This window comes from Streptococcus sp. 27098_8_22, assembly GCF_041432415.1.
GTDB classification, from domain to species: domain Bacteria; phylum Bacillota; class Bacilli; order Lactobacillales; family Streptococcaceae; genus Streptococcus; species Streptococcus pseudopneumoniae_M.
In genome coordinates, this window is sequence record NZ_JAPVZP010000001.1 from 115,343 (window position 1) to 173,013 (window position 57,671).

Consider the following 57,671-nt stretch of genomic DNA (forward strand, 5'->3'; position numbering starts at 1 on the left):
AATTTCCATATCTCGACTGCCAAATAAAATGCCATTCGAATAAAATACTGTCAAAAATAATATTGAAAAACTTGATACAGAAACCATATATGCTGGAATCAAGTTCTGCTGTCCGACGTGGACCAATGTTTTCGCTGTTATTATATTGTAAACAAAGCAAAATAAGGAAAGAGTTATTATGCCAAAACTCGCAATAGTCATTGAACTTTGTTTTTTATTTCGTGAATCTCTAATCTCGTTAATAGGAAAGAAATTAATCAATTGGGCTTTAAGCAGTATCCAAATGTTACTCATTGTCCTGCACCTCCATGAAAAATGCCTCCAATGATTCATCACCTTTGACGTCTCCTGTATTGCCACTTGCAATTAACTTTCCATTTTTGATAATGGCAATCTTGTTACATAATTTTTCCGCAACATCCAATACATGGGTTGAAAAGAAAATAGCACCTCCATCTGAAACACACTCATGCATAATTTTCTTTAGTAGGAAAGTTGCTTTGGGATCTAGCCCAACAAAAGGTTCATCTAAAATCAACAGTTTGGGAGAATGTACAAGTGCAGAAATAATGGCTGTTCGTTGCTTCATTCCATGTGAATATGAAGAAATAATCCCCGAAAGATGCTCAGTCATATCAAATAAATCACCGTATTTTTGTATTCTCTCCTTGCGTAGTTTTGTAGGAATTTCAAACAAGTCAGCAATAAAATTAATATATTGTAGTCCTGTCATATGTTCATACAAATCTGGATTATCAGGGATATACGCCATCATTTTTTTACAAATAACAGGTTCTTCTTTAATAGAATGACCGTTGATAATTATACTTCCGCCTTCAAAATCATGGATACCGACAACTGCCTTTATCGTTGATGTTTTTCCCGCACCATTTGCTCCAATAAAACCATAAATATCTCCAGGCTGTACTGAAATAGATAGGTTATCCACAACCTTCTTGTCCCCATAACTTTTACTAAAATTCTTTATCTCTAACATATTTTCACCTCTATTGACAATTTGTCAGTCATATTTTGAAATAATACCGATAGCTTGTTTTGATTTAGCTATCGGTACATAGTTCTCTTTACAAACATTCTATCTTTTTTTAATTGCTAAAGAGTCCTTTTGTATTTAGATTTTGTTCCAGCATTATCTTAAATGCATTCAAGTAATCTTTGACAGTTTCTTTCTTTGAAGTTTTTATACCTATGTTATTTGAAACAAAAACATAGGCTGTCATCAGAAATTCTGCTGTTTCTGATGGATATTTTACAGAAAATACTTTTTCTGAGATGCCTTGATTTATTATCCTCTCAAAATATATAGTCAGTTTTTCAATGAGCTTATGAGACAACTTATCTAACATATAACGATTTTCTTCAAGATCAACCGTCTTTTGTAACTCAGTTCCTTCTGCTGAAACGTTATCTGTAGAGATTATTGTGGCATCTATAAAGGCTCTTATTTTTTCAATAGCAGTTTTGTCATCATCATTGACAATCACGTGAATATCTCTCAATAATTTCTCTGAATAACGTTCCACAAGACAATACAGAATATCTTCTTTGTTCTTAAAGTGATAGTATAACAAACCTCGTGATATATTTACCTTATCGACTATATCCTGAGTTGTTGTGTTCGCATATCCTTTCTCCATAAAGAGGAGCATAGCAGCATCCATAATCTCAGCCCGTCGAATTTCCGGATCTTTTACATCTCGCATTTTATTCCTCCTGTTTATAAATTATACTACTCTACTGACAAACTGTCAATTATAAAATTACCTTTTTGAGGATACCAAAAAAAAACCTTGACACCAAGGCTTTTTCGTCAACATTTTTTCTAAGTTCGTACAAGCAGTGATGCTGCCTCAACATGTGGTGAGAGAAATTTCTATACTATAACACGATACAGAATAGTCAGAGTTTGAAATTATATTATGGAAGGATTCCACTCAAAGACAGCCATCCATAGTAAGGATAATTTGTGTGTGTTTGAAACCTGTATTTTTACTACTACATTCCATAACAATGTAGAAATCATCATCTTCCTCTGCTTTTACAACTATTCCCATTGAATATGGAGTTTTCCAAAGAGGTTCTCTTCCATAAAACTTTGCTACAAATTCATTTGTTGGATTTGGTGTTTCTGTACTAAAACCATTCTCAAATAGCCAAGCATGCCAATTTTTAAATGCTGGTGGAAAACCAAACATATAAATTGCTTGCATTGTAGATATTGCAAATTCCATTTCATCTTCCAAATTGATAACATACTTCTCCGTAGGATTTAGTCTATATCCATCTATAGTTTTTTCTGATTTCATACCACTATTAAGTTTAAGCTTTTTCATGATTATGCTCCTTTATTCATCTTTTGATTCTGGTCTTGCTTTGGTGTATGGTCTAGTTTCAGATATAAATTGCTCTACCTCTAAGAACGATTTTCCCAATTCATTCAAACTGAGAATCAACATATATTCTGCAACTTCACCAGAACGATCAATAGATCGTATAGGGGGTAATTTTTTGCGAAATTGCTCAAATGTATCTCCTACTTCTATCCATTCATCTATCTCACTATCATACCAACAATGAAGTTGTTTCCATAATTCATAATCACTTTCTTCAAGAAATTCTTCATCAACAGAAAAATATGCCCATGGAAATAATCGAGGAAAAACATCGGTATACGGTGTAAACGGAAACCAATAAGGATAGGCATACTCTTTAGTTTCTTGACCATCATTAACAATTAACTTAGTATCACCTTTACCACTAGACTTATTAACCCACTCTGTTGAATGTAGTTTAACTTCACCTCCAGTTTGTATAATTTCCATAAATTTTTTCTGAGATAGCAGAAAGTTATAATTTTGAATATGTTGCGGTAAATTCGTATAGGAAAGAAGGTGGTTATTTGATTGTTTATCCAAAAAAACTTGATTTATAGGAACTTTCACATAATATCCTTTGCCTCCTCCCTCTTTAGTTTTTTTAATTGTTTTAGGAGTTAACTCTTGCCAAATACACATACCATCATCAGGATTAAACAGAACAATTATACACGGAAGAGAATTCATCGTCCAATAATTATATTGTCTCTCATTTATGTTCCTAAAAATAATGCAGTTATCTTTTTTCTCCCTAAACCAACTTGGTCCTGACTTGATTTGTAATGCAAGGTGTTGTCTTGGTTTGCCATCTACAACAAATTCCATATGAGCATCTATACCTATATCATTAACTGGCTGCTCTCTAAACATCCAACTATTTCTTTCTGCAATAACTCCACATTGATGTATGCCAATCCTCTCAGTGCTACTAGCCATATCAATATCTACCTCCCTATATAACTAAATATACTAACAATTGATGTAATTCAAGGGAGCCTCAGTACAATTTGCAACAGCTAGTTGCCAGGCCTGATTAAAATCTCCACTACTTTAAATCACTTTATAGAAATGTTCCGAAAACTCATATGCTATGCTCGATTAAACTTTCCCTCTATGAAAAATAGAAAAGTTTGAATTTTGTAAACGTGAATACAATGCGAACTCTAAAGTTGAATAACAGTTAAGAAATGAATAATAAAATCTATGGTTAGAAATCCAATTACTAAATTTTATAAAAGTCATGTTTGAATCTACAAAAGAAAGTAATATCTCCCCATTAGGTTTCGTATATGTATGGTCCGCTAAATGGATAATATTCAGTACAGGAAATCTATCCAAAATTGTTCTAAATACATCAGTAGAACATCCATGAATAGGAAAAACTATTACATTCGGATCATTCGCAAATAAATCACAGATGTTTTGAATTTCTTCATTTGCTTTGATATTATCTTCTTATAAGTCTATCAAACTCATCGCTAATCCAAGTATCTCTAATATTATATATTCTATCACAAAAATGCAAAAAAAGGCTATAACCACAATAGTTGCCCACTATCATCATAACCTTTTGTCTACTCTATAAATCTACCTCAGTTCCCTCTAAGAATCTGACAGTTATCTGCCCATCCTCTGCAATTATAATATTATCCAATACTTGACACATCTCATGAGAATCAAATTCCCACAAGGGCTTGTTTATCATTTCTGCCAACTTCAAACTATAGTGCTTTTCTAGCGGACGATTTTCTTCTAAAACTTTGTTCCACTTTCCGTGCAACAAGTCAACATTCTTACTTAGTTGTTCTACAGCCATTACTACGGCTTTCTCAAGCATTTCTTCATCGATATGATTGTTTAAACATCCAATCTTGCCTTTAATCCTATATCGATTATTACACTGCCATACCTTCCGTTTACCACGACTTGTAGTCCAATTCTTCCTACCAAATGCTGAACCACATTCGGCGCAAAATACTTTTGTTGTAAAGGGATTGTTTTCTTTCTGCATGATATAAAATTGGAGCTTATGTTGTTCTCTAAATTTCTTTCTTCTTGCTATTTCTAACTGAACAATCTCCCACTTCTCTCTATCTAAGATTGGTTCATGATTGTTCTCGATATAGTATTGATTAACTTGTCCATCATTATCAATTCTTTTCTTCGTCAGGAAATCAACGGTATAGGTTTTCTGAAGCAAAGCATCACCCTTGTATTTTTCATTTTGAAGCATTTTCCATATAGCACTTGGGCACCACTTTGCTTTACCTGTGCAACCTGGTATTTCCTGTTCTCTTAACTCTTTGGAAATAAATTCTGGACTGTATCCTTCTAGAAATCTATCAAATATATACCTTACGACATTAGCTTGTTCATGGTTTATAATGAGATTTCCTTTTTCATCTTTGTCATATCCCATAAAGTTTGTAGTGTTTACCTGAACTACACCACGCTCAAATTTCTTACGAATTCCCCAAGTTGAATTTTCTGAAATAGATCTCGATTCATCCTGTGCGAGTGAGGATAAAATGGTAAGTAGTACTTCACCTTTTGAATCTAGGCTATCAATATTCTCTTTTTCAAACGTTACTCCGATGCCTAGTTCTTTCAGTTCTCTTACATATTTGATGCAGTCCAATGTATTTCTGGCAAATCTACTAATAGATTTAACTAAAATTCTATCCACCTTACCATCTCTACAATCCTGTATTAGTCGGTTAAAAGCATCACGTTTTTTTGTATTAGTTGCTGAAATGCCTTCATCTGCATAGATGTCTACTAACTCATAATCTTCATGTTTTAAGATGTATTCACGGTAATAATTGACCTGATTCTCATAACTTGATAGCTGCTCGTCTTGGTCTGTAGACACTCGACAATAAGCGGCTACTCTGATTTTTTTCTGAATTTGAGATATGACTGTTTGATGTACCTTTTTGGCCGGTATAACTGTAATGTTTTTCTCCATCTTCAATCCTTTCTAACACAATTACTGGTGAACTTAGTTTCCAATCTTCAATATCCCTTTCAGGGACTCTCATACCTTTACAGGAATTTTTTCCTTCTTTGATATATTTGGAACAACACCAAACAATCTTTTTCTTATAAGATACCTGTCTTTTTAATGTTGAACCACAATATTGGCATTTTAACATTCTAGAAAATTTATAGGTTTTATTTGTACCTTGGATCCGAGAACGGCTTTTCATTTTTACCTGAACCTTTTCCCATATTTCCTTAGATACAATTCCTTCATGATTATCTTCAATATAGTATTGTTCAACCTGCCCTTGATTTAATTTCTTTGGACCGTTTACACCGTCATGAAAGTATTTTTGAAGTAGTAAAGAGCCTTTGTATTTTTCGTTTTTTAAGATATTACGAATTGTACTGTCATACCATTTCTTTCCTGTTACAGTTGAAACCTTGCCCTCATTAAGTTTTTTAGCAATCCTATGTGTACCCATTCCTTCCAAATAACTATAAAAGATGGTTCTTACTATTTGCGCTTCTGCTTTGTTTATAACAAGTTCACCTTTTTCGTTTAAATCATACCCTAAAAACCGTTTAGCATTAATGAGTAATTCTCCTTTCTGGAACTTTCTACGAAAACTCCATCGTTGGTTTCCGCTCATGCTTTGTAACTCTTCCTCAGCCAAACTTGCTAACACAGTCAAGACAACCTCACCTTCATTTGATAAAGTGTGGATATTCTGCTCTTCAAAAAAGATATCAATACCAAGAGTTTTTAATTCTCGACTTATTTCAAGAACATTGATGAGATCTCTTGCAAACCTTGATATTGACTTAGTATGGATAACATCAATTTGTCCTTTTCTACAAGCATCTAACATAGTTTGAAAATCAGGTCTATCATACTTTGAACCTGAAATTCCTTTGTCACAAAAAACACCCAAAAAATCAACATCATCACGTTCAGCATACAACTTTTCAAAATAGACTTTTTGATTCTCTAGCGAATCAAGTTGACTTCCGTTGGTTGTAGAAACTCGAACATATGCACAAATTCTCTTTTTTCTTTTGTTATTCTTTGCTTCAATTTTTCTTATATTCATTTTTCCTCCTAGAAGAAGTTTTTACACACTATATATCCCTCTAAACGCTATATTAGTCAAGTAATCAGCAACCCTGTACTTTAACAAAATGTCTTTATTGTCCTCTTACCTAAATAGGTACTTTCAAGATAGATTTTTCCGGTTTTAAGAAAAAATCAAAAAGAAAAAGCCTGATGTACTTCACCAGGCTTAGATTTTTTATTTGAAATTTAATCGCAATATGTTATAATAAACATAGAAAAAGGAGCTGAGCTACCAACTCAACTCCAACGTAGAACCGTTAAAAAGACGGTAGCTCGTATAACAGATTTAATCCGTCCTACTCGCTCAAAAGTGGGGACGGATTATTTTTTGTCCTTGTCTTTGAAGATTTTATAGCACAAGCCAATCAAAGTAATGGTAAAGCTACCAAAACCAAGTATTGTCTGTACAACTTCAAATGCGGTCAAAAGAGTGCCCCTCCTTTCCGTCAGATTTTGATGAACTGCCCATAGGCATCACCTCTCTTTCGGTATAAGGAGCCACCGTCTTCACTTTTCTACAATAGATATTATACCACATGAACCACCAACTTCGGTGGTTTATTTTGTTTAAAGATTTATTTTAAGAGTAGTATCTACAAACTCTTAGTTAGTAGTAATCAAACCATCAGGTTCAATCGTAAATTCTGGTTTTACTGATAACGAACCATCAGACTTGAGATAGTACCATCCGTTTCCTGATTTAATAAATTGCTTAGATTTCATATCCCCATCTTTTTCATCCAAGTAATACCAAGTTTCACGATATTTTACCCAACCTTTAGCCATTCTACCATCCGACTTAAAATAGTACCAACGATGATCGATATGCATCCAACCAGTAACCATGGCACCACGCTTATCTAAATAAAACCAATCCTTGCCATCATTGAACCATTTATTGATGAAACAGTAGCCTCTATTATCAAAGTAGAACCATTCTCCTTTGATATTTTTCCATTGAGATTTTGGATAAGAGCCATCTGCTTCTTCCCACCACCAACCAACTTCGTTTCGTTTCCAGTTTCCTTCAGTTAGACCAGATTCAATATCTTTCTTAAACTGTTCTCTACTAATGCCCCATTTTGCAAGGTATGGATAGGGATCTACATGATCACTTCCATTATTTGGTTGGTTGTAAGTACAAAATTGATGAGTTTTAATCCCAGCAAGACTACTAGAATCTAGAGTTTTAGGGATTCCAGCCTCGTCAGCTAACTCACGTAATAGCTTGACATAAAGTCGATAATCTCTCATGAATTCTTCTTTAGATTCATGACTTTCTATTAGTTCAACTTGAGCGTAACCTTCAACATTCCATCCGCCACCAACATCATAAGCACCTCGGTCTACTAACCAAGTTTGCATGATACGACCATTCCCTACCACATGGGAGAAAAATCCTGACTCAACTGGACGACGCAAATGGTAATCCGCTTCATTTTGTGCTGTTGAGTTAGGATTACCTGTAGAGTGAGCATGAACTTGTCGATAGGGTTGCTCACCGATTTGAGGAAGATTTGTTCGTAATCTACTTTTATCAACTTCCATGATTATCCTCCTTATCATCGTTAGACTTTCCTTCAGTTAGATGTTCAAAAGCTTTTAAAATTGGTTTAAAAAGTAGAATATTCCCTTTTACTTTTTGATAGTTCTCAATTAGTGATTGGAAAGTAAAAACTAGGTATCCGATATAAATCGAATACAGAAACATAAATCCAGTTTTTTCAGGCAACAAAACAGACATCGGAATCAATAACAGTAACATAAAAATCCCTAAGACTTTTCGAATTAATCCATTGATTCCAATTCTACTCTTATACTCAACATCAGGATTTACAATTGCAGCAAATGTGCCTGATGCAAAGTCTACAATTTCCATGATGACAATTAACGCTAACGCATACAAAATAAGCCCATCTTCTGTTTCGATGAGCTTTCTTAAAAAATTAAACAATTCAATATCCATTTTTAATACTCCCTATAGTTCTTTTTTATTTGACTCAATTTCAGCTAAAACAGCATCTTCTAATTCATATCGTTTATCTCGGAACAATTTTTCTTGGTTTCTCATTTCGAGACGATGCTCCGCATAGAGCTCTGAATGATAGAGAAACTCAGATACTGTAGAAACACCATGTTCATCAACATCAACAGTATACTGCTTAACTACTTCATCACCAATCTTCAAATTTCCAACCAAACGTGTTGTTTTAGTAATTTCTAATGCCATTAACTTTCTCCTTTCTCTCTTTTAGTTTTTACTTCCTCAAATAAGTCTTTTAGGTCTGAGTCGTATTCTAATACATCTTTCATTAACTGCAATTCGCTTGCAACAACCAAATAAAGAGCCTCATTTTGTGCTGCTTGACCTTCGGTTTGTGCTAGTTTCTTAGTCAACGACTCCATTGCTAATTGATGGATTAAATCTGTGTTCATCTTCTAACATCTCCAATCGTTTATTTAATTTTCGAATATCAAGTATTAACTCTTGAATTCCTTTTAAAGCGATATTCGTTAATCTTGTATTATCAAGATTCAGAAAACCACCATTTTCATACACAAGTGACGAGTCAATTTGTTGAACATCTTGAGCGATGAGTCCAATTTTGGTATGAGCCTTTTGAATACGATTCCCTATTTTCTTCCAGTCATACTCTTTAAATTGAAATCTTTTGATAAAATCGAGTGCTTTATAGTTAGATAAGCCTATATTCTCTTTCAAGTTTTTATCAGAAAAATGTTGGTTAACAATTTGCCATAAGCTATAAGCATTTCCGTTATATGAGTAGTAAATATCATTTCCTGATCCACCAAAGTCTAGAGATACATTATTAGAATTCCAATAACTAATAGTTCCTGTAGTTGAGCCATTAATGCTACTTTTGCCGTACTTTAACCAGCCAATTCCTTTTGCCTTAATGTATCCTTCGACCGTCAATAGAAAATCATCACTATCACTTGCAGTGTTTCCAGTAGTAAAATCTGAATCTTTGTAAATAAATAAGCCGTAAGGAACATTGTCCCCTCGGCCATAAGAACCTATAAATTGTACGCCTAAACCATCTTTAGAATTAAACTGACGAGGAACATTAATCTGTAATCCACCGTTGATAGCGTCAAATGAACCATAAGCACCTAACTTAATTTTTGTTTCTCCAGTTAATAATCCACCAGAAATTGTGGTTCCAGTTATTGTGCCACCCTGAATTCTGTCACCACTTAGTAAGCCTGACTTTATTTGACTAGCATCAATCCTAACACTTTGTACACTATTGATAAAAGCATTCTTAGCAAAGAGCTGTCGTAAATAAGCTTCATTTGCAACTAACTTATTAAAAAACGCTTGATCCACGACAATTTTATCTGCAGTTACTGAATTTGACGCTAATACCATAGTAGTTACAGACCCAGATTCAAAGTTTGATGTCTTTAATTTGTCAATCATTCCTGATTTAATGACTGCTCTATCAATTAAAGTATCTCCAGTGATATGAGTTGCCTTGCCAATAATTCGATTGATTCCATTTGCACCTAAATTAATCCCTGAAATTAAAGAGCCTGCATTAGTTAAATTTTGAATCGAATAGGAACCTTGATGTTGCTGAACAAGACTTTCTGTTGCAATTTGTTGAAAGGATGTACTATCTACAAAGTTATTAGGTGGCTGACTACCTCGAACAATTGAAATTTGGCCAACTGCCACAGTGCCGTTCTTTTCTAGCCAAATATGAAGCCCAAAATCATCTGTTTTTGTCACGGTTTTATTTATCGTAAAAGTTCCTGTAAAAATTTGAGCTGCGCCCGTTCTAGTAGGACTGATGGTGAAACCTCCTATTGAGTTACCTGATTTGATTTCAAAACCAACTTTTCCATCAGGTACCACATCTATCCATAAATTGACCCTATAAGAAAGTTTCTCACCAGCAACAAATTTTTGACTATGAAGAGGCATTTGGAAACCGTGCCAACCATTTGTTGTTCTACCACTTTGCGCTATTCTTAGCAACTTGTATTCATTAGTTCCAGTCATAACTAAATTTGAATTCGGTTCACGTTCTCTATATTTACTAAAATTTGTTGGATCGTATACTAAGTTTTGGTTATCAATTAAATCACTGACTCTTGTAACCAGCCCCTCGGATGTTTGTACAACCTGACTAATTGATTTTCCTTGTTCACTAATAGTTCTTGTATGACTACCTAGAGTATCTTTAACTTCGTTAAAGGCCGTTACAGTTGTTAAATCTTCGATAGGTTTAGTCCAATAGTTTGGGAAGATATCTCCAGTAGTAATCATTAAAGCTCTCCAATGAAACTTACCTGAACTTGCACCATCAATACGAAATTGTAATTCAAAGTTTTTAAAATTATTGAACATCTCATCTGTTACTATTCGAGAAATTTTAATAAGATGGTAGTTTGTACCAGTTTTTAAGGTGCTAGACCAAGAGGAATGAAAGGGATTAGAATGAACACTCCATACAGCACTATTATCTGATTTTTTATAGCCAGGACCTTGTAAGATAATTCTAGGAGTAACAGTTGAATCTAAAACAACATTATCGACAGAAATATAAACAAATAGATTGATTTTTGTCCCTGAATAAATGCCAGTAGAATCACCATAAGGAATTCTTCCTAATGTTTGAATCCAATTGAGTTTCGAGTTTATTTCTTTGTATGAAGTCCAACTATCACTCGAACCAGCCGCCAAGTTTCGATGAGAAACACTAGTTGGTATTAAAGATTTAGTTTCACTAATAGTCCGACTAAAACTATTAGAAGTTTCTCTAACTAAATTTTGAACGCTAGAGTTCGTCACATAACCTCTATCTAAAATATTTTTATCAACATCCGATTTAGTTTGAAATCCTTTTAAATTGATAATGGATTCTACCTGACTACTGGTCAATCGTTTGGCTATTTCACCTGCTTGAATTTTAATTGTTGTTTCAGTACTAGCAAGTCGATTTGACGTTTGATTAAAATCTGTTTGTGATACTTTAGTATTTATAGCATCTGCAGCAACTTGTAAATCAGCTTTAGTTTTAGATATTGCTAATGCGTTCTCTGATATTCTTTGGAGTGCTTCACTAGCTGTTTGTTTAATAATTTCTACATAGGTCTTTTCAGCTTTTAGATTTATTTTATCCTTGGCTTGTGATATTTCCGTTCGTTGTTGCTCTACGGTATTTTTGATAGCATCGAAGTCTGTCTTTGAAACCTTGTTAGTAATAACCCCCTTAAGCTTATCAATTGAAGATTCTACTGTCGTAATTTGATTCAATAAGCTATTCTTGCTGAGTTCAACCAACCGATTTGCTTCAGCAATAGCTTCTTTTTTATAATTTAAGGTATCTGTTAGTACTGTATTAGTAGTTTCTTTAACTTCTTTACTGACCTCTAAGGCATGATTAGCTAAATCTCTACTACTATTTGCTTTAGCCAATACATCGTTGTATCTATTTTCATTAAGTAATTCATTAGATAGAACTTTAGAATCAACATCAGCAATCTTTCCTTCAATCTCTTGACGAATACCATTTGCGTAAACTTCTGCACTAGCTTTGACTTTTTCAATATCATCTAGAATTGATTCTTTTTGTTTAGTGAATTCGGCATCAAATGCTGTGTTCGCATTTCTCAAAACTTTTTCAATTGCGACTTCTTGTAATGTGAAACCAGAGTCTAAAATTTCATTTGCGACAGTTGAAATTGCACTATTTGAAGTTGAAGCACCTATCATTGGTTTATCATCAAAAGTAATCGAGATATATTCTTGTGTCAGTGCATCAAATTCATAAGCAACTGCCTTTTTGGGAATATCGATCCCATGTTTCAAACTCTTGATATTTACTGTATCCCCTAAATGTACAACCTGCCCATCGAGTTCATAGGCTTCAATCGTAATAGCATCCGATAACTTATCAATTCCTTCATTCTTAAACTTAGCCTCAGCCCACTTCCTTAACTCCTCAATGCTTTTAAGAGTATTATTTTCGTACTCTTTTTCATTGATATATGGATAGAAAGTGATTAGAGGACTATCGACAGTAATTTTAATTGTCTGGTCCTTATCTTTACCATCTGGTTTAAATGTTGATTTTGCATGAATACGAGTAATGATTGATTGAGTTGATTTGGTTCTCTTGTAAGACTTTAGATTCTTATGTGTTGTTATGACAACACCCCTATTTTCACCTCTATTCTTCTTGATTGTCAGAGCCAAATTGTCACGAATCAACTCCCCTTCCCAAGTTCCTATGATAGAATGGGCACCATCCATTAAGACAGCATAGAGTGTCTTTACTTCATTTGTATTGAAAGTACGGCGATCTGTAACATCACTCGTAAATGAAAAATCACCAAGATTGGTCTTAGTATTTTGGACCATTTGGGATAAGGCCATACCACAAGTAAGATTAAGAACACTAATTGGTTCGATAGACCGTTGCATAATATCATCTGAAATATGGTAGGCGGTTATATCCAAACTATCATCGTTTTCAATTGGTTTTTTAATACGAAATAACTGGAATCCTAAGACAGGCACAGGAGCCTTGATAAGCATATCTTCTTTTATTTGTTTATAGATACCAGAATCGGTAATTGGATAGCGAATAGATAAGGTGAAATCACCGTTCAGGGTTTCTTTTACAATAGCAGAGCTAGTTTCATGAAGAGGTAATCCATTCCACTTTGCAGTTCTAACATCTTTGTTCAACAAATATAGCATTTAAGCCCACCCCCAATTTGTTTCAAAGCTTAAAGAAGTAATACCTCTACCAAGAACAACACCCACTTCTTTTTTAGCGCTTGGATCAATAGTGATAAAATCACCAGACCATTTGATGTACTTTTTGCTAACCGTTAGAAAACTTGGACTATTTGGTTCGTTTACCATCACAAGAGGTTCTGTAAGTTTTTCAATTTTAATAACCTGATCTCCAATCGTAAACTGAGTCTCAGTTGCCGAATTCCCCATTATCGTTATTTTGGGGAACGCTAGAGACGTCCCTTGAACTCTAAGTACACCGTTTGATGTCAAAGTTTGTCTATCCATTGATTTAAAAAACTTTGTAGGATGACAAATAAAGGTAGCTTTCGTCGCATACACACCATCTCTCTCTTGTTTTACCTCAGTACATTTTACTCGGTAACACCAAAGACGTGTGGTTTTCATCCGTTCACTCTCAAGCCAAAACTGCTCCTTGATAAATATACCCATAAATTGATGAAGTTGTTCTTCTGAGGGCTTAACAATGTATATCGTATATGATTTTTCAATCAAATCTCGGTGCCGATTTGTTTGCGAAAGAGCCCCACTCATTCCTTTATGTTCTAATAAACTCGTCTTACTCTCCGCTAGGATAACAGAAGGCGATTCGTGGACAATCACCTTAAAAGGAAAACTAGAAGTTCCAATTCCATCTATGACTAACTCGTTTCTTTTAATCATATAGTGGCTCCTCTCAATTGTTTTTGACGTGCTAATTCTTCTGCAATTCGACTTGCTACTTCATTTGCTATTTTTTCAATATCTGCCTGTTCTCGGATAATATTTCCAGTAATCGATATGTTGATGTCTGGCATTCTTAAATCCATCGTTCTTGCAATACCTCTTCCGATTGCCCCAAGAGTAGATTCATTTAAAGGGAGTACCGCTTCGTTTCCTGCTTCTCCTCCTACCATTAGGGAATTCCCTATTGTTCCGAAGGCAGTTGGTTTTGTTAAAATTCCCCCTTTTGCATACCACTCAATTCCGATTCTAGGAATTTGTCCCTTTAACCAATCCAGAGGGTTTGCAGATCCTGACACACTAAAATGAGGTAAAGGAATGTGTGGCCACTGAAATCTGAAATTAAAGAGATTTTTGATAGCAGTTATAGCAGTTGAAACTGCATTTTTGGCAGTGTTGATTGCATTTGAAATCGTATTTTTTACTCCATTCCAAACATTGGACACTGTACTTGAGATTCCGTTTAAAATACCTGAAATAGTTGAACTGATACTATTCCAAATTGTACTGACAACGTTACTAATTGCTGATAAGAGATTACTAATTGTGTTCTTAATCCCATTCCAAGTGTTTGATATAAGTTGACTAATAGCACTTAGAACTAAGCTTACAATTGACTTGATGGATTCCCATACTGTTGAAATAACTGCCTTTATTGTTTCCCATGCACCAGACCAATCTCCTGTAATAATTTGCATTACTGCTTTAATAATGCCTAAGACAAGATTGATTGCCGTTTCAACTACTTGTTTTATGATTTCCCAAGATGTGCTGATGATTAGTTTTATGTTTTCCCATGCTGCCTGAATATAGGGTTCTAGAATTGACATAACGGTAGTTATGACTGTTGAGATTGCATTCCAAACTGTGGTTGCAGCAGCAAGAATTAAATCTTGATTCTCAGTCCACCATGAAGTTAGAGTCCCCCAAATGCTTAAAATAAAGTCTGATATTTCTTGAATGATAGTAGATATAAAAGAATATATAGCATTCCAAATATCCATTACTGCTGTTCTAAATCCCTCGTTATGTCCCCAAAGTTCTTTTATACCAACAATTAACAAAGCTAGAACAGCTATAATTCCTAATACTATAGCAATAACAGGTGCTACACTTGCTATTAAGCCACCAATTGTGACACCCATTGCTAAGGCAGCTGCCTGAAGTGCTAAAAATATAGGGAGTAATAATCCTAATCCAGTAATCAGGCTACCTACAATAATGATAAATTGTTTTACTGGCGTTGATAAACTAGAGAACCACTCTGCAACTGAACGTAACAAATCAGCTAAAATCTCTAGTATCGGTGCAAAAGTGACAGCAATAGCATCTCCAACTTCAGATAATGCTAACTTCGCTTCATTTTGAGCAGTTGTAAATTTATCAATTGGATCTAGTGTCGCTTCATAAGTTGAGCCGACTGTTCCTGATGCTTTCTTTGCTGTTTCAGCTAAGTCATCAAAAGATAAAGCACCACGATTAATGGTATCCACCATTCGTGGAGCACCCTTAGTTCCAAATATATCTGAAGCGAGAGTTAACTTTTCAGTTTCGCTAGTTGAATTTTTAATTTTTTCGATGGTTTCAGATAAACCTTGCTGCAAAGTCTTTCCTGATGCCGCATACTTCACAGATGCTTTTGATAAGGATGATAAAGAGGCTGATGAATCCACACCAGCCTTTTCAAATTTCCCCATTAAAGCAACACCCTCATCAAATGAAAGTCCTAATGCCTTAATTTGTGGTGCTCCAGAGATAACCTTATCCATCAAATCTTGGACTCCCACCCCAGTAGCTTGACTGGTAAAGGTGACAGTATCAAGAACACTAGACAAATCCGTTGCCTGTAAGCCGTATGCTTCTATAGCTTTCTTAGCTGAAATAGCCGATGAAGTAACATCACTCCCATTTATAGATGCAAATTGGATGAGATAACTTGAAGCTGATTTTAAACTATCACCGGTTAAACCAAATTGAGTGTTCAACTCTCCGACTGCACTTCCTGCAGTATTAAAGTCTGTTGGAATTTCAGTAGCAAGGTTCTTTGCGATAGTTGTCATTTCTTCTAAAGCTTGGCCAGAAGCACCAGTTTTGGTGACAATGATATCCATCCCTTCATCAACTTCGTTAAAAGCTTCAAGCGACTGTTTCCCAAAATCAATCAATTTTTGTGATAGTTCTGCTAAACGATCACTGAATTCCATTAGGATATCTGCCTTTAAGAGATGATTGATTTCTGATAGATTATCCTTCGCACTTGTTGAACTAGTGCCCATCTCTTCCATCTCATTTTGAAGATGATTATAGGCCGTTTTGGTATCATTTAGAGTCTGTTCCAGTTTATTGGCTTCAATCGAATTTTCGCCATACTGAGATTTTGTTAGTTCTAGCTGTTTCTCTAAATTCTGAATCTGTTTTTCTAGTAAGGAGGAACTTTCATTTACTTTTTTCTGAGCTAAAGCTAGCTTTTCAGATTCACTAGCATTTGAAGAAAGTTCACTTTCTTGCAATTTAAATTGACTCGTTAATTTTTCACTCTCAGAAGCTAGACGAGCTTGTTCTTGTTTCAAACTATCCCATTGACTTTTAGTACTACCTATTCGATTACCATTTTCCGATAAGGCTTGATTGACACCCTCTAGTTTGCTTTCGTAACTTTTCAGTACTGTTTGAGTAGTTTCTACTTCCCTTTGAAAGGCTCGATATTGTTCCGCCCCAATATTACCTGACTTAAATTGAGCTTCAACTTGAGCTTGTGCCTGTCTTAAGGTAGCTAACTTTTCTTTAGTAGTTTCAACTTGTTTAGCAAGCACTTCTTGTTTTTGAGTAAGGAGTGTGACATTTCCTGTATCAAACTTAAGAGCCTTATCAATTTGTTTCAATTCTTTAGTTGATTCAGCTGCTTGTTTATTTACCCCTTTTAAGGCATTTTGCAAAGGTTGTGTGTCACCACCAATTTCTATTGTGATACCTTTTATATTTCCAGCCATGTTCACATCTCCTTTCTATTAAAAATTATCAAAATCACTTTGATTCGCTTTTCTTGTGTTGCTTGTTTCATTTGTCCGCAAGTTTACATAATCAGTTTGATAATCAAGAGCCATCCCAATTGAAATATGTTTTAAGTCGTCTATGGATAAGCCAGTTTCCTTACAACAAAATAGATAGCTTTCTACCGTAAAGATTTCTTCACTTGCTGTTTCTGTTTGATCTGCTTTTTTCTTGTATTCATTCCTTGGTTAAGCATGTTCATTAAGATAGTTGCTACTTCTTGAACTGGAAACTCCTCCATCTCCATAAAGAATTCTTTGAATGGTTTAATTTTTGGATTAGCCGATTTAGCAAACACCCAAAAAATTCTGTGAAAAAAAGTCATATCAAAATTGGTCAGGATGGATAGATCAATGTCACCAGTTTCGAGTTTTTCTTCCTCATTTAGGTGCTCAATCTTATCAAGAATTGACTGCGTACTCACCATTGAAAACAAGTCTTGAAAATAATCTTTACCAAACTGTTCTTTATAGGCAATCGGTGTATATGCATTAGTAGCCAATTCATAGGTCTTTCCTGAAATTGTAATACTATCTCTCATCTGTAACTCCTTTATTCACGAGGTTCAAAGACTTCCTTGAACCAATTCTGACGAATCTCATCACTTGTTTCTTCTGTCGTTTTGCGACGAACCACCTTATCAAGTGGACGGGGACTTGCAGTAAAGTTTAACTCAACCTCATTAATATCTGAACCAGATTTTGTTTTTGATCCCATTGACGGACGTGATGCGTAACAGTAATACAAAACATGAAGTGTTTCTTTCTTATCTCCTTCAAAACGAAACATCAGAGCGAAATTCTTCTTTTCAGCATTTGCGATTTCAGAAATCGTTTTAGTTGTTGGATCTAATTTTTCTCCTAAGACACGAGTTAAAAATTCTTGAGTTAATAAGGCGAGCTTCAATGTTCCCTCATAACCATCATTTGATTCTGAAGTATAAAAGTTGATATTATCTGCCTTGTAAGAACCTTTGTCACCAGTCGGTTCCAAGGTTAGTTCTGCTGCACCTCGTAATCGTTCAACCGTCCCATAAGTCAATGCGCCATTTGAAGCTTCAGTTGTAACTTCTGCCCAATGAACATCTTGTAATCCAAAGGTAACTTTATTTTTTTCAGTCATAACTATCCTCCGTTTAATGAAATGTAATATGTAATTTGATAGAGTTTTTCAGTTGAGATATAAGTCTCTACTTTGTCAAAAAAAATTGAATGACTATCGAATAAGTCATCCATCTTAGTTTCGATTTCTAAGTCCTTCTTTAAGGTATAGAGTTCCACTTGAAGATTAAGAGTCTTATGATAGCTCCAATTATCAGCTCCAGCATTTTCAGAGTCCTTAACAAGATATACAATAAATGGTGGAGCTGGACTTCTTCCTTCTTCAAAATGATGATAAGCTACTGGCAACTTTGATTTTATTAAAATGTTATAGAAATCTTTTAATGTCATGAAATCCTCACAATCTTTGTCTCAGCCTATCTTCAAGTGACTTAACGGCACTTTTTTCAACGATTTCAATATGTTTTTGCCCTTCTACTCGACCACCATTTTGTTTAGCGTGACCATTTTCTAGGAGATGAGTTAAGCCTGGTGTTCGGTTATGAATGGTTTTTGTTAAGCCTGTAGGACTGTCACTTGTTGACTTGCTTTTCCAACCTCGTGCATACTTACCAGTTTTTCGTGGAGAAGAGATCTTTAAAGTATCTACAGCACTGTCTGTTACTTCTTCTACTACCTCTCGCATTGCAGATGTCGTCTCTTTAATGTAATCACTCAACTCTTGATCAATTACTTTTTCCAACTCATCCATTCCTATCCTGTTCATAGTCATTCTCCTTAGTTGCTACAATATAAATCAATTGCCTAGGAACGCTATCACCATCAATTGAATCTACCGTAAAGTAGGCGTCTCTGTACTTTATCCTAGTTTTTAATGAACTTAGATTTAGTACCGCTTTGTCGTACCTTAGTGTAAATTGAATTTTGTTATAAAGGAGTTTAGACACACTCCCCTCATTTTCTGTCAAGGTCAATGGGCGACTAGAACACCATCTTTGGAAAACCGTGTTCCAAACTGAGGATTCATTTCCAATTTCATCAACCACAATTTTACGCACTTCAAATGTAAGACGGTCACGTAACGGAGCGATTTTCATCAAAAAATATCCTTCCTATCAGCTAATAGTAGGTGATATAACATTTGTTTTAACTCTTTATAATTAGCTGTTTCACGGTGTTCATAAAGATAGGCAACCCCATACAGGATTGCCATTCTTAGAACCTCACTGTAAGTATTCTGCCTTAACGTTTCTTCACAGAGTTTTTTACTCGTATCAATTAATTGCGTAATCAAGTCATCTTCATCTGTGTTTTCTACCTTAAGGTAAAGTTTTGCTTCTTCTAGACTTATCATGATTATTTTGCTTTCACAGTTAAAATTTTTACTGCTTCTGGTAATACTAATTTCCCATCAACACGTTGAGATGCAAGAAAACCAATTTGACCATTATTAGCATAAAGTTCATTTAGACGTTTAAAAGTACGTCCTTGGCGGTCTGCAATCCAGTAATATGAGAAATCACCAAATGCAATAGCTTTATTCCCCTGTTCAGGTAGGGGTGCAAAGGTAGATGTATAGTATGGACGGTTAAGAATTAAATCTGGTTGTCCAGCTTGTGTAGACGGTTGCCAAATATAATTTCCGTTATTGTCTTTCAGTTTACGGATTGCTTTAACAGTTGTATCATGAAGAATCCATACTGCATTTTTACGATACGGAGCAGGAAGAGAATGATACAATTCAATCATGTCATCAAACGTAATGTCTTTAGTCGTCGTTGTAGGACCAGTAACATTTGCTTGCGTAAAGATTCCTGTTGGTTTCTTTGAGCCATCTCCAATAAGGAATGATTTCTCTTCTTCTGTACCAATACGTCGTGCAAACTCACTAGTCATATAGGATTCTAAATCAAATACTGAGTCATTTAACAATTCTTCTGAGATTCGAATAGCTGTTCCAATCTTATGCGAATCAAGTGTTACTTGACCAAATGTCTCATCAGTTTCAGGATAAAGTCCATTTTCATCCATCCACGACGCAGTTCCGTGCCCTGTAACAACTGGAATCTTCCGCTCTCCACTTGATGTTTTAATGACAGTTGCTAGACTTCGGAAGAAATTCTCTTCTTGAAGACCTTGAACTAGTTTTTTCTCATACTCATCAGGTACTAAATGGCCACCCTCTGTATCTTCTCCAACACGAAGAACATCCTTAACATCAAAGAAGTTACGCTTACGGACATTCGTCCAAAAGGTTTTGGAGTAGACATCAGACTTAGTTCCCTTCTTCTCATCTTCTACCTCACTATCTTTTAAGACAGTGGTAGGCTGTCTTGTCAAAGCCTGAGAAGTTGGTTGAGCAAGTTCTAGATCAATCTTTTCTTGTCGTTCTAAGCGAGCAATTTCTTGATTATAGCGATTGATTTTACTTTCCATTTCATCATAGCGTTGAGAATCTTCTTCTGAGACTAAACCATCTTCAGTTCGCACTGAGTCTAGGAAAGTTTTTGCTTGTTCCCAAGCTTGATTTCGTTTTTCTTTTAATTCAAGTAATTTAGACATAGGTTAGTTTTCCTTTCATTATTTCAATAAATCTAATCGTTTTCTTAACTGATTGAGAGGAGTCGTTGATAAAGGTTTGTAGCTATCTATTTTGGCTTGAAGTTTAACAACAAGGTTATGATCCGCAGTGGCTCTACTAAATGAATAACTGCTTAGTTCTAGTTCTTCTTTAGGTTCATCTTTACTGAATAAAATCTTGTCCGCAAAGCCAAGTTCAACTGCTTTTCTCGCATTAAACCATGATTCAGAATCCATTAAATGTGAGATTTTTGTCCTAGATAATCCTGTTCTTAACTCATAGGCATTCATAATAGACTCTTTGATTTCCCCCAGCATTTCAATGACCTTTTCCATATCCTTTGCTTCACCTTGTGCAATTGTCCATGGATTGTGAATCATCATCATTGCAACAGGACTCATGGATACTGTTGTTCCAGCCATGGCAATGACACTGGCAGCACTAGCGGCAAGACCATCAATTATGACATGCACATTTCCCTTGTAATCCATCAGCATGTTATAGATTTGTGCTGCAGCAAAAACATCACCCCCTGGACTATTAATCCAGAGGGTGATATCACCTTTTCCTGCATTTAAATCATTTTTAAAGAGTTGTGGAGTAACTTCATCTCCAAACCATGTTTCATCAGCAATCTGTCCTTCAATACGAAGAGTACGAATATTCCCTTCGTCTGAAAAATTCCAAAATTTACGCATCTTCTTCCTCCTTTGGTTTTTCTTGAGGTTGTTCAATTACCTCTTTTGTCATAAAACCACCAGCATCTTTTAATTTAGTCATATTTCCGTTAATTAAATAAAGGTTTCCTCCTTCTTCATCTGTTAAAAGATTTAAATCTTCAAGTTCTCGAATATCATTTGTAGATAGCCAGCCATTCTGTCTTGCAATAGCATACCCACTCATACGACTTTGATAATCTCCACGTAATAAACCATCTACATTGAACTTAACAAAGTACTTCTTCTTTTCTTCAGGCAAAAAAAGAGACCTCTTGAAGGCCTGTTCTAAACGAACTACCCAAGGGTCTAATGTGTATTTAACAAACTCTAGTGATTGTTGCTCGATATTTGAAAATGAAGATTTTTCTAAATCACCAATCATATGTGGTGGTATCCTATACAAACGTGCAATCTCATTGATTTGAAACTTCCGAGTCTGTAAGAATTGCGCTTCTTCTGGAGGAATGCCTATTTGAGTGTACTTCATCCCTTCTTCTAGTACTGCAACTTTATGTGCATTTGTGACACCGTTATAAACCGCATTCCAAGAATCACGTACTCTTTTTGGATCCTTCAAAATCCCTGGATGTTCCAATACACCACCAGGATTTGCACCATTTTTAAAGAATGATGCTCCGTAATTCTCTGTAGCAAGGGTCATTCCAATTGCGTTCTTTGCTAATGCGATGGGAGAATAGCCAATCAATCCATCAAAACCAAGTCCTGGAATGTGAAGGACATCTTCTTGTTTTAAAATAACACTTCCTTTATCCTTGAAATTTGGATTTTCTTCGGTCTGACGTTGATATTTGTAGTAAAGTTTCCCATTTTCATCACGGTGTACTGACATTTTATCTGGTAATAAGGGATACAAACTGATAACCTGACCACTCTTATCCCTTATGATTTGAATATATGCATTTCCCCATATCAAAAGATGAGTCATCAAAGTTTCACGAAAGACAAAAGAAGACATTTCTGGATTTGGTTCATCATGAAGTAAAAAATATAGAGGGTGTTCAAATTTTTTCTCTCTTCCATTAGGTGTTCTTTCGTAAATATGAATGGGTAGAGAGGCGACAGCCTCAGCTAATATTCGCACACAAGCATAAACAGCTGTAGTCTGCATGGCCTTAAACTCATCCACATTCTCCCCGCTGCTAGTTCGTCCAAAGAGATAGGAAAAATCCTGACCTTCATAACTATTATGCGGTTTATCTCGTGATCTTTTTCTTCCAAAGAAATCTAAGAATCCCATCTAATCCTCCATTTTTGAGTACAATAAAAGCACCTCATTTATGAGATGCTCTATGAATTATAATTGAATTTATTTATTGAATAACTTAGCCCAATTCTGCTTGGAATTTAAAATTCTGGAGACATAAACCTCATATTTGTCGATATAATAAAAAGCTAAGTAATTTTCAATTGGCATATATCGGTAACGTTTACCGTCATCTGTTAATTCACCGTAACCTCGACTCGACACCAAAGGGCATGCTTCTGGAAAGGTTTCTAAAGTTTCTAGTGCCGTTAAAATAAGGTCTAGTTTACCATCGGCAGATTGTTGGCTGTAAAAATTCAGTACAATATAATCATGTATTTCCCTCAAGTCTTTCTTGGCTTGATCCGTAAGAGAAACATGGTAACGTTTATGATTACTCAAGTCCAAATTCCTTTCTTACATCTGCCAAAGACGTTAGTTTACCTTGCTCAATTTCTTGATGTCCCAACAAGATTTCCTTTTTCAAGTCTTCAAAAGCAACCTGATATTGAGTCTCTTGTGAATCACTAAATACGAACTCTTTGGGGTCAACTGCACCTGTCGCAATTTTACGAAGTGCAGCATTAAAAATATCTGACAGCGTTAACTTTTCATCAGCTAAGATTTCTTTTGTTTGTTGGTAAAAAGTCGAATCTGCTCTAAAATTAACAGGTTGAGTACTTGCCATGATTAATACCTCTTTGTAAAGATGATTTGTAAATACATTGTATCATCTTTATATTTAAAATTCAACTAAAAGCTCAATATCCCTCGCTCATCATAAATACTACTTTCATTATTTTGGTGTCGAATACATCTATCAATCCCCATTATAAGAGCAACAATTCCATCAATTTTTTCAATTGATTTCTCTTTATCTGGTTTGATATTGCCTGCAGGGTCTTGGCGCATAACTACGTTTTGCGACATCCATTTTAAAACAGGTTGTCCTCCGTGTTGTATACGACCTTCCATCATAAGTTTGAATAATTCCTTTGACGGTGGACTCATATCCTTGTACCCCTGACCAAAAGGAATCATCGTCAGTCCCATATCTTCTAGATTCTGCACCATTTGCGTTGCATTCCATCTATCATAGGCGATTTCTTTTATATTGTATAGCTTTGATAATTCCTCAATGAACTTCTCTATAAAGCCATAATGAACAACATTACCCTCTGTCGTCTTTAAATAACCTTGCCGTTCCCATACATCATACAAAACATGATCCCTACGACAACGAAGTTCAAGAGTATCTTTTGGCAACCAGAAATAGGGTAGAATGATGTAATTTTCTAGTTCATTCCTAGGTGGAAAAACTAAAACAAAGGCTGTGATATCGGATGTACTTGACAAGTCTAGTCCAGCATAACACTCACGACCTTTCAAACTTTCAAAATTGATTGGTGCATCCCCTTTGTTGTATACATGTTCTGGAATCCAAGCAACTGTAGAATTTGTCCACATATTTAGCCGTAGTTGCTTGAATACATTTTCTTCAGCAGGATTATCGAGTGCTTGTTTATAGGCTTCTCTGACGCGGTCTAAACCAATGGTATGACCTAATGACGGATTTGCTTTTAACCAATTACTTTCGTCATTCCAGTCCTCTTCATCAGATAAACCATAAACGACAGGATAAAAAGATGTATCATTCTTTCTGCCCTTTAAAATATCAAGTGCTTTTGTGTGTAACTCGTAACAAATTGAATTCTTATCTGTTCCTGCAGTAGTAATGATGAAAAATAAGGGTTGTTCTCGTGCATCTCCTGAACCTTTAGTTAAGACATCATAAAGGTGGCGATTGGGTTGCGCATGTATTTCGTCAAACACGAGTCCTGAAACGTTGAGACCATGTTTTGTACCAGTTTCAGCGGACAAAACTTGATAGAAACCTGCATTAGAGTAGTTAACAATTCGTTTCGTAGCACCCATTATTTTTGAACGTTTCTCTAAAGGTCGACTCATTAGTACCATTTGTTTTGCTACATCAAATACAATAGAGGCTTGATTTCGGTCACATGCAGCACCATAAACTTCTGCACTAGCTTCATTATCTGCATAAAGGAGATAAAGAGCGATTGCTGCTGCTAGTTCACTCTTCCCATTCTTTTTTGGAATTTCAATATAAGCAGTTAGAAATTGTCTATTCCCATCTTCTTTAACAATCCCAAATATATCTCGTACTATCTGTTCCTGCCAAGGTAATAGTATAAACTTCTGACCTGCCCATTTTCCTTTGGTATGACAAAGGTTTTGAATAAAAGTCACTGCTCTATCAGCCTTACTTTTATCATAATGTGATGAAGCTAGCATAAAAGGAGTTGGTTCATAATGAAAAGTCATAGTAAACCTCCCAACAAATCTTCCATTTCGTCACCGTTACCAACCTCTGAATCCATAGTAGCTAAACGATTCCTAGCGGATGGGGTTAGACCAAATTGTTCACAAAACTTCAGCATGATTTTTAAATTAGTTTGACTAATTGAAACTTGTGGAACTTGCTGTAAATACCCATTTGGTGTCTTTAAGATAGAACCGTGTTTTGATAAAAATTCCTCTGCTTCTTTCCAACGTGCGTAAGCCTGACAATAACCTGCAAATGCAGTCATGTCCATTTCCGTCAGTAATCCCATTTGTTCCAATATTTTTCCCATCCGCTTCCATTCCCTCTTAGCATCTTCTTCAAGCCACTGAGGGCAACGTGGAGCTTTCTTTTGAGGTTTTACTTCATTCGTTGGGAGAGGCCGTTTACCAGGATTACCTTCTAAAACTTTTAAATTTGTAGGTTTCGGTTTACGTCCTCTAATTGCCACTAATTCACCTCCTAAAATAAAAAGAACTCACATCGAGTTCCAAATTATAATTTATTGTATGTATCCACTATTTCCTGATAGATAATCTTGTCAAAATCATCCAATTGATCAATAATTTTACCATATTCATAATGAAAAATTATTTCTTTATTTCGTTTAATTTTTAGAATTGCTATCCAAGCGCCATCAATATGTCGGTCATAGGTACTATATTCCCTAAGAAACTCAATATGATAGTGCCGACCATTAAATTCTCTAGTAATTGTTTCCCACATAACTATCACAATTTCATTATTTTATCAACTTCGTAAAGTACATTTAAACTTTGTCCATTATCCCAACTTACTAAAATTGAACCAATATCATCAACACCAATTACTGTACCAAGAGTACCTATAGGTGGTGCAAATGGATCCTCCATTTCGAGTAATTTGACTCGAGTCCCATTGGGATACAATGATTTTAAAGTCTTGACTTTTAAGTCATCCATAATACATCCTCTTCCCTTTTGTTTAGTACATATTAACTCTAAAGTTCATTTTTATCCAGTTATTTCTGAAGATTTTTTGAAGATAATATAGCACATCCAATAGCATAAACAACTGGTACTGTGACTCCGTTTCCTGCTTGTTTATAGAGTTGTGCATCAGAATTTACAGCTTTTGCCTTTTCAAATAAGTTATCACTGAAACCTTGAAGTCTAAAACACTCTTTTGGAGTAAGTCTTCTAATTTTGACAACACGACCATTCCAAACTACTGCGCCCATCTGGCAGCTACATGAAAGGTTGTGAGCTATCCCTTTCCCTACTCTTGCCCTTCTCGTTAATGAACTTGGATAAGAAAGATCAACCGAATCACCAATATTCGCTAATTGGTAACCTTGCTTTGTTCCGTTCCTAACCTTGATACCTTGTTTCAAAATAGGTTGAACCTCAAGCACTCCAGAGTTCATTGCTGTACGCTTTGTCGCACCAGCAGTATAACGAGCAGTTATACATCTTGCTTCTTCAGTTAACTTTGGTTCAGTTAGCGATTGGTCAATCAGATATAGACCTGTCTTAGCTCCTAATCCCCCACCCTCTCCAACAAGGGTTGTTGCAATACCACTGGGGTCGTATACACGGTAACTTTGCATACCACCTACAAGTTGCTTAAGATGGCTACTGCTTTCTCTGCTGATAGGTAGTACTTGTCGTCTACCTCGACTTCTAAGATGTCCGAGAGTGTAGATGCGTTCTCTGTTTTGGGGTACACCGTAGTCTTTTGAGTTGAACACTTGCCACTCAAGGTCATACCCTGCTTCGTCCAAGATAGAGAGATAGTCGAGATAATCTCGTCCCCCACCACTTGATAAAAGTCCTTTAACATTTTCAAGGAGAACCCATTCGGGTTTATCTTCTTCTTTTTGGCTTTTGATGAGTTCAACAAATGTAAAAAAGAGTCCACTTCTCTCACCGTATAGTCCGACTCGTTTCCCTGCGATAGACACATTTTGACAAGGGCTTCCCGCACACCAGAGATCTGCTTTTGGTAATCGTGTTGGATCGATTGTTGTGATATCGTCATGAAACCATTCTCCTTTCGTATCATACATTGCTTCATAAGATTTGCGTGCAAACTTATCTTTTTCGCAAAATCCTATACACTTCATTCCTGCTAATTCTAGCCCATGTCGAAAGCCACCAACTCCGGAAAAGAAATCTAGAAACGTTAATGTCATACTTGTTCCTCCAACTCCTTTAACACTTGGTTATAAGTTAAAACCTCATGATTACGTTGTACGGTTACTTCAGTATCGCCTGTAACTTCTATATAGCGTTTAACAATGACATCCACAAACTTTTCATCTAGCTCGATTCCATAACAAACACGTCCAGTCTGATCTGCAGCTATTAAAGTAGAACCAGAACCTAAAAATGGATCTAAAACTATTGTTCCACGCATAGAAGAGTTTTGAATAGGGTAAGCCATAAGTTGAATTGGTTTCATGGTTGGGTGGTCTTTACTAGACTTAGGACGGTCATATTCCCAAATGGTAGTTTGCTTCCGATCACTAAACCATTGATGCTTTCCTTTTTTCTTCCACCCATATAAACAAGGTTCATGTTGCCATTGATATGGGCTACGACCTAATACAAGTGAGTTCTTTTTCCAGATACAACACCCACTCAAATAGAAACCAGCATCTTTAAAAGCTTTACGGAAGTTGAGTCCTTCCGTATCTGCATGAAAAACATAGATAGACGCATCATCTTCCATGTGATTTTCTACTTGAGTAAACATAGAAAGGAGAAACTGATAGAAGTCTCTGTCAGACATATTATCATTTAGGATTTTCCCAGCCGTCTCTTCAACGTCAACGTTATAAGGCGGATCTGTTACAACTAAATTAGCTTTCTTATCACCAAGTAATTGGTCGTAGGTTTCTGATTTGGTAGAATCACCACAAATGACTCGGTGCTTTCCGAGTTGCCAAATGTCCCCATGTCTTGATACCGTTGGTTTCTTCAATTCTTCTTCCACATCAAACTCATCTTCAGACAACTCCTTGTCATGGACATTAGAGAGGATATTATCAATCTCTGGCGGTTCAAAACCAGTCAGGTCTAGATTAAAATCAGACTCCTGTAAATCCAAAAGTAAGTCCGCTAAGAGAGCGTCATCCCATTGACCTGTAATCTTATTGAGAGCAATGTTCAATGCTTTCTCATCTTCTTTAGAAAGCTTTACAATTACACACTTAGCAGTTTCATAGTCAAGGTCTTTAAGAACTGTCAAGCGTTGATGACCACCAATTACAGTTAAATCTTCATTGACAATAATAGGGTCAACATATCCAAACTTTAGAAGCGACTGTTTAATTTTCTCATATTCTTTATCCCCTTTTTTCAGTTTCTTTCGAGGATTATAAGCTGCAGGCTTTAATTCTTTCAGAGGAAGTTCTTTTATTTCCATTGTTGGTTGGTTCGTCATTTTAGACTCCTTTGTAAAATCTTATCTGTATGTAGCAGGCATGGCTACAATACTTTCTATTGGGATTGGCATAAGATAAAAATGACCTACCACAACACTGGCAAGTCATTTCTTCATATGCAGTTTGTTCCTTATCATGCTCCTCTTGATGATTTTCCCACCAATTTATTCTGCACCTATCTGAGCAAAATTTCTTCGGTCGTCCAGTTTTATTAGGAACCATAGGTTGAAAACATTGAGGACAGTTTGTACCATCTTGAACTCGTTTCTCAACCATCAAATACGGTAATGTTCCTTGTCCCTTTAACTCAGGATTTCTTTTACAATACTTTTTAACAGAGTCCTTAGATAGACCAATTACTTTAGCAACTTCACCGTATCCTAAGCCATTTTTTCTAAGTAACCAAATTTGTTCTCGTTGAAAGTTATTCATACCTGTTCCTCACTTTTATACTAAAAAATAAGGTTATTTTCGTACCTAAATTTAAACAAATTTACGAAAATAACACTCACTTAATTCTATATTCTTACTGGATTCTTTACTATTTTGAATTGATTTTTATATCCCACCCTATCAATTTTGCGAAATTTTACGTTTAAGGGGGCGTCGGTCTTTTACGGACAAGGATTTAGAGATTTTATCCCCCCTACCCCAAATTATAAAAGAGAGATATTTTTAGAACGTAACTACAGTATTAAAACCGATAGGTATATTCCACATATAGGTCCGTTGTCTTGGTCTTTCTATCATGACAAGATTTACAGAGAGCTTGCCAGTTAGATTGATTCCAAAAGAGTTCTTGGTCACCTCGGTGGGGAGTGATATGATCAACCACTGTTGCCTTGGTCAGTCGACCTTCTCTTTGACAGTAAACACAGAGAGGATTGAGCTTTAAGTAACGAATCCGCGCCTTATTCCACCGTGAATTGTAACCTTTAGCTTTGGTTGTCTTGGCGTCAAGTGCGTGGTTAGTCTTGTGGTCATTGCAGTACTTGTTTCCATAGGTCACAAGGTTTGGACAACCATTCTGCTTGCAGGGAGTACTTGGTCTACGTGGCATCTTACTGCTCCCAAGGAAGAGTTGGTTTCGTAAAATGTCCAAAACATGTAGATTGAGTGTAGTCTACGTTTAGAAGATCCAACTCCTTGATAATCCCTTTCGGTGTTAAATCGTACCGTTCTTTAATCATTCCTACCAATTGTTTGCTCGTATAGTTACTTGTTCCAAATGTTTCCACATGAATAGAAACCGGTTCTGCGACACCTATAGCGTATGCTAATTGAACTTCGCATCGTTTAGCATATCCTTCACGAACGATGTCTTTTGCAATCTTACGTGCCATATAAGCTCCTGAGCGATCTACTTTACTTGGATCCTTTCCTGAAAATGCACCACCACCATGATGAGCAAATCCACCATAAGTATCAGCGATGATTTTTCTTCCAGTAACTCCAGCATCTGCATAAGAACCACCAAGAACGAAACGACCAGTAGGATTCACTAAAACATTAAAATCAAGGTTTTGTTTATACTGTTTTGCTACTTTTATCATAGATTCTTTAACAATAGCTCTTAGATTCTCAATTGTTATTTCATCGCTATGCTGAATTGATACTAAGAATGTTGTAATTCTTTTATTGTCATAATCATAAGAAACCTGTGCCTTAGCATCTTTCCCTAAGAGCGGATGCTGAAGTTCCATAAGATTCTCAAGAACACGAGTTGCTAAAACGTAGGGAAGCGGCAAGTATTCGTTAGTTTCATCAGTTGCATAGCCATACATCATTCCTTGATCTCCAGCACCACCTGTATCAACACCTTGAGAAATATCATCACTTTGTAATCCGATAAGATTTGTCACAATGATATTTTTCATTCCTAGTGGTTTAACGACATTTCGAACAACAGTTTTTAAATCAAATAAGGCTGTTGTTTTCATTTCACCAGCAACCACTATATGATTATCTTTGATAAGAGTTTCTACTGCAACCCTGCTATTCTTATCTTGTTCTAAACATACTGTTAGAACTGCATCTGAAATCTGGTCACAAATTTTATCTGGATGACCATTAGATACTTGTTCACTCGTAATAATCATTATTTCCTCCACGCAAAAAGCCTCCCCATTTGGGTAAGGCTCTGTTTTTTTTATTTTGCTTTTCTACCTGCTTCATAAGCTTGTTCAAGCATTTCTTTCAATGCCCAAACGCTGATGTCATAAAAGTCAAGGCTGTCGCTATTTCTCGTTTCTAGCGTTTCAGCGCCTATTCTATTTTTTGCGATTTTTGTTAAAATATCTTCTTTCTTCATGGTTTTATCCTCTTTCTTTTTTGTTGTAACCATATTACCTCTAAGAGCGGGATATATCCAGTCATTTGTGCATTATTTTAAAGATATTTTAAACTTTTAAAGTTTTCAAAATCACTTCAAGAATAGCTTCTTGTTCATTAGATTCTGGGTAGATATCCCATCCTCTGTCATAAGAAATGATAGTATTTTCAGCAACCTCAACCTCTAATTTGAATACACATCCTAAATCAATACCTACATCTGATGGTTGGTCACTGACTTTTGCTATGTAATCAACTATTTGTTCGTGATAATGAATCTGACCTCTGGTCCACATAGTTATTCTCCTCTTATTTTTCTAGGTGTATATTACCGTAGAACCAGAATTTTATCCAGTGAAATTAGCCGATTTTCTATCTTTTTTGACATCTTAAGTATATCACACTCATTTTTAAAAAGCAGTACCATCTTAGTAACAACTTAGTAACAGGGTAGTACCACCTTAGTAACACCCTAGTATCATTAGCCATTTATACTCAAGGTTTTCCCAGCAAAACGGTAATATTCTTTTACTTGTTTTAAGGCTTTTTGTCTATATCGACTAACTGTCATTCTAGAAACATTATGCTTAGGTAGTAACTCATCCCATGTCAATCCAACTAAGACTAAATCAACTACTACATCCCTCATAATTTCATCAACAGAAGAAACAGCAAGTTCAAAAAAATCGAGATCAGTTTTTAAATGACAGTACTTTTCAAACAGTGACTCCTGATATTCTCTTTCCTCTGCTAAGAACTTATCATGAAAAGATAGAGCCATATTTTCTGTTCTAACATTAGTTTTACTCGTTTTAACACGTTCTTCATTTGTCTGTCTAGTAGCAAGAGAATAGAGAAAAGCATCTTCTGAAATAGGTTTATAGTTCTCAATCAAGTTCTTTGCAATTATTAAATCTCTTTTGGCATCTTGATAGTGTTGGAAATAGTAGTCTACTTTATCCATATCAACCTCCTACTTGTGCTTTTACTGCTTCAATCAGACGTGATTGTTGTGCGTCCTTGGCAGTTAAAGCTTTTAGAATATCATCATCGATTGTACCTTCCGTTACAATGTGTTGAATTATAACTGTGTTTGATTGTTGTCCTTGTCGCCAAAGTCGAGCATTGGTTTGTTGGTACAGTTCAAGTGACCAAGTTAACCCAAACCACACTAAGTGATGACCTCCCTTTTGTAAATTTAGACCATGTCCTGCGCTAGCTGGGTGTAGCAAACCAACAGTGATGTTCCCTTTATTCCATTCATGAATATCAGTTTCACTTTTAAGAACTGTACTTTCAATCCTAAGTTTGTTCAATCGTTCTTGAATACGAAGTAAATCATGTTTGAACCAATAAGCAACCAACACAGGTTCTCCATTTGCTGCTTCTATAATATCTTCAAGTGCATCTAGTTTTTGATCATGTAACTTGATAATTTTATGATCATCAGAATAAACTGCACCATTTGCCATTTGAACCAGTTTATTGGATAAACTGGCAGCATTTGCTGCTGTTACTTCAATTTCGTTAGAATCAGAAATAACAGATTCCTTTTTAAACTCTTTATATCTTTTTGCTTCTGCGTTTGTGAGATGGACTAATTTTTTCGTTGAGATTAATGTTGGCATTTGTAGATAATCCATTGCTTTCATAGAAATTGTGATGTCATCAATCTTGTCAAAGATTTGACACTCTGCATAGTCCATTGGAATATATTCATAGACGACGTTTCCATTTCTACGTCCCTCTCTAAAATAACGACTTCGGTATTCTCCGATAAAACGTCCCAAACGAACACCGCCATCAATGACCTTGAACTCCGCAAACAAATCCATTAATCCGTTTGAACTCGGTGTGCCTGTTAAACCTACCACTCGTTTCATGTAGGGGCGCATGGCCATAAAAGCTTTAAAACGTTTTGATTGCCATGATTTGAATGAACTTAATTCATCAATGACAATCATATCCCACTTGAAATACGGATGACACTGTTCAACTAACCAAGGGATGTTTTCACGATTTACGATATAGATATCCGCATCTTTATGGAGTGCTGCTTGTCGTTGTTTGGGACTTCCAACAATTTTTGAATATCTCAAATGAGACAGTTCTTGCCACTGCTCTATTTCGTCACTCCATACTGTATTTGCGACTCTAAGCGGAGCAATCACCAGTACTTTATGAATTTCATAGCGATCAAACATCAGTTCATTAATAGCTGATAAGGTTGTAGCTGTTTTCCCCATCCCCATGTCTAAAATGACTGCTGCATAAGGAGTTTTTATGATGAAGTCTTTGGTGACTTCTTGATAGTCATGCAGTTTCAATTTCATCCAATATCCCCTCAATATCTTTCTTATTATCTAAAACATAGACTCGAAATCCTAAACGTTCAAATAGCTTATGCCGTGACACCTGCAAAGCTCTAGGATGTTGATTAGGTGCTTTTACTTCCACCAAACCAAACTTGCCATTGGGTAAGAATACCAGTCGGTCAGGTACTCCTGAAAAGGATGGTGATACCCACTTTGGACAGATACCACCACGCTTTAAAACCTCGCTTGCTAACTTTTGTTCAATCACTTTTTCTCTCATACTTGTCCTCTCATCAGATTTAAATGGTGGAGGTCTAATGAGGTCATTTCCTAAACTTTCCTTATATACTTATTCTTAGTTATATTTCCTATAGAGATAGTTTTAGAAAAGACCATCATTGACTTACACTAAACAAAGAAATGGAAGTCGTGGAACTTAATCCATAAACTTTTTGACCATACTTCACAAATTATTTTTCACTGAATACTTCAACGACTTACACTCCAAAAATACTTGATTTAAAATCTAGTGGAGATATTCCCTCACTGTGTAAGTCATTAGTTTAGAAAGTCATCATCGTCAGCTTTTAACGATAACCCCATAATAAAATTCCCTTTATTAGTTCGTTTTCGTTCATAACCAGCTTGATTAAGTGCAGCATAGAAATCAGTTGTACTTCGTGTGTATTCTAAATTTTGAAGGCAATATGCACGATACTTACTGTACAATTCTCCTGATTTTTCGTTTAACTTTTCTCCCACTTCACAACTTTCATTGATGAAATGCCCCAACCAGTCATTAGCTTCACGGTACGATTTGACAGAATTTGTTACTGCTTTTGGAACTGATGTTTTAAAATTTGCTTTGATGGCTTTTTCCGCTCCTTCAATAATCCACGATAAAATTGCTGGCCCAGCATTATCGTACAGATAATCCGCAAAATTCTTGATATCTGAACGACCACTAATTTTTGCATTAAATGGAATAACAACCAAACGTCTCCATGTTCCATCATCGTTCGCTCCAACTTTTGGTAAATGATTCGTATAAAGTACCAGCGTATGAGATGGAACAAAATGAAATGGATCCTTATACTTCTTTTCTGCTTGAATTTCGTCAGTTGAGGTAATTTGCTTCACCACTGCAGTATTCAATCTCATTCCTTCTGCCATTTCAGAAGCAATAACAAGACGTTTCCCTTTTAACTCAGCAAGTTCTGGACTTACATTTCGTTTATTATTCATGGTTAAAGCATCTGCAGATAATTTGCCAGAATAGCTTCCAAGTACTCTAGCGATTGTATTCCAAAAGGTTGATTTCCCATTTGCTCCTCCGCCATAAGCGATAATCATATGTTCTTGATAGACTTTTCCGATTGCTGTCATACCGATGATTTCCTGTACATAATCAATCAACTCCTGGTCATTACAGAAAAAAGTAGCTAAAGTTTCCTTCCATAATCCCAAGCCTTCATCACCTGGAGAAACAGTGGTTATCTTAGTGATGTAGTCTTTTGGGTCATGTTCATGGTAATCCCTAAGTCCATTTCTTAAGTTGTAGGTAGCGTTGGGAGTATTGAGTAACATATCGTCCTTATCAAGTTCTGATAAATCAATGGCTAGCATCGGTTTTGCAGTATTATGAGTTGCAGTAATATAGCGATAATCCCTTCGCTTCATCACAAACTGATAATAAGCTTTTGAGGAAAGATAAATAGAATGAAGTTTTTGTTGGATCGGTGTTTCAATCACTTTAGCAAGTGCTTTACCACCTTCACGAACTACTGATTCATCAATTCCGGAGTTGACTAACTCTATTACGGAATTTTCGTATTGTTCAAGAGCATCTGCTAGTTGAAAGTCCATAAACTCAAGAACCTTTCCTATGGCCAATTGTTTATCTTCTTTCCAATACTGACCATTAAAAATTAAATAGTCTGTCGCATTTGTATAAGCTAAAACATCACCATATTCTCTAGCTAATACTCCAGCTTCTCCGATATCAGAAAAATCATCCGGTTTTAAAGAAGGCCTATTGAAACTATCTGGTGAAATATAATCATCTGAAGATTTAATTGTCTTATTGTAAAATCGAACCGCACTTCCCCAAATTGTGTCTAGTTCAGATTTTTCTAATGGCGGTTCACATCTGGATGCCTGCTCATCAAAACCACTTCTTGCTTCTTGTGTAACCCCTAATCTTTTAAGAATTTTAGCTGCAAAAACTGACATGGTTGAATTTCGACTTCCCTCAACGATGGGTCCTTTAGGTGGTCTATAAAAGTCAGCATCAAAATCTTCTTCTATCTCTATAGAATTCAGTTGAAGTAAATCTTCGTCGATAGTCATCCATGAATCATTCCATATGACTTTTGCATTTGGATTACCAAAGAAAAACCTTGCAGCATCTTTTGCATTATCATCAAAAAATTGATACCTATTCGTGAGCTCTTCTTTCATAGCAACATAAGTTTCTCTATTGTTCGTTTCTTTAATTGGGAAATAAATATGAAATTTTGGACGTGCTATCATAGCACCCTTAGACAACATATGATTTCGGCTAGTAACCAAAGCAAAGTCATAATCAATAAAGATTTCTTTAATGTTCTCTTCTGTAACCCAATCGTCAGGGTTATCTGTCTTGTCATTATCAATATCCATGACAATAACATCTGATTTTATAAAATTTGAGTTTGAGCGAGTGTGATTGGTAAACTCTGCACCTACATGATCGTATTGAACTGTATTCAATAATGATTTGTCATCTGTTATTCTGACTTCATTGGGATATACAGTACTTGTTTGGATACCTGTCTTTCCAGAATGACATAACGAAAATTGCATCCGCAACTCCTCCTTAATCTGCTAATAAATTGAGAGTCTATTTCTCTTTCTATCTTTATAGGTAAAATTTGCCTGCTATTTTCCGGTTCAGTAGAAATTTATTTCAAAAAAAATACTCTTCCTTTATATGTCAAAGGGAGAGTTTTCTTTGTTTTAAATTTTTTATTAATTTTTGAAAAAACCGGAATTCAATCATCTCATTTTACCTATACAGGTGTAAGAATTAGAAATCGAATAGAAAAATATTTTTTAAAATCCGGAAATTCTAAAGTGATTCTTACCTATAAAGATAGGAGGATGTGAAATGACAAAAGAACAATTGATTGAACACGATGAACAATTAGTAGATACACTAACTGCCATCAGTGTTATCTCAAAACAACTAGCTAAAAAAATTAAAGAGGACGAACAATATGAGCAAAATGAAACAACTGAATGACTTATTAAATGAAATGAAGGAATCAGCAAAGTGCCAGTTAAGAATTATAGAAGAGTTTCAAGAACTACTGTCTGAGGAAAACACTTCTTTAAGTCACGAAAAAGTTATGGAAGAACCAAGACATGTTACTCTTGAAGAACTTCGTGGTGTGCTTGCTACAAAAGCTAGTGAAGGATTTAAAGATGAGATTCGAGCTTTGTTAAAAGCTTATGGTGCTGATTCACTTTCAAAATTAGATCCTAAAAACTACTCAGCTTTAATGGAAGAGGCTGGAGGTATTGGTATTGACTAATCATGCTGTATTATCCGCTTCCGCTTCTCATCGATGGCTAAATTGTCCACCATCAGTAAGATTAACCGAAAAATTAGAAGATAAGGTTTCAACGTATGCATTGGAAGGAACAGATGCCCATGAGTTGTGTGCCTATTTAGTTGAAACTGCACTTGGACGTAAGGCGCGTGATCCTACTGAAAACTTAACTTTCTATAACGAGGAAATGCAACATTGCGCAGAAGAATATCGGAACTATGTAGTTGAACAGATAGAAATTGCAAAAAAATATTCTAGAGATCCAACCGTTCTTGTTGAACAGAGACTAGATTTCTCAAAATGGGTTCCTGAAGGTTTTGGCACAGGAGACTGTATTATTGTGGCTGATGGTTTGCTACAAATCATCGATTATAAACACGGTCTTGGTGTACTGGTTGATGCTGACCATAACCCCCAAATGATGTGCTATGCTCTAGGTGCTTTAGAAATGTTTGAAGGCTTATACAGTTTTGATAAAGTGACAATGACTATTTTCCAACCACGAAAGCACAATGTCTCAACATTTGAAATGGACAAAGAAAAACTACTTCACTGGGCTGAAACTGAACTATCTCCTAAAGCTGAACTAGCTTTCAGGGGTGAGGGAGAAATGAAATCAGGAAAACACTGCCAGTTCTGCAAAATAAAAAGTATCTGTCGCAAACGTGCAGAAGATAATCTAGAACTTGCCAAGATGGAATTTGCTGATCCTGCTACTCTTAGTAATAAAGATATATCGGAGATTTTACCAAAAATTGAACTATTGATAACATGGGCTAACGATGTTAGAAATCATGCTTTAAATCTAGCTACAAATGGCCATACAATCCCAGGTTACAAGCTAGTTGAAGGACGTTCTATTCGAAAATTCTCAGATGAAAATAAAGTAATTCAAACAGTAACTGCTGCAGGATTTGACCCCTATGAAAAGAAACTACTAAACATTACCGGGATGACTAAACTGCTTGGAAAACAAGCCTTTAATGAGCTTCTTGGTAATCTAATTATAAAACCAAATGGAAAACCTACACTCGTTCCAATTGATGATAATCGTCAAGAAATGAACCTAGCAAAAACAGATTTTATAGAGGACTAAACTTATGACAACTAAAGTTATTACAGGAAAAGATACACGTTTCAGTTATTTAAACGCTAATGAACCAAAAGCTATTAATGGTGGTAAACCAAAGTATAGCGTGTCACTCATCATTTCAAAAGATGATGTTCAAACTATTGATAAAATTAAAGCAGCAATTGAGCAAGCCTATAAAGAAGGTGAATCTAAACTAAAAGGGAACGGAAAATCTGTTCCATCCCTAGAAGTTTTGAAAACTCCACTTCGTGATGGCGACTTGGAACGTCCTGATGATGAAGCTTATCGCAATGCTTACTTCGTAAATGCGAACTCTCCACATAAACCTGGTATTGTTGATGCTAACCGTCAAGAAATCATTGATACTTCAGAGTTATACTCCGGTATCTATGGACGTGCCAGCATCTCCTTCTACGCTTTCAATTCAAACGGAAATAAGGGAATTGCTTGCGGTCTTAATAACCTGCAAAAATTGCGAGATGGTGAGCCTCTGGGAGGTCGTACAAGTGCTGAAGATGACTTCGCTACAGACGATGATGATTTCTTAAACTAAGAAAGGAGATATGAAAGATGATTTTTTCAATTTTTATGACTATCTTAATGGCAGTTTGGCTATTCACTGGACTATATGCTGCATTTATGACAATTCGAGATGATATCCGATCAGAAAAAGAGAGAAAACAAAAAATGGTGAATGCAAATGACAATAATTGAATTCCTATGGACTGTTGCATCTTGTCTCACAATCGCTTTACTCAGCCATCTTTTATATGTTAGTATTCGCAATGACATCAGATATGAGAGAGAACGATTCTTTAGTCGCAGAAATAAACACTAAAACATGGTGGCAGTTCTTCCTGCCACCTTTTTATGAAAGGATGAATTATGCAAATTAAAGAACTATCAGTAGACATAGAAACTTACTGTGATGTAGACCTACGGAAAACTGGAGTCTATCGATATGCGGAAGATGAATCTTTTGAAATCCTTCTTCTAGCAGTATCTATAAATAATGCTCCTGTAATTGTTTATGATCTGACTAAGGATAAACTTCCAAATCTCATCCTACAAGCCTTGCTTGATGATACAGTCATTAAATGGGCTTTTAACGCAACATTTGAGCGCATTTGCCTGTCTAATTGGATTAAGAAACATTACCCAACATTACTTAATGAAAACTTTTTATCCCCAAATTCTTGGCGATGTAGCATGATTTGGTCTGCTTATTTGGGATTGCCCTTGTCACTTGAAGGTGTAGGTACGATCCTGAAACTTAGTGAACAAAAACTAAAAGTTGGGAGTGAATTAATTCGCTACTTCTGCCTTCCTTGTAAACCTACAAAAGTAAATGGTGGTCGAACACGTAATTATGAAAATCACGCGCCAGAGAAATGGAAAAATTTCATCGAGTATAATAAACGAGATGTAGAAGTTGAACTAGCAATCAAAAAAAGGTTGCAAAACTTCCCAGTTCCTGATTTTGTATGGGATGAGTACCACCTTGATCAGAATATCAATGACTGCGGTATTGGAGTTGATGTTGACTTTGTACAGTCAGCTATCAAAATTGATGCAGAGAGTAAAGCAAAAATCCAAGAAGAATTGAAAGCTTTAACAGGTCTTGAGAATCCCAACTCTGTTCTACAGATGATTGGTTGGTTACGTGAACACAATATAGAAACAGATTCACTAGATAAAAAGACTGTAAATAACCTTTTACATAAAGTTGATGAAAAAACTGCAAGGGTTCTAAAACTACGTCAGCAAGCAGCAAAATCAAGTGTATCCAAATATCAGGCAATGATGAATTGTGTTTGTAAAGATGGACGTGTAAGAGGAATGTTTCAATTTTATGGAGCAAACCGTACTGGGCGATGGGCTGGACGACTGGTACAACTTCAAAACCTACCACAAAACCACTTAAAAGATTTAAATGAAGCGAGAATACTCTTTCAGTCTGGAGATAGTGATACTGTTGAACTTCTCTACGATGTTCAGGACACACTGTCACAGCTTATTCGAACATCTTTTATTCCTAGTAAGAAAAAGAAATTTATCGTTTGTGACTTTTCTGCTATTGAAGCTCGTGTTCTATCCCATCTTGCAGGTGAAACGTGGAGAACTAAAGTTTTTAATAAAGGAGATGATATTTACTGCGCCAGTGCCAGTAAAATGTTCCACGTTCCTGTATTGAAACATGGAGTTAATGCACACTTACGTCAAAAGGGAAAGATTGCAGAGCTAGCGCTAGGCTATGGTGGTTCTGTAGGTGCTCTTAAAGCAATGGGAGCTATTGAAATGGGATTAGCTGAAGAAGAACTACAACCTCTTGTTGATTCATGGCGAACAGCCAATCCTAACATTGTCCTTTTATGGTGGGATATCGATAAGGCCGTCAAGACTGCTATCAAGGAACAAACCAAAACGGAAAGTCATGGAATTCTATTCAGTGTAGAAAAAGGAATGTTATTTATTACTCTCCCATCTGGACGAAGATTAGCTTATGTGAAACCAAGAATTGGGGAGAATCAATTCGGAGGTGAATCGGTAACTTATGAAGGGACCGGTTCTGCAAAACGATGGGAAAGATTGGAAAGTTATGGTCCAAAGTTTGTAGAAAACATAGTTCAAGGAATTAGTCGAGATATACTAGCCCATTCGATAAAACAACTAAAAGACAAGAAAATCGTTGGCCATATTCACGATGAGCTTATCATCGAGTGCTTGCCAAAGCAAAATCTAGATGAAATATCTAATCAAATGTCCATTTCTCCAATCTGGATGAGAGACATCAATCTACGAGCTGAAGGGTATGAATGTTACTTCTATCAAAAAGACTAAAGAAAAATCCGCATCCTTAATAGGATAGCGGACTTCTTTTATTATTGGTTTAATTCTCTGTAGACTTCTTTGGCCATTGCTTGAGCTTTCTTAATAGCTTCATAACCTTGAGTCTTTTTCATTCCAAGTGTAGAAATAATATCTTGTTTTGCGATATCCATATTCTCATAAATAAGTCTTAGGATTTGACCATATTTCTTATTTCGACGTTCTACTTCTTCTATCAGTTCACGAATTGTTTCTAACATCATAATAATCTCTTCGTGAGAGTCTACTCCAGTAGGATCGAAACCTACTTCTTCGTTACTAGACATTTTATCCAACATCTCATCTAAAGATATGTCATTACCTTTCGTATAACGATTAAGATACTCGTTAACATCCATATTGAAGATTTTTATGACATTGTCAAAGTCCTCAATAAAAACTGGTACAAAACCTACAAGTACAGCTTTCCCATAAAACTTAAATGTTTTTAAGTTTTTAGAGTTAATATCTTTGCTCTGCCTCATCTCTTTATCTCTAATAACGAAAGGAGCGAGAACTTGATTAAGTCCACAAGGTACATCGTTATATGCCTTTTCATTTTCATATCTTGAAGGGTTATACTTTGATTGACGTTTGTTTTCTTGAATTGTCATTGTTTGACTGACTTTCTGTTAATACCGAAAGCAGTTTTGACAACTCAATATGCATTAAATATATTATTGACCGCATAGTACTTTCCTCTATGTATCGGTCAGTTGACTTCATAGACTGAATTGTAAACCAAATCTCCACCTTTGAAGTCAATAGCTATGATCAGTAGCAAAGTTTCGATTTGGAACAAACAAAAATGTAAGCGTATACTTCTTTTTGTTACAAAATTTATTATTTTTGATATAATAATTAGTAAGTGAAAATATATTTATTAGCTTACATATCAAGTATACACTGTTATTAAATTTTACCTCGGGCATCTCAGGGGGATTTCGGGCAAAAAAGGGGGAAATCATAAGTGCTATTCTACGAATTTTTAACACTCCTACATACTTATTTAGGAGGTAAATCAACAAGAAGTGATTTTTTAAATACCTTGATAGAGAATTCTATTAAAAACCCCGATGATAATCCTTTGGCAAACATTTCAGATGATACCGTAAATAGATATTTCTCTTCTAAAACAGATAAAATATCCAAAAAAAATTCTACAATTTTGCTAAATATTATCCAAGTTCCCCTTCTAACTGCTTACATTTCAGAACAACTTAATGCAGATACAACTGATAGATTAGAAGAGAGATTAACTGAAGCAGGTTTATTTAATAATTCTTCGGATATTGAAATTGATGAAGTTTGTGCTAAATTGTTTATGAATTATTTAGAACAATTAGCTGGTATAGCTACTCCAACAAACACTCTTATATCTGTCTCTGATATTCCAATTTCTAAAGTATATGTAGAGAATGGAAAAATAATTATTGGCACAGAATCATTTACACTCCCCTCCAAGTCATCCATACCTGATAATATTGTTGATGTTGAAGACGCTTATTGTAAACAACTGTTGCAAGCATACTCCGAGAACGACGGTAAATCAAAGACTGATATCTATGACATACCATCTCTTCCAACAAGGTATAAAAAACACTTACAAGATCAAAGAATAAATTATTTTAATGCTGACTATGTTTTACGTACGGTTAAAGAAAGTTTTAAAGATAGTAGTCAGCAAATTGAAATTCTAAAACAAGAGACTTATGATTCAGTAAGTGATTACCTCTTTGATGACTATCCATCAGCCTATAAAAAAATCAGTGATACACTTAAACATATTACAACTGTTTCATTTAAAAAACCTGAGATAACTCAAATCCAGAACTTTATTGGCAACTCGGAAAAGAAAGGTCTTTGCCATACATTAGTAAATGATGGTAAATTTAGTTGGATAGATGAAAATGAATAATCTTTTTGATACAAATTATGAAATAGCTATGCAATGTTTGATCACATTAAATACACTGAAGCAAAAAAGTCTATCTACTGATAGACTTTGGCTTATTAATTTTTTATCCTTATATGCAAAAGATTTTAACTTTAGTGATAATAATTTAAACGGAGACAGTATCTATTCTAAAGTACAATTGAGCATGAAACGTGAAAAGATTAAAGAAGCAATATTACTTCTAATTACAAAAAATCTTATACGATTTGATGATATACAAAGTATAAATTTTACTATCACTGAAAGTGGTCAAAAACTTGTTGAAAAGATAAACTCCAATTTCTCAATTGCTTATAGAGAAGCAACAAAAAATGTCTGTAAATCTGTAAAAAATATGAGTGATATAGAGTTACTTGATTTCACTTACAAACTTATTATAAATAAGGAATAATTTATATGACAACAACATATTTAAAAAAATTAACCGTCACTGGTCCAAATAGGTATTCTGAGATAAATTTTAGAGAAGGTCTTAATATTATCACTGGACCTTCGAATGTTGGTAAGACTTGTATCGTAAAATGTATAGACTACCTTACTGGCTCTTTAAAACATCCGTTTTCTAGTTCTACAGAATACAATACAGTAAATTTAGAGATTTCCGTGGGGGATAGAGTAGTCAAATTAAGTCGAGAACTCGGTAAAGATACAGTGCTTGTGGATTCTAACTTTCCAAAAATAAACTCCGGTGAATACTACTCTAAATATAAAAGTAATAATAAAAATCCAATAAGTGATGTTTGGCTACAACTATTTGGAATAGAGCCACCTGTTGAAGTTATTAGTAACAAATTATTCAGAAAACAAAAACTGAGTATCAGAACGTTTATTAGTTCTTGGATTATTCATGAAAATGAAATGAATAAATCATCTTCGATATTATTACCTAGAATCACAAGTCAAGTCACTGCATATCTGTCATCCCTTCTTTACTTACTTTATGAAAAAGATTTTTCCAAAATAAAAAAACAAGAATCTGTTGAAGAGAGAAATATACGACATAATTCTGTTAAAAATTATATTTACTCAAAAATAAACCAATTTAATGAGGAACAGGATCGATTGATTGGCAAATTGAATAAAAAATCTGAATCCGATATATATGCTGAAATTGAGGAGTTATCTAATAAATTAGAAAATTTAAGTAACGTAATTTACCAATCAAATAATATACATTCAAATCTCCTACAACAACTTGCAGATGTAGATACACAACTCAGTGAAAAATCTTTATTACTTAATCGTTTTAAAGATCTTGCAAGTCAGTATGAATCTGATTTCAACAGACTATCTTTTATTATTGAATCTCATACTAGTATCTCAACAATTGAAAATTCTGGAATGTGCCCAATTTGTAACAATGAATTACCAAGCGATTCTGCAAGGCAGCATGTAGATTCATTTGAAACAGACTTAGAGCTTCTAGTCAGAAAAATTAAATCACTAAATCAAACTAGATTAGATTTAAAAAAAGACTTTTCTCTTCTACAAGAACAAAAAGAGGAACTTGAACTACAAAGAATTCGTGTAGCAGATGAAATCAACAATATCCTAATACCCGATGAAAAAAAATTGACATTTAAAATCGAACAGTATAAATCATATATCAAGGCAAAAAGCTCTATTGAAACCATAAATAGATTGGTAGAAAATTGGAATCAAGATATTGATGATTTAGAAAACGAACATTACGATAAAGTTGAATATTTCCCAAAAGATGAATTCCCTTCTCAATTCTGGCACGGTATGACAAAAAACATACAATCAATCTTAAAACAATGTTCATTTGAAAAATATGGTTTTAGTAGATTTGATTCAAAAGAATTTGATATTGAAATAATGGGTGAGAATAAAATAAATAGATATGGGAAAGGTTATATATCGTATCTAAACACAGTTGTTGTTTTAGCTTTACGAAAATTATTTTTCGAACAAGCTAAATTCAAACCTTTTTTCCATATTATTGATACACCTTTACTTGGTTTAGATGAAGGTGAGAAAAATAACACACCCGAGAGCATGAGAATTGCTTTATTTGAGTACTTTAGTTTATCAGCACAAGAAAGTCAACTAATTGTTATTGAAAATTCTAGAAATCTACCTAAATTTAGGAATTTTGATTGTAATTTTATAGAATTTACTAAAAGTTATAACAACGGTAGATATGGTTTTCTTGAAGGTGTGAATGATAAATAGCAAAGAAATTCTTCTTTAATTTTTATAAATAACAATAAAACTCTTAAATTTTTCAGTATTTATTTTCATACTTTAAAGGTTACAGAGTTACAAAAATTTTTAATCTTGGTTTAACTAAGGAGGTTACATTGTTTACGTTACGTTATGAAACTACAATTAAGGTTTTTGGGTTACCACTTCAATGGATTCCTAAGATAGAATTATATTATCCTGATTTACCTCAATTTCCAATTATGTACATTCACTGTTTTATTGAAGATGAACGTATCATTGCTTGCCCCGTTTCCATTAGCTATGAAATAGAAAATGATAAATGCAATGCCACATTCTTAGTGTTGCTGAATCATGAGCCTTCTCAACCTATTATAAATACTATTACTAGTGAAATAGAAAACCGTATTGGACTTAGCGATCAGATAACACTTGAAACAGTTATAAATTGCTGTAAAGACAATGAAGATTACATTAAACTTTTAAGTGATTTATGGCAGTACATTGAAAAATCGTTTGGCTCTTCAATACCTTATGGAAGGTTTTATGAGGAGATTTATTCAATTCCTCGTTTCGTTGCAGCATGGCAACCTAAAACAGGTCGACAAAGTGAAATGCGTATGTTGTATAACTTTATGAGTAGTTTTGGCGAAGAGGTAATTTTTCCGGAACAATGGAGTCATCTAGAATACTATGCAATTCCTGCATACTCCGATGTCAGAAAAAAAGACTATTCTGATTTTCCAATATTTGAAAAATTACATCATTCAATAACGAAATTATTCCGATTAGATTTCACAAAAACGGTTACTATCGACGACATAGAATTTAAAGTAATGCCAAAAGCGTGGAAACAGAATAAAGATAATTTTATCTCGAACGTATCTGGAAAGTATTTTTCTACAGGAGAAATCTCAGAAGAAGATAAATACTTTGCCGAAAAACTAGTTGATGCATTCAATCGTCATGCATGGAGAGCAGCATACTTTATTAGTGCTTTTCTAAATATTGAGCAAACAGATTATCGTACTTGGAACAAAGATTTCTTTAAAAATTTTTATGATTCTGGAAAAAAACTAAAAGGTTATTCAGAAAAGGTTATAGCTTGTTTCCTTCAACAAGGTTTTGCAAATGAAGAAATCATCCCAATAGATACATGGATTGAAACGTTCTATCAATACCCCTTAGGAATCGAGACACGGTCAAAATTCTATAATGATTTTGATATGCTTGGAAAACTTGAAAGAGTTATCTGGTTGGCAAGCCAATCTAACAAAACTAATATGAAAAATTTTTTTGATATTCTTTGGTGCCAAAGATATGGAACTATAGGAAATAAAGAATTGCGTGGTGTAAATCCATTAGCATGCAGTCTTTGTAAACTAAAGGAGTCTTGTGTAGGTCTATCCAAGAAACTATCAGATAATGTACTTATCAGTAATACTATTACCCCTGATGACTTCGAAAACATACCTGAAACTCAGATAAATGATATTACTTTTATTTGCTTATTGGAAAGCAATGTTCCTAAAAAGTTATATGCAAAAAATAAAAGGAATTGGTATTTGAAAGATGAATTCAGCGGCTATTTGATGAGAAGCAACAATACTTTACCTGAATCTATTGTCTCCAAAGAAATTATTACAGTGGAAGAATTTATAAATAACATTTAAGGAGGAATAATTATGGAACCTAAAGAACAAATTATTGATTTATTTAGACAAAACGTACGAGGACATATTCCTGACGTCTTTGGGAAAAATGAACGACATGATGGAAGAAAAGGTCATTGGCTAGAACAGCAATTTGGAATTACTGCAAATGCTGATAATGAACCCGATTTATGGGGATATGAACTAAAAAATCAAACTACTTCAAAAACTACTTTTGGAGACTGGTCTGCTAATGTTTATGTTTTCACTGACCCTCGTTATGAGTCTTTATTTACTGGATCTACAAAGTATGAAAAACAGGACAGCTTTCTTAGAATATTTGGAAAACCTAATTCATCGAAAGGCGGTCGTTATTCATGGTCTGGTAGTTCTTGTCCAAAAATAAATTCTTACAATGATTTCGGCCAAATTCTTACCGTCCAGCCTAATAAAGATATCGTGGCATTTTACTCTTATTCTCATGACCAAAGAAATGATAAAGCAACCATTGTTCCTAAACCTCTTCAAATAGAAAATCTTGAAATTGCTAGATGGTATGGAGAACATTCACCTACTACAAAAAAAACTGATAAATGTTTAAAATCAAAACTAGAAGACAAGTTTAATGATAAAGGATGGTTTACTTGCAAGAGAGATAAATCAGGTGTTTATACAAAAGTTTGTTTTGGAAAACCATTGAATTATGATGAATGGATACGCTTAGTCAAAAAAGGTACAGTATTTTTTGATAGTGGAATGTATGAAGGAAATTCAAGACCGTATTCCCAATGGAGAGCAAACAATAATTTTTGGGATAGCTTAATCATTGAAGAATACGAATAATATTTAAAAAGACGAGGTGACTATTTAATCACCTCGTCTTAATTTTTTAATGAACGCATATTTGATTTGATGTTACTATTGAAAAATCATGTTTAATATTTTTTCCTTGTTCAACTATTTTTTCATCAATATACTTTAATAATTCCGTATTATTGTCTAAATAAATGTAACTTTGTGGCACTACAAAGTTAGGGAGATCCCTTTTCAAATCATCCAAGCTAATTTTATTAGTTTCTTGAAATTCTACTATTTCCATTGCGTATCTATATGATTTTTTGTAGTCTTCGATTCTTTGTAGTGCCTGAGAATCATAGCTAAACTGTCGCTCCCAATCAATTAATTCATGACGATTACTTAGATAAACTATTCCTGTAATAGCCCGAACAGGTTTACTAACATACATATAAGCCATAATTGGCTCGTTTGGAAAGTTTCTTCTATGTTCAAATATTTTCACACCTTCATATATTTTCTTATATACATTAGGTTTAAAACTTAATAGCATCTTTCTCACATCATCACCTACAAAATATTATACTTTCCAAGATACTCTAACATTGCTTCAGCAACAGCCTCAATAACAGGAATACAAACAGAATTTCCAAATTGCTTATATGATTGAGCATTTGACACTGGAATGATGAAATCGTCTGTAAATCCTTGTAGCCTAGCACATTCTCTTGGAGTAAGCATTCGTGGATTTTTCCCATTCTGTTCTATTAAGGCTTCACTTCCATCTTTATAGTAACGAGCACTGATTGTACTTGTATATTTACTATTTTCATTGAAGAGAGAGAATCCGAAACCGTTACCTTTTTTTCTATGCATTTTTTTCCTAATTTGATGTCCTTGCCATAGTTTATCGGAAATAGTGTAACGGTCATCTACATTCATTTCTAATATATCACCTACACGAATACTATCGTCAACATGTCCCGTTGGAAATTTAAACTCTTCATAATGCTCGGGAAGATATTCCTTATTGAATCCAACAATGATAATTCGCTCCCTATTTTGTGGAACTCCAAAATGGTAGGCATTTAGAATTTGAGGTTCTGGAACATAATAGTTTAATTCTTCCAATACTGATAATATTACACGTAGTGTATTACCTTTATCGTGCCCCTTTAATTGTTTAACATTCTCTAGCATAAATGCCTTTGGTCTTTTAGCTTTAATAATCCTTGCTACATCAAAGAATAGTGTCCCTCTCGTATCTTCAAAACCTTTGTGCAGCCCCGCTTGTGAGAACGGCTGACAAGGAAAACCACCTAAAAGAATATCATGATCAGGTATATCATTTTCATCAACCTGTGTAATATCGCCATCAGGAACTTCTCCATAGTTGATTCTATAGGTTTTTTGAGCAAACTTATCCCATTCAGAAGAATAAACGTTGTGTCCACCTTGCTTTTGAAAAGCTTGACGTATTCCTCCAATACCAGCAAACAGATCAATTTGTTTGAACCTACATTCTTCTAATGGTTTATTTTTAAAAATAGCCTTTGTGGGAAAAGAGTTTATTTTACAATAAATATCTTCTGGAATTGGAATTTCTCCCAGTTCCCAGTTTTTTAAGAGTTTTTCTTGTTCCTTTGAAAGACACAGAGCATCTGCAAATTCTTTTCGAGTGATATCTAGTTTTTTCCTAATACTCAAAATTTTTTCTGCTCTATTCATATACGAGAATCTCCTTACTAGTTATTGTCTACAAACCATTCTGAAAATATTGCTTCCAACACAGGCACAACAATACTATTTCCTGACTGTTTGTAGAGACTGGTCTGGCTTATTAATTGACTAGCTTTTTCAATATCTTCATCATTAACACCCATTAATCTCCAAGTTTCTTTCGGAGTTAACCTCCTTGGAATGTACTTTCCATTTTCATCAGTTTTATCCGTAACTAACTGTCGTCTGTGTTTTTCTAAAAAAGAATTTAATGTAACGCCTTTCCAGTAGTTCGAATCCAAACAATAGCTATACTCTTGTTCGATTGGAACATCCATCAACTGCTCATTTTTAAGATAATACCTATTATCAACTTCTTTCTCTAAAATATCATACAATTTGTATCTAAGATTTATTGGCTCTGGAAACTCAAATTCATCTTGGCCATCTAACTCACTTATACAAAAAACTCTTTCACGATTTTGGGGTATACCGTAATCACGGGCATTTAAAACTTTCCAAGAGTTCTTATAACCTAGAGATTTAAGGTAATCTAGAAATTTCATAAAGTTCGCTTTATGATTGCGACCAACTAGATTCTTAACATTCTCCATCATTAAATATTTTGGCTTTTTGGTCTCAATAATTTTACAACACTCCCAAAGTAATGATGATCTAGTTCCTGAATCTAAATTTAAACCTTGCTGATATCCTGCTACTGAAATATCCTGACATGGAAAAGAATAAGTAAATAAATCAAAATCAGGTAGTAAATCAGGGTCGACTATCTGTATATCTCCGTAATTGTTTATCAGTTTATTTGCTAAATACTGATCCTTCAATTTTGACGGTTTTAATTTTCTTGCTTTATTTTCAAATGTCTTATAATCCAGAGGTACATTGATTTTCTCAAGGTAAGTTATCATTTCCTCAATATCTTCAGGGATATATTTCTCTATTTCTTTCCTTTTTTCTAAAAAGTCGCTATGGATTGCTGCATAAGATAGTATAACATCCCCTTCAATTTCTGAAATACCAACTACTTCAAAATCTAAACCTATATTACGCAATGCCATTCTTTGGCTGCCATATCCTGCAAAAGCCTCAAAAACTCTTAACATCTACCTTCACCAATCTTTCGAATTCAGTCAACACTTCTTTCGCTTTTTATTTCAACTATTCACAAATTTATAGATGGGAATCCATGTATTTTTCTTAATCAAATTCCAATTCCTATCTTTATTAACATCCCATGTAATTAGGCATAGCTTTTATCCTAATAATCTAATAAAAATAATTATTTCAATAGAATATACTTTGTAAAAAATCAACTATAGATTATATTAGCTCTTTGATTGTTAATTGTCAAATTGTTTAATCGGATATAAGAAAATATTGTTAAAACATTTAAAAAAAATATCAGATAAATATATAGTTATTCCCATTAACTTATTATCTTTGGTAACAAAAACATCCCCACAGTGTTTATGGAAATAGAGTCCATCTCAAATAAGTTATCAAACCTAGTAAAAAATATGAGAGGTTACTTTAATACTTCCCCACTAAACAAGAAAAAGCCTTACAATCAAGGCTTTTCTTAACCCCTTTCGTTACAAGGTTTCTAGGCTTTTACCAGCAAAGCTACACACTCGACGTGATGCGTTTGTGGAAACAAATCTACCGGTCGTACTTTCTTCAATTCATAGCCCAACTCTTGGTAGAGTTTGATATCACGCGCCATGGTTGCGACGTTACAGGAGATATAGGCGATGCGTTCAGCTCCTGTTTGGGCGCTTGCTTTGATAAAGCTTTCTGTCAAGCCCTTGCGTGGTGGGTCAACCAGGATGGCAGTTGGTTGGATGCCTTCCTTGAGCCAATTCTTCATGGCATTTTCAGCTGTATCACAAACATAATGAGCATTGGTGATACCGTTCAACTCTGCATTCTTCTGGCTATTTTCTACTGCTTCTGGGATGACTTCGACACCATAAACTTCCTTGACATGCTTAGCAACTGACAAGCCAATGGTCCCAATTCCTGAATAGGCATCGATCACCACATCATCTTCACTTAACTCCGCAAAATCAATGGCTGTCTGATAAAGTTTCTCTGCCATTTCTGTATTGACCTGATAAAAGGCTGGTCCAGAGATTTGGAAATCATTTCCCAACATTTGGTCCGTAATGTAATCTTGACCATAGAGAACTCGCCATTCTTTCCCAAAAATAGCATTGGTATTTTGGTCATTGATATTTTGCATGACAGACACAATCTCTGGGAACTGCTTGATGACTTGTTCAATCAACTGTTCAACTCGGAAAATTTTAGGACGAGTGGTCACCAAAATGACCATAATTTCTCCAGAATGATGCCCACGACGAACGACAAGGTTACGAATCAAGCCAGACTGTTCCTTCTCATCATAGGGTTTTAAGTCATAACGACGGAGCAAATCACGTAAAGCCACAATAACCTGGTCAATCACTGGATCCTGGATATAAAAATCTTCAAGAGGCATAAGATTATGAGAATTCTTACGGAAGAAACCAGTCTCTAGGACACCATTAACGCGACGAACAGGAACCTGAGCCTTGTTACGATACTTGACAGGATTTTCCATGCCAAGAGTATCAGCAACCTCTATATCCGTGATTCCAGCAATCTTATAAAGACTGTCTTTTACTTGCTTGGTTTTAAACTTGAGTTGCTCTGGATAAGCTAGATGCCCCAAGTCGGCTATGCCTGAACGTAGGTAAGCCAAATCTAAGTCTTGATTACGATGTGGAGATTGCGTAAGGTATTCCTCGACTTTACCAAAGCCAATCTTCTTGTTGACTTTAAGGACTCGCATAAGGATTTTCTCAGTCGGTAGAGCATTCTCTACAAAAAAGACCAAGCCATCTACCTTGGCAACACCTGCTCCTTCATGGGTTAAATCGACAATCTCTACTTCTACAATATCATTTTTCTTTAACATATTTTTCACTTTCTATGTGCCGAAAAAAAAGATGGCAACTGTTCTGTTACCATCTATTATACCATGAATTAACCTAAGCACCAAAACTCTTGAAAAAGTTTACAATTGCTTGCCAAATAGCACTGAGAATATTGCCCCCATTCTCAAATGCTTTATTAGCATCAAAGTTAAGGTCAATATTGCTGAAACTATCACCTGCTTGTGCTACGATACTTTGTTTCAAATCTTTTAGCGTCTTAGTAAAGTCTTCGTTATTAAGAATATCGCTCTTTGAAAGATTGAAGGCAAAGTTGATGATGACATTGACTTGGTTGCCTGTAACAACTTGATCCAGTTTGTAGTTCTTCAAAGTATCTTCGACAATCTTACGAACATCATCCTCAGTAAGCTCTCCTTTAGACTCTTTAGCCTTAGCGACTGCAGCTTTGATATCGGCAAGGGCTACATTGAGTTTATTGGCATCATAGCCTGATTTATCCTTGTTTTCATCGTTGATGTCTGACAAGGCTTTTAGCTCTTCCTGAGCTAGGTCTTTATTTTCTTGAGGAAGTTGAACACCATTAGCTTCTAATGAATAGTAAATACCTGCTAAGGCACTTTCACCTGTTACAGGGATTGGTGCCGCAACGGTGATACGCGCGTGCTCCACACCCAAGGTAACAGCCGCATTACGATACATGTCTTGGGTCACTTTAGTGATATTTTCAGGGGTTTCAATCTTCACTTCAAGTGGAGATTTTTCACCCAATTTTTGAATTTTTGCAGATGAATAGAGCTGGAGACTAGAGTCATTGGCGACGTTCATAATCTTTGAGTAGACATCTGGCGTCATAGTCTTCAGTTCTTTGGTATCTGTAGAGGCATTATAGCCGAGTTTTTTTAAGGTTTGATTTTTTTGATCCTCTGTTAATGATGAACCCAAGACGTACTCAGGTTGAACATAAGTTTCATCAATTACTTTTTGAACATCAGTGGCTGCTTGAGCGCTTTGCAAAGTTGCAACTGCTAAAAGAACAGTAGCACTAGTCAGAAAGAATTTCTTTCGCATGAGACGTTCCTCCTTTTCTACTCTAGCATATTAAAGTATCCTTAAAGAAAACTTATAAAAGCACCTAGAAATTCTAGATGCTTAAAATAGATTAAAAAATTTAATAATATAGAGATTTAGTTGAACCTGTCTAGAGTAATAATAGTTTCCACCATCCACATAGAGTTCTCCACCTTGAAAGATGGAAATTGGATTGACATAGCGATAGGTTTTCCCAGTTGTATTTCCTAAAGTTGGTGCAACTGTATCTCTCGAATATTTCTTGGCTAGGGCAAGTGTATTTTCTTTCCCGTTTTGTGCAATAAAATCGATATAAGCAGGACCAAAGTTATAGGCCTGTACAGCAGTCCAAACATCCACGCCCTTTTCTTGCGCTAAATACAGATTTTCAGTCAAGGTTTGAATCCCCTGACGAATACTACTCCTATTGTCAGAGATCGTATTTGTAGTACCGCTGGCAGACTCACTAGACTGCATCACGTCACTTTCTTTACCTTTGGTTTCGGTATAAATCATGGCCAGGACCAGTTCTTCATTTGCTGGCGTATCTTGCTCACTTAAAACTTCTCGGACCAAGGATTGATAGGTCATGACCTGCTTCACATCCCGATACATATGGAAAAGTTTATAGCCAGTAAATAAGATAAGAACAAGTAGCAAGACCCTTCTTATAAATTTAAACATTATTTGCTTTGTATATCCTCGATGTTTTTGATTAAGATAGAGTAGGTTCCATTGTCATTTTGGATAAATTCGACCGACTCAGCATCTTGATAAATATTATTAGGAACAATTAACTCAATACCATTTGACAGGGAAAGTTTTTGGTTTTCAAATTTCTTTAATTGGCGACTAGCATCGATTTCATCAAACTGAACTGGCTCTGGTACTGCTTCCTTAACTTGATCAATAAAGCTAAGGCGTGCCGTCAGATTGTTGTCAAAAAGGTCATTGGCCAATTTTTCAGGAGACAATTCATTGCTTTCTTCAAGGTTGTTGAAAATAGCAGACTTGACCTTGGATTGAAATTGAAAATCATCTGTATTAAATGTTTCAGCAATTCTCTGAGCTGTTTTTTCCAGTTCCTTGATTGACTTCTTAGGTGAAATCTTTGGCTGAGCCTGAATCAGATTCTCAGAAAAATAGTTCAAAAAAGTTCCGTTATACTTGATTCGTTTCTCAATCAGGTGATATTTTCGGCTTTGAAGATTGACCACCAAAGCTTCGTCAGCCCCTGTACCAAATCCTGGTAGATTGTTTTGAGTCAGCTTGATTGGATTATCAACCTCTCCTCCAAGGTGAGTCAAGGTTTCTCGCAGGGCAATTCGCAAGAAAGCGAAATGCTCTACTCCTTCTTTAGAAAATTGCACAAACATCAAGTCATTGGTCTTGAGATTTTCAGAAATGCTAAACTCCTCTTTCCAGAGATTTGCTAGCGCCACCGATGTCTCCAACAAATCGTCTGTAATGTGATTGAAGAAGGGATTTTCTTCTTCGAAAATCCCAGTCTTAGCTTCATCTGAATACACACGTTCAATTTTCTTGCGCAGGTATTCTTCGATTTTTGGAGTGATATTGAGAAACTTATCCGCTAAAAACAACTCGGTATCATCCGGACTGAACTGATGGATAATAGCTTTCTTAATATAAATGTCCATAAAAATTTTAGTCCTCGTATAATGGGAAGGCATCTGTCAAGGCTTTGACTTCGCTTCTCACTTCTTCTAAAACAGCCTCATTTTCTGCATTCTTAAGGGCTTTAATGATAAACTCTGCCACTTTACGGCTTTCTTCTTCACCAAACCCACGTGCAGTAGTTGCTGCAGCTCCGATACGAATACCACTTGTCTTAAATGGTGACAATGTTTCGTAAGGAATTGAGTTTTTATTTAGGGTAATATTGACTTCATCCAGCAAGTTTTGAGCAACTTTTCCGTTCTCTACAACCTTAGTTACATCAACTAGGAAAAGGTGGTTTTCAGTTCCGCCAGAAATGATACGGAAATCAGGGTCTTGCAAGAAGATTTCTGCCATAGCCTTGCTGTTCTTAATAACATTTGCTGCATATTCCTTGAAGGCTGGGTCCAATACCTCTTTAAATGCAACAGCCTTAGCAGCAACAACGTGCTCTAATGGTCCACCTTGGATACCTGGGAAGATAGCTGAGTTAATTTTCTTAGCAAGATCTTCGTCGTTGGTCAAAATCAAACCACCACGTGGACCACGAAGGGTTTTGTGGGTCGTTGTTGTTGTAATATGTGCATAAGGCACTGGACTTGGATGAAGACCAGCAGCAACCAAGCCAGCAATATGAGCCATATCTACCATGAGTTTAGCACCAACAGCATCTGCAATTTCACGGAATTTTGAAAAATCAATAATTTGAGAGTAGGCTGAAGCTCCTGCTACGATTAATTTTGGTTTCACTTCTTGTGCTTGTTTTAAGATAGCATCAAAGTTCAATAGTTCGGTATCAGGATCAACGCTATAAGAAACAAAATTGTAGGTTTGTCCTGAGAAACTTACTGGAGCTCCGTGAGTCAAGTGCCCACCTGCTGCCAAATCCATTCCCATAACCGTATCGCCAGGCTCAATCAAGGCCATGTAAGCAGCACAGTTGGCTTGGCTTCCTGAGTGGGGTTGGACATTTGCAAACTTGGCACCAAAAATTTCTTTTGCACGCTCAATAGCTAGATTTTCGATAACATCCACTACATCAGTACCACCGTAATAACGACGTCCTGGATAACCTTCGGCATATTTATTGGTCAAGATAGAACCTTGAGCAGCCATAACAGCCTTAGAGACTACGTTCTCTGAAGCGATCAATTCAATATTATTTTGTTGGCGTTCTTCTTCTTTAGCAATAGCATTCCAAAGATCTGCGTCATATGCTTTAAAATCATCTTTGTCAAAAATCATAGGTCTTCTCCTTTAATCAATTTAATAAACCGTTTCTGCATCTTATCACAAGTATAGCCAACTTTTTCATAAAATGCATGCGCACCCAGACGGTGGTCTGCAGAGTTTAAGCGAATAAACTCATATCCGCGTCTTTTTGTTTCTTGCTCCAACCCTTCAAGTAAAGCTTTACCAATCCCCTTCTCTTGTCTTTGAGGTAAAACTGCCAAGGCCAAGATATTAAATCCTGCCTTGGAATAGAGAGATTCATAAACCTCTGCATGAACGTAGCCATGGAGTTCATGACTAGCATCATCCTCATAACCTAGTAGAAAATGATGTGAGTCTTTGGATAATCTAGCTAGTTGACTAGCCGTTTCCTCTGGACTAAAAGTATAACCTAAAGCTTCTTTGTTAATGACACAAATCGCTGCAACATCTGTTGTTTTCAAATCACGTAGCATATCATACCTCCTCAAAAGGAATGGCTGGTATCTTGGCAAGGATATCTTCTCGAGTAATCGCTCCTTGGCGAAGAATCTTTACCTTGTCGCCAGATAAGTCTAAAATAGTCGAATCCTGACCCGTTAAAAAAGCATCATCTTCTAGTCCCAAGACCACTTGGTCAAAGTTTTGAAGAATCTTGTGAAAATCTACTCCACTTGATTGACCTGAAATATTGGCAGAAGGTCCGATTAAGGGGCCAAACTCACGAATCAACTCCAGAGTTACAGGATGACTCGGCATGCGAAATCCAACTGTCGTCAAATTTGAATTGACCCAGTAAGGAACCTTGTCATTAGCTTCTAAGATAATGGTCAAAGGGCCTGGCAAAAAACTTTCAACCAATTGTTGTAAATAAGTTGGGTGATTCTTAGAAAAGTTCAAGATATCGTCTAAACTAGCAACATTGAGATTGAGAGCCTTATCTCTTGGACGACATTTAAGCTGATAAACATGGTCAACAGCCTTTTCATCCAATGCTTTTGCAAAAAGTCCATAAACTGTCTCCGTTGGCAAAACAACAGCTCCACCATTTTCAAGCTCGTGCTTAATTTTCTCCATCATCAATGACAACCATCCTATCTTGGCCAAATTGGTCTTTGAGAGTTCGAACTCTTTTCTCAGGAAGATTTTCCTTAAAGAGAGCAGGTACACTTTGACCTTGTTTGTAGCCAATTTCAAGATAAATCTTACCACCATCACTTAGATAGTCCTTTGATTCTTCCGCAATTCTGCGATAGATCGCTAGACCATTCTCATCTGCAAAGAGGGCTAAATGTGGCTCTGAATGGAGAACATTCAAACCAACTTCTGCCTCATCTACTCGAGATATATAAGGTGGATTGGATACAATTATATCATATTTTGAAGAAATTTCGGAGAAACAATCAGATTTAATAAAGGATAATGTTAGACCTTGATTATTAGCGTTTTCCATCGCCAAATCCAAAGCATCCTGAGAAATATCGGCAGCTGTGATTGTCCAATCTGGTCTATTTTTAGCTAAAGCAAGAGCGATAGCACCACTCCCAGTTCCAATATCCAGAACTTTGAGATTATCCTTCGGATTCTCAGCTAGGATGAGCTCCACCAACTCTTCTGTCTCTGGACGGGGAATCAAGACCCGCTCATCGACCTCTAACTGCATCCCAAAAAATTCTGCATGACCGATAATGTACTGGGCAGGCATATGTGCTGCTAATTTCTTGTAAATTTCCTCTACAAATTTGTAATCTTCATCTATCACCTC

The 57,671-nt window shown here is 35.4% G+C and carries 64 protein-coding genes (2 of these 64 running past the window's edge); 11 read left to right on the plus strand and 53 right to left on the minus strand.

Translation table 11 applies throughout. The features are described 5' to 3' along the window. The 41 genes from O3633_RS00610 to O3633_RS00810 all read right to left on the minus strand — a co-directional run. Nucleotides 1–294: the 5' portion of a putative ABC transporter permease subunit gene (locus tag O3633_RS00610; RefSeq protein WP_371620041.1), read on the minus strand. Its footprint begins 1,266 nt before the window's first position; only the first 294 of its 1,560 coding nucleotides appear in the window; the start codon lies at nt 292–294; its stop codon lies beyond the left edge, outside the window. Beyond that, the gene (locus O3633_RS00615; protein WP_371620042.1) at nt 287–997 is read right to left on the minus strand and encodes an ABC transporter ATP-binding protein; all 711 of its coding nucleotides are present in this window, start codon (nt 995–997) and stop codon (nt 287–289) included. Before O3633_RS00615 ends, O3633_RS00610 begins: the two co-directional genes overlap by 8 nt. A gap of 109 nt (nt 998–1,106) precedes the next feature. Then, complete coding sequence (locus tag O3633_RS00620; RefSeq protein WP_342983006.1) at nt 1,107–1,724, minus strand: TetR/AcrR family transcriptional regulator; 618 nt, start codon at nt 1,722–1,724, stop codon at nt 1,107–1,109. Between the two features lie 231 nt (nt 1,725–1,955). Continuing rightward, entirely contained in the window at nt 1,956–2,354 is a 399-nt protein-coding gene (locus O3633_RS00625; protein WP_102210767.1) for a hypothetical protein, read from the minus strand. A 12-nt stretch (nt 2,355–2,366) separates the two neighbouring features. Then, the gene (locus O3633_RS00630) at nt 2,367–3,332 is read right to left on the minus strand and encodes a DUF4365 domain-containing protein (protein ID WP_371620043.1); all 966 of its coding nucleotides are present in this window, start codon (nt 3,330–3,332) and stop codon (nt 2,367–2,369) included. Between the two features lie 643 nt (nt 3,333–3,975). After that, complete coding sequence (locus tag O3633_RS00635) at nt 3,976–5,343, minus strand: recombinase family protein (RefSeq protein ID WP_524539359.1); 1,368 nt, start codon at nt 5,341–5,343, stop codon at nt 3,976–3,978. After that, nucleotides 5,231–6,472 carry a recombinase family protein gene (locus O3633_RS00640; RefSeq protein WP_371620044.1) on the minus strand — a complete coding sequence of 414 codons (1,242 nt, stop codon included), beginning with the start codon at nt 6,470–6,472 and terminating at the stop codon, nt 5,231–5,233. The genes O3633_RS00635 and O3633_RS00640 overlap by 113 nt, the downstream gene beginning before the upstream one ends. Before the next feature lie 344 nt (nt 6,473–6,816). Continuing rightward, on the minus strand, nt 6,817–6,945 hold the full coding sequence (locus tag O3633_RS00645; RefSeq protein ID WP_162837937.1) for a putative holin-like toxin: 129 nt from the start codon (nt 6,943–6,945) through the stop codon (nt 6,817–6,819). Between the two features lie 153 nt (nt 6,946–7,098). After that, nucleotides 7,099–8,043, minus strand: coding sequence for an N-acetylmuramoyl-L-alanine amidase family protein (locus tag O3633_RS00650; protein ID WP_000451462.1), 945 nt, complete (start codon nt 8,041–8,043; stop codon nt 7,099–7,101). After that, a complete protein-coding gene (locus O3633_RS00655; protein ID WP_045616014.1) occupies nt 8,033–8,461 on the minus strand; it encodes a phage holin family protein, TcdE/UtxA-related in 429 nt (142 codons plus the stop codon). Before O3633_RS00655 ends, O3633_RS00650 begins: the two co-directional genes overlap by 11 nt. A 12-nt stretch (nt 8,462–8,473) precedes the next feature. Continuing rightward, the gene (locus O3633_RS00660; protein WP_049520299.1) at nt 8,474–8,725 is read right to left on the minus strand and encodes a hypothetical protein; all 252 of its coding nucleotides are present in this window, start codon (nt 8,723–8,725) and stop codon (nt 8,474–8,476) included. Continuing rightward, nucleotides 8,725–8,931, minus strand: a complete 207-nt coding sequence (locus tag O3633_RS00665; protein WP_001090723.1) for a hypothetical protein — start codon at nt 8,929–8,931, stop codon at nt 8,725–8,727. Before O3633_RS00665 ends, O3633_RS00660 begins: the two co-directional genes overlap by 1 nt. Beyond that, a complete protein-coding gene (locus tag O3633_RS00670; RefSeq protein ID WP_524539357.1) occupies nt 8,885–13,219 on the minus strand; it encodes a phage tail spike protein in 4,335 nt (1,444 codons plus the stop codon). Before O3633_RS00670 ends, O3633_RS00665 begins: the two co-directional genes overlap by 47 nt. A gap of 12 nt (nt 13,220–13,231) precedes the next feature. After that, nucleotides 13,232–13,954: a phage tail family protein gene (locus O3633_RS00675; RefSeq protein ID WP_371620046.1), complete on the minus strand. Its 723-nt coding sequence runs from the start codon at nt 13,952–13,954 to the stop codon at nt 13,232–13,234. After that, on the minus strand, nt 13,951–17,004 hold the full coding sequence (locus O3633_RS00680) for a phage tail tape measure protein (protein WP_371620047.1): 3,054 nt from the start codon (nt 17,002–17,004) through the stop codon (nt 13,951–13,953). The genes O3633_RS00675 and O3633_RS00680 overlap by 4 nt, the downstream gene beginning before the upstream one ends. A 182-nt stretch (nt 17,005–17,186) precedes the next feature. Beyond that, entirely contained in the window at nt 17,187–17,606 is a 420-nt protein-coding gene (locus tag O3633_RS00685) for a hypothetical protein (protein ID WP_102210776.1), read from the minus strand. An 11-nt stretch (nt 17,607–17,617) separates the two neighbouring features. Beyond that, the gene (locus tag O3633_RS00690) at nt 17,618–18,187 is read right to left on the minus strand and encodes a major tail protein (RefSeq protein WP_045616007.1); all 570 of its coding nucleotides are present in this window, start codon (nt 18,185–18,187) and stop codon (nt 17,618–17,620) included. 2 nt (nt 18,188–18,189) lie between these two features. Then, complete coding sequence (locus O3633_RS00695; protein WP_000172711.1) at nt 18,190–18,516, minus strand: hypothetical protein; 327 nt, start codon at nt 18,514–18,516, stop codon at nt 18,190–18,192. A 7-nt stretch (nt 18,517–18,523) separates the two neighbouring features. After that, complete coding sequence (locus O3633_RS00700; RefSeq protein ID WP_004240834.1) at nt 18,524–18,892, minus strand: HK97 gp10 family phage protein; 369 nt, start codon at nt 18,890–18,892, stop codon at nt 18,524–18,526. Continuing rightward, entirely contained in the window at nt 18,870–19,223 is a 354-nt protein-coding gene (locus O3633_RS00705) for a phage head completion protein (RefSeq protein WP_049501432.1), read from the minus strand. Before O3633_RS00705 ends, O3633_RS00700 begins: the two co-directional genes overlap by 23 nt. Then, the gene (locus O3633_RS00710; protein WP_006153583.1) at nt 19,223–19,480 is read right to left on the minus strand and encodes a head-tail connector protein; all 258 of its coding nucleotides are present in this window, start codon (nt 19,478–19,480) and stop codon (nt 19,223–19,225) included. The genes O3633_RS00705 and O3633_RS00710 overlap by 1 nt, the downstream gene beginning before the upstream one ends. Before the next feature lie 2 nt (nt 19,481–19,482). Beyond that, nucleotides 19,483–20,688 carry a phage major capsid protein gene (locus O3633_RS00715; RefSeq protein ID WP_045616002.1) on the minus strand — a complete coding sequence of 402 codons (1,206 nt, stop codon included), beginning with the start codon at nt 20,686–20,688 and terminating at the stop codon, nt 19,483–19,485. A gap of 18 nt (nt 20,689–20,706) precedes the next feature. Continuing rightward, nucleotides 20,707–21,405, minus strand: a complete 699-nt coding sequence (locus tag O3633_RS00720; protein ID WP_371620048.1) for a head maturation protease, ClpP-related — start codon at nt 21,403–21,405, stop codon at nt 20,707–20,709. Continuing rightward, nucleotides 21,398–22,684 (minus strand): phage portal protein, encoded by a 1,287-nt coding sequence (locus O3633_RS00725; protein WP_371620049.1) that lies wholly within the window; start codon nt 22,682–22,684, stop codon nt 21,398–21,400. The genes O3633_RS00720 and O3633_RS00725 overlap by 8 nt, the downstream gene beginning before the upstream one ends. Before the next feature lie 69 nt (nt 22,685–22,753). Continuing rightward, on the minus strand, nt 22,754–23,092 hold the full coding sequence (locus O3633_RS00730) for a type II toxin-antitoxin system RelE/ParE family toxin (RefSeq protein ID WP_173276745.1): 339 nt from the start codon (nt 23,090–23,092) through the stop codon (nt 22,754–22,756). After that, nucleotides 23,085–23,378 carry a type II toxin-antitoxin system RelB/ParD family antitoxin gene (gene relB / locus O3633_RS00735; RefSeq protein WP_045615998.1) on the minus strand — a complete coding sequence of 98 codons (294 nt, stop codon included), beginning with the start codon at nt 23,376–23,378 and terminating at the stop codon, nt 23,085–23,087. Before relB ends, O3633_RS00730 begins: the two co-directional genes overlap by 8 nt. 65 nt (nt 23,379–23,443) lie before the next feature. Further along, nucleotides 23,444–25,036: a terminase large subunit gene (locus O3633_RS00740; protein WP_195594094.1), complete on the minus strand. Its 1,593-nt coding sequence runs from the start codon at nt 25,034–25,036 to the stop codon at nt 23,444–23,446. Continuing rightward, a complete protein-coding gene (locus O3633_RS00745; RefSeq protein ID WP_001007670.1) occupies nt 25,033–25,506 on the minus strand; it encodes a phage terminase small subunit P27 family in 474 nt (157 codons plus the stop codon). Before O3633_RS00745 ends, O3633_RS00740 begins: the two co-directional genes overlap by 4 nt. 44 nt (nt 25,507–25,550) lie before the next feature. Beyond that, nucleotides 25,551–25,781 carry a hypothetical protein gene (locus O3633_RS00750; RefSeq protein ID WP_371620050.1) on the minus strand — a complete coding sequence of 77 codons (231 nt, stop codon included), beginning with the start codon at nt 25,779–25,781 and terminating at the stop codon, nt 25,551–25,553. Between the two features lie 5 nt (nt 25,782–25,786). Continuing rightward, nucleotides 25,787–25,996, minus strand: a complete 210-nt coding sequence (locus tag O3633_RS00755) for a DUF4314 domain-containing protein (RefSeq protein ID WP_371620051.1) — start codon at nt 25,994–25,996, stop codon at nt 25,787–25,789. 59 nt (nt 25,997–26,055) lie between these two features. Continuing rightward, the gene (dcm, locus tag O3633_RS00760) at nt 26,056–27,228 is read right to left on the minus strand and encodes a DNA cytosine methyltransferase (protein WP_371620052.1); all 1,173 of its coding nucleotides are present in this window, start codon (nt 27,226–27,228) and stop codon (nt 26,056–26,058) included. Continuing rightward, entirely contained in the window at nt 27,225–28,481 is a 1,257-nt protein-coding gene (locus O3633_RS00765; protein WP_247931846.1) for a site-specific DNA-methyltransferase, read from the minus strand. Before O3633_RS00765 ends, dcm begins: the two co-directional genes overlap by 4 nt. 1 nt (nt 28,482) lies before the next feature. After that, on the minus strand, nt 28,483–28,914 hold the full coding sequence (locus O3633_RS00770) for a helix-turn-helix domain-containing protein (RefSeq protein ID WP_371620053.1): 432 nt from the start codon (nt 28,912–28,914) through the stop codon (nt 28,483–28,485). Nucleotides 28,915–29,176: 262 nt separating this feature from the next. Continuing rightward, nucleotides 29,177–29,542: an HNH endonuclease gene (locus O3633_RS00775; protein WP_371620054.1), complete on the minus strand. Its 366-nt coding sequence runs from the start codon at nt 29,540–29,542 to the stop codon at nt 29,177–29,179. A gap of 1 nt (nt 29,543) precedes the next feature. Then, nucleotides 29,544–30,581, minus strand: a complete 1,038-nt coding sequence (gene metK / locus O3633_RS00780; RefSeq protein ID WP_371620055.1) for a methionine adenosyltransferase — start codon at nt 30,579–30,581, stop codon at nt 29,544–29,546. Nucleotides 30,582–30,631: 50 nt separating this feature from the next. Further along, nucleotides 30,632–30,826: a DUF6900 domain-containing protein gene (locus tag O3633_RS00785; protein ID WP_049520278.1), complete on the minus strand. Its 195-nt coding sequence runs from the start codon at nt 30,824–30,826 to the stop codon at nt 30,632–30,634. A 55-nt stretch (nt 30,827–30,881) separates the two neighbouring features. Continuing rightward, complete coding sequence (locus O3633_RS00790; RefSeq protein ID WP_371620056.1) at nt 30,882–31,109, minus strand: DUF7678 domain-containing protein; 228 nt, start codon at nt 31,107–31,109, stop codon at nt 30,882–30,884. A gap of 185 nt (nt 31,110–31,294) precedes the next feature. Beyond that, complete coding sequence (locus tag O3633_RS00795) at nt 31,295–31,777, minus strand: hypothetical protein (RefSeq protein WP_006153945.1); 483 nt, start codon at nt 31,775–31,777, stop codon at nt 31,295–31,297. Nucleotide 31,778: 1 nt separating this feature from the next. Continuing rightward, nucleotides 31,779–33,146, minus strand: a complete 1,368-nt coding sequence (locus O3633_RS00800) for an SNF2-related protein (protein ID WP_371620057.1) — start codon at nt 33,144–33,146, stop codon at nt 31,779–31,781. Further along, nucleotides 33,127–33,408: a VRR-NUC domain-containing protein gene (locus tag O3633_RS00805; protein WP_045615979.1), complete on the minus strand. Its 282-nt coding sequence runs from the start codon at nt 33,406–33,408 to the stop codon at nt 33,127–33,129. Before O3633_RS00805 ends, O3633_RS00800 begins: the two co-directional genes overlap by 20 nt. Nucleotides 33,409–33,686: 278 nt before the next feature. After that, nucleotides 33,687–35,972: a phage/plasmid primase, P4 family gene (locus O3633_RS00810; RefSeq protein ID WP_371620058.1), complete on the minus strand. Its 2,286-nt coding sequence runs from the start codon at nt 35,970–35,972 to the stop codon at nt 33,687–33,689. Nucleotides 35,973–36,276: 304 nt separating this feature from the next. On the opposite strand from O3633_RS00810, the gene O3633_RS00815 reads away from it, so the two are divergent. The 6 genes from O3633_RS00815 (at nt 36,277) to O3633_RS00840 (ending at nt 40,655) form a co-directional block, all read left to right on the plus strand. After that, nucleotides 36,277–36,411, plus strand: a complete 135-nt coding sequence (locus O3633_RS00815; RefSeq protein WP_257994450.1) for a hypothetical protein — start codon at nt 36,277–36,279, stop codon at nt 36,409–36,411. Continuing rightward, the gene (locus O3633_RS00820; protein WP_371620059.1) at nt 36,386–36,703 is read left to right on the plus strand and encodes a hypothetical protein; all 318 of its coding nucleotides are present in this window, start codon (nt 36,386–36,388) and stop codon (nt 36,701–36,703) included. Before O3633_RS00815 ends, O3633_RS00820 begins: the two co-directional genes overlap by 26 nt. Beyond that, nucleotides 36,696–37,817 carry a DUF2800 domain-containing protein gene (locus tag O3633_RS00825; RefSeq protein WP_371620060.1) on the plus strand — a complete coding sequence of 374 codons (1,122 nt, stop codon included), beginning with the start codon at nt 36,696–36,698 and terminating at the stop codon, nt 37,815–37,817. Before O3633_RS00820 ends, O3633_RS00825 begins: the two co-directional genes overlap by 8 nt. Before the next feature lie 4 nt (nt 37,818–37,821). Beyond that, a complete protein-coding gene (locus tag O3633_RS00830) occupies nt 37,822–38,367 on the plus strand; it encodes a DUF2815 family protein (protein ID WP_000208941.1) in 546 nt (181 codons plus the stop codon). 17 nt (nt 38,368–38,384) lie between these two features. Continuing rightward, the gene (locus O3633_RS00835; protein WP_173276729.1) at nt 38,385–38,528 is read left to right on the plus strand and encodes a hypothetical protein; all 144 of its coding nucleotides are present in this window, start codon (nt 38,385–38,387) and stop codon (nt 38,526–38,528) included. A 171-nt stretch (nt 38,529–38,699) separates the two neighbouring features. Continuing rightward, on the plus strand, nt 38,700–40,655 hold the full coding sequence (locus O3633_RS00840) for a DNA polymerase (protein ID WP_371620061.1): 1,956 nt from the start codon (nt 38,700–38,702) through the stop codon (nt 40,653–40,655). Nucleotides 40,656–40,696: 41 nt separating this feature from the next. On the opposite strand, the gene O3633_RS00845 is transcribed toward O3633_RS00840, so the two are convergent. Further along, on the minus strand, nt 40,697–41,296 hold the full coding sequence (locus tag O3633_RS00845) for a hypothetical protein (protein ID WP_371620062.1): 600 nt from the start codon (nt 41,294–41,296) through the stop codon (nt 40,697–40,699). Between the two features lie 356 nt (nt 41,297–41,652). Between O3633_RS00845 and O3633_RS00850 the strand changes: the two genes are divergently transcribed. The 5 genes from O3633_RS00850 to O3633_RS00870 all read left to right on the plus strand — a co-directional run bounded on the left by O3633_RS00850 (nt 41,653) and on the right by O3633_RS00870 (nt 47,321). Beyond that, complete coding sequence (locus O3633_RS00850; RefSeq protein ID WP_371620063.1) at nt 41,653–42,600, plus strand: ABC-three component system protein; 948 nt, start codon at nt 41,653–41,655, stop codon at nt 42,598–42,600. Further along, the gene (locus tag O3633_RS00855; protein WP_261080680.1) at nt 42,593–43,030 is read left to right on the plus strand and encodes an ABC-three component system middle component 2; all 438 of its coding nucleotides are present in this window, start codon (nt 42,593–42,595) and stop codon (nt 43,028–43,030) included. Before O3633_RS00850 ends, O3633_RS00855 begins: the two co-directional genes overlap by 8 nt. A gap of 5 nt (nt 43,031–43,035) precedes the next feature. After that, nucleotides 43,036–44,835, plus strand: coding sequence for an AAA family ATPase (locus O3633_RS00860; RefSeq protein WP_371620064.1), 1,800 nt, complete (start codon nt 43,036–43,038; stop codon nt 44,833–44,835). A 128-nt stretch (nt 44,836–44,963) separates the two neighbouring features. Further along, nucleotides 44,964–46,499 carry a hypothetical protein gene (locus O3633_RS00865; RefSeq protein ID WP_371620065.1) on the plus strand — a complete coding sequence of 512 codons (1,536 nt, stop codon included), beginning with the start codon at nt 44,964–44,966 and terminating at the stop codon, nt 46,497–46,499. Nucleotides 46,500–46,511: 12 nt separating this feature from the next. Further along, complete coding sequence (locus O3633_RS00870) at nt 46,512–47,321, plus strand: LlaMI family restriction endonuclease (RefSeq protein WP_371620066.1); 810 nt, start codon at nt 46,512–46,514, stop codon at nt 47,319–47,321. A gap of 46 nt (nt 47,322–47,367) precedes the next feature. On the opposite strand, the gene O3633_RS00875 is transcribed toward O3633_RS00870, so the two are convergent. The 11 genes from O3633_RS00875 to prmC all read right to left on the minus strand — a co-directional run. Further along, a complete protein-coding gene (locus O3633_RS00875; protein ID WP_261080676.1) occupies nt 47,368–47,835 on the minus strand; it encodes a hypothetical protein in 468 nt (155 codons plus the stop codon). An 8-nt stretch (nt 47,836–47,843) separates the two neighbouring features. After that, nucleotides 47,844–49,001, minus strand: coding sequence for a DNA cytosine methyltransferase (locus tag O3633_RS00880; protein WP_371620067.1), 1,158 nt, complete (start codon nt 48,999–49,001; stop codon nt 47,844–47,846). Nucleotides 49,002–49,018: 17 nt separating this feature from the next. Further along, nucleotides 49,019–50,113 carry a DNA cytosine methyltransferase gene (locus O3633_RS00885; RefSeq protein ID WP_261080674.1) on the minus strand — a complete coding sequence of 365 codons (1,095 nt, stop codon included), beginning with the start codon at nt 50,111–50,113 and terminating at the stop codon, nt 49,019–49,021. Between the two features lie 500 nt (nt 50,114–50,613). Next, on the minus strand, nt 50,614–51,969 hold the full coding sequence (gene rlmD / locus O3633_RS00890) for a 23S rRNA (uracil(1939)-C(5))-methyltransferase RlmD (RefSeq protein ID WP_371620068.1): 1,356 nt from the start codon (nt 51,967–51,969) through the stop codon (nt 50,614–50,616). Between the two features lie 73 nt (nt 51,970–52,042). Next, nucleotides 52,043–53,017: a DUF1002 domain-containing protein gene (locus O3633_RS00895; protein ID WP_371620069.1), complete on the minus strand. Its 975-nt coding sequence runs from the start codon at nt 53,015–53,017 to the stop codon at nt 52,043–52,045. Nucleotides 53,018–53,098: 81 nt separating this feature from the next. After that, nucleotides 53,099–53,701, minus strand: a complete 603-nt coding sequence (locus O3633_RS00900; RefSeq protein WP_371620070.1) for a lysozyme family protein — start codon at nt 53,699–53,701, stop codon at nt 53,099–53,101. After that, nucleotides 53,701–54,675 carry a nucleoid-associated protein gene (locus O3633_RS00905; protein ID WP_049529571.1) on the minus strand — a complete coding sequence of 325 codons (975 nt, stop codon included), beginning with the start codon at nt 54,673–54,675 and terminating at the stop codon, nt 53,701–53,703. Before O3633_RS00905 ends, O3633_RS00900 begins: the two co-directional genes overlap by 1 nt. 7 nt (nt 54,676–54,682) lie before the next feature. Then, nucleotides 54,683–55,939 carry a serine hydroxymethyltransferase gene (glyA, locus tag O3633_RS00910; RefSeq protein WP_049529570.1) on the minus strand — a complete coding sequence of 419 codons (1,257 nt, stop codon included), beginning with the start codon at nt 55,937–55,939 and terminating at the stop codon, nt 54,683–54,685. After that, nucleotides 55,936–56,382 carry a GNAT family N-acetyltransferase gene (locus O3633_RS00915; RefSeq protein ID WP_049529569.1) on the minus strand — a complete coding sequence of 149 codons (447 nt, stop codon included), beginning with the start codon at nt 56,380–56,382 and terminating at the stop codon, nt 55,936–55,938. The genes glyA and O3633_RS00915 overlap by 4 nt, the downstream gene beginning before the upstream one ends. A gap of 1 nt (nt 56,383) precedes the next feature. Continuing rightward, on the minus strand, nt 56,384–56,986 hold the full coding sequence (locus O3633_RS00920; RefSeq protein ID WP_049529568.1) for an L-threonylcarbamoyladenylate synthase: 603 nt from the start codon (nt 56,984–56,986) through the stop codon (nt 56,384–56,386). Next, nucleotides 56,970–57,671, minus strand: partial view of a peptide chain release factor N(5)-glutamine methyltransferase gene (prmC, locus tag O3633_RS00925; RefSeq protein WP_049529567.1) — the 3' portion only. 135 nt of this gene lie beyond the right edge of the window; only the last 702 of its 837 coding nucleotides appear in the window; its start codon lies off the right edge, out of view; it ends in the stop codon at nt 56,970–56,972. The genes O3633_RS00920 and prmC overlap by 17 nt, the downstream gene beginning before the upstream one ends.

Coding starts and splice junctions, on each gene's coding strand:
- O3633_RS00615 (WP_371620042.1), bottom strand. CDS start 997: ATGTTAGAGATAAAGAATTTTAGTAAAAGTTATGGGGACAAGAAGGTT.
- O3633_RS00620 (WP_342983006.1), bottom strand. CDS start 1,724: ATGCGAGATGTAAAAGATCCGGAAATTCGACGGGCTGAGATTATGGAT.
- O3633_RS00625 (WP_102210767.1), bottom strand. CDS start 2,354: ATGAAAAAGCTTAAACTTAATAGTGGTATGAAATCAGAAAAAACTATA.
- O3633_RS00630 (WP_371620043.1), bottom strand. CDS start 3,332: ATGGCTAGTAGCACTGAGAGGATTGGCATACATCAATGTGGAGTTATT.
- O3633_RS00640 (WP_371620044.1), bottom strand. CDS start 6,472: ATGAATATAAGAAAAATTGAAGCAAAGAATAACAAAAGAAAAAAGAGA.
- O3633_RS00650 (WP_000451462.1), bottom strand. CDS start 8,043: ATGGAAGTTGATAAAAGTAGATTACGAACAAATCTTCCTCAAATCGGT.
- O3633_RS00655 (WP_045616014.1), bottom strand. CDS start 8,461: ATGGATATTGAATTGTTTAATTTTTTAAGAAAGCTCATCGAAACAGAA.
- O3633_RS00660 (WP_049520299.1), bottom strand. CDS start 8,725: ATGGCATTAGAAATTACTAAAACAACACGTTTGGTTGGAAATTTGAAG.
- O3633_RS00665 (WP_001090723.1), bottom strand. CDS start 8,931: ATGAACACAGATTTAATCCATCAATTAGCAATGGAGTCGTTGACTAAG.
- O3633_RS00675 (WP_371620046.1), bottom strand. CDS start 13,954: ATGATTAAAAGAAACGAGTTAGTCATAGATGGAATTGGAACTTCTAGT.
- O3633_RS00680 (WP_371620047.1), bottom strand. CDS start 17,004: ATGGCTGGAAATATAAAAGGTATCACAATAGAAATTGGTGGTGACACA.
- O3633_RS00685 (WP_102210776.1), bottom strand. CDS start 17,606: ATGAGAGATAGTATTACAATTTCAGGAAAGACCTATGAATTGGCTACT.
- O3633_RS00690 (WP_045616007.1), bottom strand. CDS start 18,187: ATGACTGAAAAAAATAAAGTTACCTTTGGATTACAAGATGTTCATTGG.
- O3633_RS00695 (WP_000172711.1), bottom strand. CDS start 18,516: ATGACATTAAAAGATTTCTATAACATTTTAATAAAATCAAAGTTGCCA.
- O3633_RS00700 (WP_004240834.1), bottom strand. CDS start 18,892: ATGAACAGGATAGGAATGGATGAGTTGGAAAAAGTAATTGATCAAGAG.
- O3633_RS00705 (WP_049501432.1), bottom strand. CDS start 19,223: ATGAAAATCGCTCCGTTACGTGACCGTCTTACATTTGAAGTGCGTAAA.
- O3633_RS00710 (WP_006153583.1), bottom strand. CDS start 19,480: ATGATAAGTCTAGAAGAAGCAAAACTTTACCTTAAGGTAGAAAACACA.
- O3633_RS00715 (WP_045616002.1), bottom strand. CDS start 20,688: ATGTCTAAATTACTTGAATTAAAAGAAAAACGAAATCAAGCTTGGGAA.
- O3633_RS00720 (WP_371620048.1), bottom strand. CDS start 21,405: ATGCGTAAATTTTGGAATTTTTCAGACGAAGGGAATATTCGTACTCTT.
- O3633_RS00725 (WP_371620049.1), bottom strand. CDS start 22,684: ATGGGATTCTTAGATTTCTTTGGAAGAAAAAGATCACGAGATAAACCG.
- relB (WP_045615998.1), bottom strand. CDS start 23,378: ATGGCAAGTACTCAACCTGTTAATTTTAGAGCAGATTCGACTTTTTAC.
- O3633_RS00740 (WP_195594094.1), bottom strand. CDS start 25,036: ATGACTTTTCATTATGAACCAACTCCTTTTATGCTAGCTTCATCACAT.
- O3633_RS00750 (WP_371620050.1), bottom strand. CDS start 25,781: ATGTGGGAAACAATTACTAGAGAATTTAATGGTCGGCACTATCATATT.
- O3633_RS00755 (WP_371620051.1), bottom strand. CDS start 25,996: ATGGATGACTTAAAAGTCAAGACTTTAAAATCATTGTATCCCAATGGG.
- dcm (WP_371620052.1), bottom strand. CDS start 27,228: ATGACATTAACGTTTCTAGATTTCTTTTCCGGAGTTGGTGGCTTTCGA.
- O3633_RS00765 (WP_247931846.1), bottom strand. CDS start 28,481: ATGACGAACCAACCAACAATGGAAATAAAAGAACTTCCTCTGAAAGAA.
- O3633_RS00770 (WP_371620053.1), bottom strand. CDS start 28,914: ATGAATAACTTTCAACGAGAACAAATTTGGTTACTTAGAAAAAATGGC.
- O3633_RS00775 (WP_371620054.1), bottom strand. CDS start 29,542: ATGCCACGTAGACCAAGTACTCCCTGCAAGCAGAATGGTTGTCCAAAC.
- metK (WP_371620055.1), bottom strand. CDS start 30,581: ATGATTATTACGAGTGAACAAGTATCTAATGGTCATCCAGATAAAATT.
- O3633_RS00785 (WP_049520278.1), bottom strand. CDS start 30,826: ATGGTTACAACAAAAAAGAAAGAGGATAAAACCATGAAGAAAGAAGAT.
- O3633_RS00790 (WP_371620056.1), bottom strand. CDS start 31,109: ATGTGGACCAGAGGTCAGATTCATTATCACGAACAAATAGTTGATTAC.
- O3633_RS00795 (WP_006153945.1), bottom strand. CDS start 31,777: ATGGATAAAGTAGACTACTATTTCCAACACTATCAAGATGCCAAAAGA.
- O3633_RS00800 (WP_371620057.1), bottom strand. CDS start 33,146: ATGAAATTGAAACTGCATGACTATCAAGAAGTCACCAAAGACTTCATC.
- O3633_RS00805 (WP_045615979.1), bottom strand. CDS start 33,408: ATGAGAGAAAAAGTGATTGAACAAAAGTTAGCAAGCGAGGTTTTAAAG.
- O3633_RS00810 (WP_371620058.1), bottom strand. CDS start 35,972: ATGCAATTTTCGTTATGTCATTCTGGAAAGACAGGTATCCAAACAAGT.
- O3633_RS00815 (WP_257994450.1), top strand. CDS start 36,277: ATGACAAAAGAACAATTGATTGAACACGATGAACAATTAGTAGATACA.
- O3633_RS00820 (WP_371620059.1), top strand. CDS start 36,386: ATGAGCAAAATGAAACAACTGAATGACTTATTAAATGAAATGAAGGAA.
- O3633_RS00830 (WP_000208941.1), top strand. CDS start 37,822: ATGACAACTAAAGTTATTACAGGAAAAGATACACGTTTCAGTTATTTA.
- O3633_RS00835 (WP_173276729.1), top strand. CDS start 38,385: ATGATTTTTTCAATTTTTATGACTATCTTAATGGCAGTTTGGCTATTC.
- O3633_RS00840 (WP_371620061.1), top strand. CDS start 38,700: ATGCAAATTAAAGAACTATCAGTAGACATAGAAACTTACTGTGATGTA.
- O3633_RS00845 (WP_371620062.1), bottom strand. CDS start 41,296: ATGACAATTCAAGAAAACAAACGTCAATCAAAGTATAACCCTTCAAGA.
- O3633_RS00855 (WP_261080680.1), top strand. CDS start 42,593: ATGAATAATCTTTTTGATACAAATTATGAAATAGCTATGCAATGTTTG.
- O3633_RS00860 (WP_371620064.1), top strand. CDS start 43,036: ATGACAACAACATATTTAAAAAAATTAACCGTCACTGGTCCAAATAGG.
- O3633_RS00870 (WP_371620066.1), top strand. CDS start 46,512: ATGGAACCTAAAGAACAAATTATTGATTTATTTAGACAAAACGTACGA.
- O3633_RS00880 (WP_371620067.1), bottom strand. CDS start 49,001: ATGAATAGAGCAGAAAAAATTTTGAGTATTAGGAAAAAACTAGATATC.
- O3633_RS00885 (WP_261080674.1), bottom strand. CDS start 50,113: ATGTTAAGAGTTTTTGAGGCTTTTGCAGGATATGGCAGCCAAAGAATG.
- rlmD (WP_371620068.1), bottom strand. CDS start 51,969: ATGTTAAAGAAAAATGATATTGTAGAAGTAGAGATTGTCGATTTAACC.
- O3633_RS00895 (WP_371620069.1), bottom strand. CDS start 53,017: ATGCGAAAGAAATTCTTTCTGACTAGTGCTACTGTTCTTTTAGCAGTT.
- O3633_RS00900 (WP_371620070.1), bottom strand. CDS start 53,701: ATGTTTAAATTTATAAGAAGGGTCTTGCTACTTGTTCTTATCTTATTT.
- O3633_RS00905 (WP_049529571.1), bottom strand. CDS start 54,675: ATGGACATTTATATTAAGAAAGCTATTATCCATCAGTTCAGTCCGGAT.
- glyA (WP_049529570.1), bottom strand. CDS start 55,939: ATGATTTTTGACAAAGATGATTTTAAAGCATATGACGCAGATCTTTGG.
- O3633_RS00915 (WP_049529569.1), bottom strand. CDS start 56,382: ATGCTACGTGATTTGAAAACAACAGATGTTGCAGCGATTTGTGTCATT.
- O3633_RS00920 (WP_049529568.1), bottom strand. CDS start 56,986: ATGATGGAGAAAATTAAGCACGAGCTTGAAAATGGTGGAGCTGTTGTT.